We start from the raw sequence: 57,671 nt of genomic DNA on the forward strand, positions 1-57,671 counted from the left end.
CGCACGGCACAACTCAGCACCGGCACGTTCGCGGCCGCGAACTGCGCGGCAACCGAACCTGCCGCGACGTCGGTGCCGGCGGCGGCAGCATCAGCATCATCGGCATCGGCATCGGCATCGGCATCGGCATCGGCATCGGCATCGGCATCGTGGTCGGCAGCCTCGCCCACGCCATCTCGCGCCGCAACCACCTGCGCCGCGACGCAAACGAGATCGCAGCCCCATGCGCCGGCATCGCCCGCTCGAACACGCTGCGCGACACCGCCAGTCACGCGCATCGACTCGCACGGCACGCCCAGCGCACGCGCCGCCGCCTCGGCCTTCGCGGCGACCATCTCGCGCACGCAATCGTCGAACAGGCGCCCGGACGCCGCCCGCGCCCCCTCCCGCGGCTCGCGCACCAAGTGAACGAACGTCACGCGCGCGCCAACCGAGCGCGCCAACGCAACCGCATGAGCCACGGTGTCGATGCCGGCGTCGGAGTCATGCACGAGAACGAGGAAATGGCGATACATGGGCTCAAGCTCACATAAATCCGGCAGGCAAAGGATGCGGGCCTCGCACTTGCCGTCTGGGTGCTGGCGGCGGTTCCCTCCGGTGCCGGTGCCGTCCGGTGCGGGTTCCGCCTGGTGCCGCTTCCCTCTGGTGCCGGTTCCATCCGGTTCGCAGCCGGCGTGCGTCGCGTGCGGCCTCGCCAGCCTTGAAAGCATGGTAGCGGCGCGGCACACGACCGCCCCCCTCCGCGCGGGGGGGCTTGACGCGCGGGGGGCTTGACGCGGGCCGCCTGTCCAGCCGATGCTTTCAGACCGCCCCCCGCACCGGCCAGCCCGCAAGACTGGTCGACCGATTCGATCCTGCCTGCCCGATGCCCCCCTCAGTGCCCCCCGCAGTGCCCCCTTCAGCCCCAGACGCCCCGGGCGCCGGGCGCGCCGCCAGCGAGTTCGTCCTGAAAACCATCGCGCCGCGCGAGCCGGCGCACCTGTTCACGCGCGCGCGGCTGGGCGCCGCGAACGCGGCCGTGCGCGAGCGTCCGGCGGTGCTGGTGCAGGCGCCGGCGGGGTTCGGCAAGACCTCGCTGCTGGCGCTCTGGCGGCGCGAACATCTCGCCCACGGCACCGCTGTCGCCTGGTTTTCGGCCGATGAGCGCGACGACGCGCAGCGTCTCGTGCCCGGCCTCGTGCAGGCGGTGCGCACGGCCTGCGCGCGCCCGGCCTTCGCGCGTCATCTCGCCGACGGCGTGGTGGGCGCGGCGCACGAGCTGGAAGGCGTGACGGCCTGGCTCGCGAAAGTGGCGCAGCTTTCGTTCGAGCTGGTGCTGATCGTCGACGAAGCGGAACGGCTGCCCGCCTCGGGCGTGCATGCGCTCGCCTATATCCTGCACAACGCGCCGCCGAACCTGCGCACGATCGTGGCGGCGCGGCACGGGCTCGACGCGCCGCTCACCGATCTGCTCGCCTACGGCCAGTGCGCGCTGGTGGACGCCGACACCCTGCGTTTCAGGGTCGACGAAACCATCGCGCTCGCGGCCGCGCGCTTCGGCGAGCGCATCGACGCCGACGCCAGCGCGCGCCTCTTCGAGCTCTGCGAAGGCTGGCCGCTGGGCCTGCAACTGGCGCTGGCCGCCATGGAGCGCGCGAGCGATCCGCGCCGGATCGTCGAGCCGCTGGAAGGCGTGTCCGGCGAGCTGCGCGAGCGCCTCGTGCGGGCGCTGATCGCCCGGCTCGCGCCTGCTGATGTCGACTTCCTCACGCGCATCTGCATCGTCGACACGCTCCACCCGGCACTGTGCGCCGCCCTGACCGGCGAGGCGCAAGCGGCAGAGCAACTCGCGCGTCTCGCGCGCGACACGCCGATTTTCACGGCCGCGGACGGCAACGAATGGCTCCAGCTCCATGCGCTCGTGCGCGATGTGCTGCGCGCGCGCCTCGCGCAATGGCCGCAGTCCGAGGGCGCGGCATTGCAGACGCAACCCCGGACACCACGCCCGACGCAAACCCCGGCACAAACTCAGGCGCAAACCCCGGCACAAACGCAGGCGCAAACACAAGCGCAATTGCACGCGCGCGCCGCCGCCTGGCTCGCGGAGCAAGGCATGACCGATCGGGCGGCGCGCCACGCTCACGCGGCCGGGCAGCACCGGCTCGCGTTCGAGCTGGCGGAGCGCAGCCTGCTCGACGCCGTGCGCCAGGGTCACCTGAGCGCCATGCTGGAGTGGCTCGAACTGCTGCCCGAGGCCGAGCTCGAAGCGCGCCCGCGCCTGCGCCTTGCGGCGGCATGGGCGCTGGCGCTCGGCGAGCGCCACCCCGAGGCCGGCCGGCAAGTCGAACGCGTGCTCGCGGGGCCGAACGTGGATGCCGAATTGCGCTACGAATGCGCGCTGATCCTGAGCGCCGCCGCGTACTTCGCGGACGATATCGACCGCTGCATCGCGCTGTTCGAGCCGTGGATGGACGCGGCACCGGGCGCGCAGCCGTGGCTCGCCCAGGTGCACGCGAACCGGCTAGGCGCGCGTGCGCTCGCACTGGGAGAGCCCGCCCAGGCCCGGCAGTTCCAGCAGCGCCTGCCGCGCGCGCCGCGGGAGCCCGCGCAGCAAAGCTACGTGGGACGCTGGGGCGCCTTCGTGGTCGGGCTCAGCTACATCTGGGAGGGCCAGCTTCAACTGGCCGACGCCGTGCTGACGCCGGCGCTCGCCAGCGCGGATGCGGATCTCGGCCGCCGCCATCCGCTCAGCTGCATGCTGGCCACGTTGTGCGCGACGCTTGCCTACGAAGCCGGCCGCGTCGATGAAGCGGCCGCCCTGCTCGCCAACCGGCTCGACGTGCTGGAGCGCAGCGGAACGCCGGACACCGTGATCCTTGCGTGGCGCACGGCGGCGCGCATCGCCGCGGCACGCGGCGCCGAGCACCGGGCGCTCGACCTGCTCGAATCGCTGCATGCGCTCGGCGTGACGCGGCGGCTGCCGCGCCTGTCCATGGCGAGCCTGGCCGAACAGGTGCGCCTGCACGCGAGCTGTTATCGCGTGCAGACCTGCGAGGCGCTCATGCAGCGCATCGACGAACTTGCGCTCAACGAAGCCGCGCCGCAACGGCCGCTATGGCGCCGGCAAATCTTGCTGATGCGCTCACTTGCCGAGGCGAACGCCGCCATCGCCGCGCGCCGCTGGCAGCAGGCGCTCGACGCGCTCGATGAGGCGGCGCAGCTTGCCGACGCCATGAAGCGCCGCTGCGACGCCATCGCGATCATGGCGCTGCGCGCCTACGCGCTGGAGCAGACGGGCGCAAGCGGCCGCGCGCTGCTCATCGAGGCCGTCGACCTCGCGCAGACCTTCCATCTCGCCCGCACGCTTTCCGATCTGCACCCCGCCGTGGCCGACTGGGCGCGGCGCACGCTCGAGACCACGCCCGGCGCCGCCGCGCACGGCCCGAACCCGATCGCCGCGCCCCGCGTTATCCGCGCGGCGCCGCAAACGCGTGCGGTGTCGGGCGTCGTCCTCACGCCCAAGGAGCGCGAGATCCTCGAACTGCTCGGGCGCACGCTGTCGAACAAGGAAATCGCACTCGCGATGGGCGTGGGCGAAGAAACCATCAAGTGGCACCTGAAGAATCTGTTCGGCAAGCTCGACGCGAGCTCTCGCAAGCACGCGGTACGCCGCGCGCTCATGCTCGGGTTGCTCGAATCCACGGACTAGCGCACCCCACCTGCGATTCAGGACAACTCACGCTTGAACTTGCTCCGCGCGGGCCATCGTGGATGAAGCGCGACGGCAAGCCCGGCATCGACGCGCGGATTCCGGTCAATCGCTCCATCCAGTAAGGCACAGTGGGGCGTCATGGCAACGGACGGGCGCTCTGCTCGCCGTCCCCGCAAAATACGGGCAATGGCACCACGTTGGATAATGGCGCCTCCGCCCACCACCGGCAGCGGCACCTCCGGTTCCGGCTGCAATGCCGGCGATAGAAGAGCCGACAAAAACACAGGGAGCGCCCATGACCCCATCCGAGCAAATCGACGCGTTGATCGCTGGCATCACCGACTGGCGCGGCGCCACGTTCGCCGCCGTGCGCAAGACCATCCTCGAAGCGGACAAGGAGATCGTCGAGGAATGGAAGTGGATGGGCAGCCCCGTGTGGTATCGCGACGGCATCATCGCGGTCGCCAATGCGCATAAGGGCAAGGTGAAGCTCACGTTCCAGTACGGCGCGAGCCTCCCCGACCCCGACAAGCTGTTCAACGCCGGGCTCGATGGCAATGCGCGGCGCGCGATCGACTACTTCGAGGGCGACAAGGTCAATGCGCGCGCCCTGAAGGCGCTCATTCGCGCGGCCATCGAATTCAACCAGATCAAGAAGACGAAGAAAGCGCCGGCGAGCACGCGGGCGAAAGCGCCAACCAAGGCGCCTGCCAAAGTGCCAGCCAAAAAAAGCGCGTGAAGCGCCGTCCCGGCAGTGGCCGCGCGCGACTGAGCGGCACTGAGCGGCGTTGATAGGCATTGAGCGGCACTGACCAGCGTTGACCGGAATTGATCGGCACTGACCGGCGTTGATCGACCCTGGCGCCGCACCGATCCCAACACCTTGAGCGGCACGTCCACGACGAGCCGGTACGCCCTTGTTGCCCGGGTCCGAATCGTAGCCAGAACATGGCTTCCAGTCCTGGGACTCCTGCGCATTTTCCGTAGAACGTCTAGCGCGCCTGCTTCAGGCGCTGCCACTGCGCGCGCATCTTCTCCCCGAGCGCCCGCGCGTCCGCATGCCGGTTTCCACAGGCAGAAACCGGATCAGGCACGCAAAAAATCATCAAAATTTGTTTGATAAGTGTAAATCTGTTTTGATACCCTTGCGCCTTGCCGGAATTCCACTTATGTGATCCGGCACCGGAAACGTGCGCCAGCGAGACCCGCAAGCGCCACCACCGGACCAACGCAAGAAATATGAAATTGTAAGCCTGGTGCCTGCGTGATCCGCACACCGGTCGAGGAGGAGGCATGAAATCAAGGGGCGCCATAAGCGCCGTCAACGCAAGCCGCGCAACGTCTGGCGTAAGTTGCCGCGCGCTTCACACGCACAACGCGTGTCTTCGCCACCTTCGCAGCAAATTGAGGTCACAATGAATTCATCGGTTTCCAGGACGAAATCGTTCTCGACAATTTTCCTGATCGAGATGTGGGAGCGCTTCGGCTACTACGGCATGGCGGCGCTGCTCGTTCTTTTCATGGTTCAACGGGTCGGCTTCACGGAAGAGCATGCGACCCTCACCTGGGGCGCGTTCGCCGCGCTCGTCTACGCCTCGCCGGCAATCGGCGGCTGGATCGGCGACCGTGTGCTCGGCGCGCGCCGCTCGATGCTGATCGGCGCGGTCATCCTGCTCGCCGGCTATCTCCTGCTGGCGCTCCCCAACGACGGGCTCACGCTGATGTACGCCGCGCTCGGCGTGATCGTGGTCGGCAATGGCCTGTTCAAGTCGAATGCGGCCAACCTCGTGCGCCGCATCTATGAAGGCGACGAATCGCGCATCGACGCCGCGTTCACGATCTATTACATGGCGGTCAACATCGGCTCGACGTTCTCGATGCTGCTCACGCCGTGGATCAAGGACCATTGGGGCTGGCACACCGCGTTCGCGGTCTGCTGCGGCGGCATGGCGCTCGGTATCGCCAACTTCTTCCTCATGCATCGCACGCTCGCGCATATCGGCTCCGCGCCGGACGCCGAGCCCGTGCAGTGGAAGCGTCTCGCGTGGGTACTGATCGGCGCCGCCGTGCTCGGCACGGCCACGCTGTTCGTGCTCAAGGACAAGAAGCTCGCCGTGGCGTGCGTCTACACGGCGGCTGCGGCCATTCTCGCGATCTTCGGCTGGATGCTCGTCACCTGCGAGCGCCAGGAGCGCGCGGGTCTCACGGCGGCGCTGATCCTCACGCTGCAGGTGATCCTGTTCTTCGTGTTCTACCAGCAGATGTCGACCTCGCTCACGCTGTTCGCGGTGCACAACGTCGACCCCGCGTTCAACCTGTTCGGCACCACGCTCTTTAGCTGGAGCGCCGCGCAGTTCCAGGCGCTGAACCCCATATGGATCATGGTGATGAGCCCGATCCTCGCGGCCATCTACTCGGGCCTCGCGCGCCGCGGCGGCGATGTGCCGGTCGCAGCCAAATATGCGCTCGGCTTCGTCGTGGTGGCAGCGGGCTTCTTCGTGTTCGCGGCGAGCGGCCGCTACGCCGTGGAAGGCCGCGTCTCGTCGTGGTTCATGGTGGCGGGCTACGGCCTCTACTCGCTCGGCGAGTTGCTCGTGAGCGGCCTCGGCCTCGCGATGATCGCGCGCTATGTGCCCGCGCGCATGAGCGGCTTCATGATGGGCGCGTACTTCGTGGCCACGGGCGTGTCGCAATACCTCGGCAGCGTGGTTGCCACCTACGCGAAGATGCCCGAAGGCAGCCTCTCGCCGCTCGAATCGCTGCCGCTGTACGAGAAGCTCTTCAACGGCCTGGGCTGGCTCGCGGCCGCTGGCGCCCTGCTCGCCATCCTGTTGCTGCCGCTGATGGGCCGCCTCGCGCGCGCGCACCAGCAAAACAACGATCGCGCTGAAGGCGCTGCAGCCAAAGGCCAGCTCGCAACCGCCGAGTAAGCCTATACCGGCGCGGGGCGGCCACTGCGCCGCCCGCCCCGGCTCCGCCTGGCGCAGCTCGCGCCAGCGCGTCTCGAAAGGCGCCGCTGTCTGGCTTCACACGACAGTGCGCGCCCTCCCTCCTCGCCGCCCGGCGCATTTCCCAGTCCGCATCGATCCGCGCATTCGTTCACAGCGCGCATAAGGCTTTCGACCCTGATATTGATGAAAACGGCCCGCTAACGGTATCCGTCGTGGCGTTTGCTGAATCATCGGCTTGGCGACTCGCTTGCCGATCACCTTCATTTCGACTATATTGGAAATATGGAAGAAAACGACGTTATCCGCGCCCTTGCGGCGCTTGCTCACGGGCTTCGCCTGCGTGTGTTCCGGATGCTGGTCGTGGCCGGTCCCGTGGGACTGACGCCTGGCGCCATCGCCGAGCAACTCGATATCCCCAACGCGACGCTGTCCTTTCATCTGAAAGAGCTGATGCACGCGGGGCTGATCACGCAGGAGCGCGATGGGCGCAGCCTGATTTATCGCGCAGCCTACGCGCAGATGAACGGGCTCCTTGGCTACCTGACGGAAAACTGCTGCCAGGGCCAGGCTTGCCTCGAGCCGGGCGCGGACTCATGCCAATGCTGATGGAGAACCTCCATGAAACGGTTTCACCTTCACGTTCACGTTGACGATCTTGCGGCCAGTGTCGCGTTCTATACGAAGCTGTTCGCCGCGGAACCGGCGCGCGTCGAGACGGACTACGCGAAATGGATGCTGGACGATCCTCGCGTGAATTTCGCGATCTCGACGCGTGGCACGAAAACCGGCGTGGACCACCTGGGCTTCCAGGTGGATGACGCAGCGGAGCTGGCCGAGCTCTCGGCGCGTGCCAGGGCCGCCGACATGGCCCTGCTCGACCAGGGCGAAACCACATGCTGCTATGCGCGCAGCGACAAGCACTGGGTTGTCGATCCGCAGGGCATCGCCTGGGAGCATTTCCATACGCTCGATCGCGCGCAGGTCTATGGCGAAAGCCGGCAGGCGTTGCCGTCGAGAGCGGCATCGGCTTGTTGCGCTCCGCGCGGCAAACCCGTCCACGATATCGCCAAACCATAAGACACCGACTGACATGACCACGAACGTACTCATTCTCTGCACCCACAATTCCGCGCGCAGCGTGCTCTCCGAGGGCATGCTGAACCATTGGGCCCGCAAGCTCGGCAAGGATGTTCGCGCGTTCAGCGCTGGCAGTGCCCCGAGCGGCCGCATCAATCCGTTCGCGCTCGAAGCGCTGACGAACGCGGGTATCGATACCGAAGGCTATCGCAGCAAAAGCTGGGATGAATTCGCGCAAGACGGCGCTGTGCAAATGCGCATCGTCATCACGGTCTGCGACAGCGCGGCGGCCGAACAATGCCCTTTCTGGCCGGGCAGCCCGGTCAAGGTCCATTGGGGTTACGCCGACCCGTCCAACGCGCCAGGCGGCGACGTAGGCAAGCGTCAAGCGTTCGAGCTGACACGCCAGGCGATCGGCTATCGCATGCTGCAATTGCTCGAGCTTCCGCTGGACCGTCTCAGCAATGCCGAGCTTCAGCAAGCGTTGAACGACATCCTGCAAAGCTGATCCCTTCTCCACCGAGCTGTCCCATGAACACCCCCCATGTTGCCGCTTCGAGCAAGACCGCAGCGAAGCCGGCCATCAGCTTCTTCGAGCGCTACCTGACCGTCTGGGTCGCGCTGTGCATCGTCGCCGGCATCCTGCTCGGCCAGCTTCTGCCCGCCGTCTTCCAGACGATCGGCCGGATGGAATACGCTCAGGTCAATCTCCCGGTCGGCCTGCTGATCTGGGTGATGATCATCCCGATGCTCGTCAAGGTCGACTTCGGCTCACTGCATGAAGTCCGCCAGCACATCAAGGGGATTGGCGTGACGCTCGTGGTGAACTGGCTGGTCAAGCCGTTCTCGATGGCGCTGCTTGCCTGGATTTTCATCAAGCACCTCTTCGCGCCGATGCTGCCTGCCGCACAGCTCGACAGCTATGTCGCGGGCCTGATCCTGCTGGCCGCTGCGCCGTGCACGGCGATGGTGTTCGTCTGGAGCCGGCTGACCGGCGGCGATCCGCTGTTCACGCTCTCGCAGGTCGCGCTCAATGACAGCATCATGGTGGTCGCTTTTGCGCCCCTCGTCGGCCTCCTGCTCGGCATCTCTGCGATTACGGTGCCGTGGGCGACGCTGCTTACCTCGGTCGTGCTCTATATCGTGATCCCGGTGATCCTCGCGCAAATCCTGCGCAAGGTGCTGCTCGGCAAAGGACCGGCGGCCTTTGACTCGGCCATGGCGAAGATCGGGCCCTGGTCCATCACCGCGCTGCTCGCGACACTGGTGCTGCTGTTCGCGTTCCAGGGTGAGGCCATCCTGAAGCAGCCGCTCGTCATCGTGCTGCTCGCCGTGCCGATCCTGATCCAGGTGTTCTTCAATTCGGCGCTGGCATACGGGCTCAATCGCGCAGTCGGTGAAAAGCACAATATCGCTTGCCCGTCGGCGCTGATCGGCGCATCGAACTTCTTCGAGCTGGCAGTCGCCACCGCGATCGGCCTGTTCGGCTTCCACTCGGGCGCCGCGCTTGCAACGGTGGTGGGCGTGCTGATCGAGGTGCCGGTCATGCTGCTGGTGGTGCGCATCGTCAACCGTTCAAAAGACTGGTACGAATGTGCCTGAGGACTACGAAATAAATACCATGACTGACCTGCCACAAGTCGATCCCGCGCTGTTCCGCGTTCCCGATATCGCCCAATTGCAGCCCGCGAAGACGTCGCCGCATCCGCCGCGCATCCTGCTGCTTTATGGTTCGCCGCGTGAGCGCTCGTTCAGCCGCTTGCTCACCGAAGAAGCCGCGCGCCTGCTCACGGCCATGGGCGCTGAAGTCCGCACGTTCAACCCGAGCGGCCTGCCGCTGCCCGACGACGCGCCGGACACGCATCCCAAAGTGGCCGAGCTGCGAGAGCTGGTGCTGTGGTCGGAAGGCATGGTCTGGTGCTCGCCGGAACGGCACGGCGCAATGACGGGCATCATGAAGGCGCAGATCGACTGGATTCCGCTTTCGGTAGGCGCGGTGCGGCCGACTCAGGGCAAGACGCTCGCCGTGATGCAGGTGAGCGGCGGCTCGCAATCGTTTAACGCCGTGAACCAGATGCGCGTGCTCGGCCGCTGGATGCGCATGCTGACCATCCCCAACCAGTCGTCGGTGGCCAAGGCGTTCACGGAATTCGACGAAGCCGGCCGCATGAAGCCATCGGCGTATTTCGACCGCGTCGTGGACGTGATGGAGGAACTGGTCAAGTTCACGTTGCTGACCCGCGATATCGGTCCGTACCTCGTGGACCGGTACAGCGAGCGCAAGGAAAGCGCGGAGGAACTGACGAAGCGCGTGAATCAGGCCAATATCTGAGCGATGCCGGCTCCCGCTCCCCTGCACCGCGCGGGAGCCAACCTCGTAAATCCGCAGCATGCGGCGCTCCCCCGCGCCGAAACACCCCTCGGGCAATTCACTCAATAGAGCAAGCGCGGCTAGGTGCGCAGCGACGGATCTGGGCGATCATACGTCCATCGCAGCTTTGATCGCTCCAGCCCATGCAAGCCCACACCGACGCCACACGCGCCTACACGAAACGTTTCGACGCCGTACTCGCACACATCGACGCGAACCTTGAAGGCGACCTCTCGTTGGACACGCTGAGCCACATCGCTCATTTCTCCAGGTTCCACTTCCACCGCCAGTTTGCCGCCTACGTGGGCGTGCCGGTGGCGCGCTACGTGCAGCTGATGCGTTTGCGCCGCGCGGCCCATCGGCTCGCCGCACAGGACGCGTGCACGGTGCTCGATGCCGCGCTCGACGCCGGCTTCGACAGCCCCGAAGCCTTCAGCCGCGCATTCAAGCGTGCGTTCGGCATGGCGCCAAGCGCGTTCCGCCAGCATCCGAACTGGCAGGTCTGGAGTGCAACCTTTGTCGTCCCCTACCTTACGAGGAAGCTCACCATGCAAGTTCGAATTATCGACTTTTCCGAAACGCGCGTCGCCGCGCTCGAACACTGCGGCCCGACAGGGCTCGTGAACGAGAGCGTGCGCAAGTTCATCGACTGGCGCAAGCAAAGCGGCCAATCGCCGATCGAAACCAGCCGCACGTTCGGCATCCCGCGCGGCAACCCCGACACCACGCCGGCAGATGATTTTCGCTTCGATATTTGCGGCGAGATCAACGAGCCCGTTGCGCCGAACGCCTATGGTGTGCGCGAGCTCGTCATTCCGGGCGGACGCTGCGCGGTGGTCCGCCATATCGGCTCGACCGACCACGTGGGCGAAAGCATCTATCCGATTTACCGCGACTGGCTGCCTTCCAGCGGCGAAGAGCTGCGGGACCACCCGTTGTTCTTCCACTACCTGAGCGCCTGGCCGGAAACGCCTCACGACCAGTGGCAAACCGATATCTACCTCCCCCTCGTGTGAGCGGCAGGAAGCGCCGCCGCGAACCCGTGGCGGCGCATTCGATACCCATCAATGCAGGAGACACCCGTGGTCATATTGTTTGGGATGCTGCACATGCTCGTGGCGACGCTCGCGGTGATCGCCGTTGCCATTGCACTGGCCGCGATTGCCCCACGCCCGGCGCGCGAGGAGGACGAGGAAAAGGACGTGTTTGGCTTCGATGCCTTGCCCCGGACGCCGGAAGCCGATTTGCCGGCGCTGCGCCGATATACGGCCAGAGACGGCGAGCAGCTCGCCTGGCGGTTTTATGATTCGGCGGCGGAGCAGATACTGGTGTTCATCCACGGATCGTCCGCTCACGGACGTTCCTACCATCATCTGGCCGCCGCGATTGCCGCTGCCGGCGCGGCCAAGGTCGTGTTGCCGAACCTGCGTGGCCACTATCTGTCCGGCCGCCGCCGCGGAGATATCGATTACGTGGGCCAGCTCGAAGACGATATCGCGGATCTGATCGCCGAGTTGCGCAATCAGCATTTCGATGGACCGGTTGTGCTTGGGGGCCATTCGAGCGGCGGCGGGTTCGTGATCCGCTTTGCGGGCGGTGCCTACGCGAAGCTCGCCTCGCGTTTCCTGATGCTGAGCCCCGTGATTCCAACCTCCTCTACGCTCAGGGGCCGATCGGCGGGCGGCTGGGCGCAGGTCAGCCTCGCGCGCATCATTGGATTGAGCATCCTGAACGGGTTTGGCATGCGCGGCTTCAACGCGCTGCCGGTCATCGAATTCAACAAGCCCGTGCGATTCCGCGACGGCTCGGAAACGCTCGCCTATTCGCACCGGCTCAGCATCTCCTATCAACCGCGCACACGTTACGCCGCCGACGTGCGAAAGCTGGCGGACAAGGGCGCGGTGCTGATTGGCGAGCATGACGAGGCCGTCGACGCGCAACGGCTGCGGGCACTATTCGAGCGGGACTCGCCGACGACCACATTCACGGTGCTCCCCGACACGAATCACTTCGAGATCTTCACGCGTGCCGCCGTGCACGAAAGGCTCGCGCAATGGCTCATGCAGCCGCCCGCGCATGGCACTCGCCTTACGCCTGCGCCATCGCGAGCCGGATCGGCGCATGGCGCGACGGCAGACCTTCGAGATACGTCGCCAGCTTCCCCGCATACCAGTCGGCGAAGTTAGTCAGCATGAACTCCGAAGGCGCATAAGGCCCCGGCCGATACCCCTTCGAACTCACGCCGCGCTGGTTGTGCGCCACCAGCGTGGCGTCCTGATCGTTGGTCGCGCGCCAGACTTGCGTGAGCGTCTCGATGTCGTAATCCACGCCTTCGACGGCGTCTTCGTGCACGAGCCAGGTCGTCTTGAGCACCGTCTGCGTGGCCGAGAGCGGCAGCACGCGGAAGTGGATGATATGGTCCGAGAGAAAGTGATTCCAGTTGTTCGGAACCCTGAACATCCGCACGGAGCCGATATCGGGCTCGGTGAAATCGCCAAGCAGCTTCTTGCATGCGGGGCGTCCATCCGAGGTGAACGAGACCGCCCCGCGATGGAACGGCAGACGGATGCAGCGAAACTCCGTGCCGCCGTCCGCAGGCAGATGCGGCAAGCCCAGGCTGTCCCAGAGCGCTGTCTTTTCCTGCATCAATAGCTGGAAATCGCGGTTGGCGCGCGGGTCGTCGGGCAGCGCGAACTCGATCAGCGTGGCCAGCAGCTCGGGATGATTCCCCACGCAGTGATAGCACTCGCGGTTATTCTCGATCACGAGCTTCCAGTTCGCGTCCTCCACGAGGGTCTCCGAGTACGCGACCTTGGTGCGCTCGGGACGGTGCGGCGCGATATACGGCGTGACGGCCGCCTTGAAGCGCGTAATATCGGGTGGATTGTCGGCGATGCAGATATAGACCATGCCGCAGATCACTTCGACGTGGACCGGGTGCAATCCGTGCGCGTCGCGGTCGAAGCCGGCGGGCATCTGCCGTGCGCTCAGCAGGCTGCCGTCGAGTTCATAGACCCATTGGTGATAGGGGCAGACGAACCGCTTCGCATGCCCTTGCGGCTCGGTGCACAAAAGCGAGCCGCGATGCCGGCAGGTGTTGAAGAACGCATTGACGCCGCCATCCTTGTCGCGCAGCACCACCACCGAGGTCTTGCCGATATCGAGCGTGACGTAGTCGCCCGCGTGCGGAATCTCTGCCACGTTGCAGGCGAACAGCCATTCGTTCGAGAACACCGCGTCGATGTCGAGTTCGTGCAGCGCGGGCGCCGTATAGAAGTCCCCTGCGAGGCTATGGCCTGAGCGCCGCGCCTCGAGCAACGAACGGACATGGGCGAGATCAATCACGGAATGCTCCTCCTTTTCCTTTTCAATCGGATTCGATGTTGCGCTCCGTTGCAACCGTATTTGCAGCGGCGTTTGCAGCCCCGATTGCAGCCGTACTGCCTGCCGGGTCATCGGCGCCGCCGCCAATCCCGGCCTGCGCGAACGCTTCGGCGAGAAAATCGACGCACACCTTCACCTTGGCCGATTGCGCGAGGCGCTCCGGAAACACCGCCCACACATTGGCCGGTTGCGTCACGTCGGGCAGCACGCGCTGCAGCCGCCCTTCGTCGAGCAAGGGCTGCACGTCCCAGATCGAGCGCAGCACGATGCCGCGCCCCGCCAGCGCCCATTGCACCGCGGCCTCGCCGTGGTTCGTCGAGAGCGGCCCCGTCACCTTCACGCCAACGGTCTCGCCGCCAGTATCGAGACGCCAGACGCCGAACGGATGGTCGCGCTCCTTGATCGCGAGGCACGCATGCGACTCCAGATCCGCGATGCTTTGCGGCGCGCCGTGCGCCTCGATGTACGCGGGCGCGGCGCACAGCACCCGATAGTTGGTCGCGAGGCGCCTCGCGATCAGATGGCCCGCGATCTCGTCGCCGATGCGCACGTCGAGGTCGAAGCCCTCGCCCGCCACGTCGACCACGCGATCGAACAGATCGAGCCGCACGTTCAGTTGCGGATACTGGTCCTGCAAGTCCGCCAGCGCGGGCGCGACGAACTTGCGGCCGAAGCCGAAGCTGCTCGACACGCGCAGCGTGCCGCGCGGCATGCGCCGCGTGCTGGAGACGTCTTCGACGAGCTGGTCGACGTCGTCGAGGATTTTTTCGGCCCACGCGAACACGCGCTCACCCGCCGCCGTCATCGCCACGCGGCGCGTCGAGCGGTGCAGCAAACGCGTGCCAAGGCTCGCCTCGAGCACGCCCACGCGCTTGCTAACGTAGGCGGCCGACGCGGAAAGCGCCTCGGCTGCCGCGCTGAAGCTGGACTTGCGGGCGACCATGCAGAACACACGCAGGTCGTCGAGTTCGGGAGAGCCGGGAAGTTTCATGGCAGACATTCAGGCTAACGCGCAGGCAAATACGCAGGCGTGAGCGCAAAGCGGGGCGCGTTGGCCCCGCCCGCTTCACTGTGGCATCAGAACGAGTGGCGCATGCCGATGCGCACGTCAGCCTGCGTGGTCGTGGTGGATGGCGTAAAACTATAGCCGATCACCGCATCCACGCCTTGCGACGCCTTCAACCAGTCGCCGGAGATGTAGACATCCGTGCTCTTCGAGAGCAGATGATGCAGACCCGCCGAAAGCTGGTTCCAGTGGTGCCCGTCGAAGTGCGTGTACTGGTAGCCGCCGATGAGGCTCGTCGAAGGCGTAATCTGCCAGGTCGCGCCACCTTCGCCCACCTGCATGTGCTCGCTCTGCCCGAACGCCTTGATCTGCGTGTAGGTGAAGTCGCCCATCAGCGTGACATTGCCGATTGCGTAGCTCGCGCCCACGCCGAACGCACCCTGCTTGTCCACCGGGAACGCCGTGTTCGCGTAGAGGTCCGTGATCGCGCCCGTGGCCGGATCGACGCTCACGGTGGGCTTGCCGAAGAACGAGCTCACACCGATCTGCGCATACGGATCGAACGCGTAGATGCCCGAGGGGTTGTTCAGCTGCGTGTACGCCGTGCCCATCGAGAACGCGCCATGCTGATATTGCGCGCCCACGCTCCACGCGCTGCCCGTGTGGAAGTCGCCCGGCGTGTTGCTGAACGAATACATGCCGCCGAACTGGAAGCCGCCGTACGTGTTCGACATGAACTTCACGGCGTTCGGCAGATGGTCGCCGTTCATGCGGTCGAAGTCGCCCTGGTTGATCGCATAGCCGCTCGCCCATCCCGACACGTTGTACAGGTAGACCATCTCCTGCGTCATGTCGATCTGATTGCCGAACGTGAGCGTGCCCCAGTCGCCCTGCAGACCGACAAAGGCTGCACGGCCAAACAGCGAGCCGCCGTTCGAGATCTGCCCGTTGCCCAGATGGAAGCCGCTCTCCAGCTCGAAGATCGCCTTGTTGCCGCCGCCCAGGTCTTCGCTGCCCTTGACACCCCAGCGGTTCGCGTACGAGACGCTGTCGTCGAACTTCACCTGATGCGAGCCGCCCGCATTGGAGACGTAGGTGACGCCGGCGTCGATCACGCCGTAGAGCGTGACGCTGCTTTGCGCATGCGAGGCCATCGGCAGCGCGGCGAGCGCGAGCATCGCCGCCCGCAATGCTGTTAGGAGTACTGTGTTACGCAATGTGTGCGTCGATTTCATGATGTTTTAATAGTCAGCGGGATCAGTTCAGGCCACGGTCGGCTTCGCGCACGAGCTGGCGTTCCTTTTCGATGTCGAGCGAGCGGCAGGTCCACAGGTAGACCAGCGCGGCCACGGGCAGGCCCACGAGCATCGCGATGTCGGTGCCGCCCAGCGCGCGGGCGACCGGACCGGTGTACATGTCGGTCTTGAAGAACGGAATCATCGCGACGAAGCCCGCTGCGTACGCCGTCAGGCCGCGCCAGTTCCAGCGACCGTAAATGCCGCGCGGGTTGAAGATCTCGCGCACTGAGTAGTGCGAGTGACGCACGACGAAGAAGTCGATGAGGTTGATCGCGGTCCACGGCGTGAACAAGTAGCCCAGGATGCCGAGGAAGTCGCCGAACTTGCCCATGAAGTCATCCGAGGCCGAGAACGCGAGCGAGGTCGCGATCACCGCCACCACGACCAGGCTGACGATGCGCTTGGTGGCGTTCGACTTGAGCGGCTTGAACGAGTCGGTGATGCTGAGCAGCGTGAGCGACGCGCCGTAGAAGTTCAGTCCCGTGATAGCGAGCAGCCCCAGCAGCGAGAGCAGCAGCGTGACCGTGCCGAAGCCCGGAAAGATCATGTCGCCCGCGCGCTGGACCGCATCCGAGATCTCGATCTGCGAGTTCAGCGCCGCGGCCGCCGTGCCGACCAGCATCATCCAGATGCCACCAATGAGCGCGCCGAGGAAGGTCCACCAGAAGGTGGCGCGCACGCCGGTCTTGGGCGGCAGGTAGCGTGAGTAGTCCGAAACGTAGATGGACCACGAGAGCTGATAGGCGGCCGCCGAGAAGAGCTGCACGAGGAACGGCGTGGTCTTGAAGCCCGCGAGACTCAGCTGGCCGGCGGGGAACTGCACCTTCACGCACATGCCGATGCTGAAGATCGTGAGCGCGGCAAGCAGCGCGAACGCGAGCCAGCGCTGCGCCTTGTGGATCAGGTCATAGCCGAACACCGCCAGCGCGACCGACACCACCGTGAAGATGATGTAGCTCACATGCGGCTCGGTGCCGAGCAGGTGATGCGCGGTCTGCCCCGCCATGAGCTGGTTGAACGAGTTGTAGCCAATATAGGTGACGAGGGCGACCACCCACACGAGCAGCGCGCCCATATAGCCGAACTGCGGGCGCGACTGGATCATCTGCGGCAGCCCGAGCTGCGGCCCCTGGCTCGAATGGAACGCCATGAAGAAAGTGCCCAGCACATTGCCGAGCACGATGGCGATCGCGCTCCACAACAGGTTGCCCCCCATGCTGATGCCGATGGCGCCCGCCGCGATGGTCGCGAGGTTCGCGTCTCCCGTGAACCACACGGGCCACAGGTGCCAGGCCTTGCCCTTGCGCTCGGCAAGCGGCACGTAATCGATCGAACGCGATTCGATCCGCGATTTGCTGCGCGAGGGCTCGTTGGCCAGCGCGTCGGCGATTGCGTCTTGTGACATGTCTCCTCCAGTAGTGGGGTGGCTCGAGCGGGCCCGCGTGACGCGGCTCCGCCTCCCACGCCGATCCCGATACCAGAAGTTCCAGTGTCCTGACACGGCGCGGTTATCCTGCGGTTAACATCAAACTACTGGTTAACAATGGTACGCAGCCTGAACGGTTTCGTCTCACTATCGGATCCTCCTATTGACGTCCGCCGAGAAATCTATTTGCAATGCGTTAAGTCAATTCTTATTGATTTCAAACGGTAAGAATAGGCGTTTTGCATCAATGCGGCATCCTTTTGGTACCGCATCGAGGGATAACCCTGATCCACTGCAGTTGAGATTTCTCCTATAGTTTCGTTAACCCATAGTTTTGTTGTAACTGTCAGTTAACCACTTCCAGTGCGGCGGACCCCATGACCTATCTCCCGATCGAATTTCACAAGAAACCTGAACTGCCGAAGTTGCCGGCCGACTTCTGCTCCAACCCGGAACTCGCCTGGACCATCCCGGCGAGCTACTACACCTCCGAGGCTGTCTACAAGGCGGAAGAAAAGAAGATTTTCGAGAACGCGTGGATCTGCGTCGCGCACCGCAGCGAGCTGGCCGAGGCGAACGCGTACGTGACCCGCGAGGTGGTGGGCGAAAGCATCCTGCTCGTGCGCGGCAAGGACAAGGTGCTGCGCGCCTTCTATAACGTCTGCCCGCACCGCGGCCACCAGCTGCTCGAAGGCAGCGGCAAGGCCAAGAACGTCATCACCTGCCCGTACCACGCCTGGGCGTTCAAGCTCGACGGCGCGCTCGCGCACGCCAACAACTGCGACCACGTCGAATCGTTCGACAAGGAGAATTCGACGCTCGTGCCGGTGCGCGTGGAGGAATACGCGGGCTTCGTGTTCATCAACCTGAACCCGGACGCGGAAGGCGTGGAAGCGCAGCTGCCCGGCCTCGAAGCAAGCCTGCGCAAGGCCTGCCCGGTCATCGACGACCTCAAGCTGGCCGCGCGCTTCGTGACCGAGACGCCCGCCAACTGGAAGTCGATCGTCGACAACTACCTCGAGTGCTACCACTGCGGCCCGGCTCACCCCGGCTTCTCGGACTCCGTGAAGATCGACCAGTACACGCACACGCTGCATGGTAACTGGACGGTGCAGTTCGGCCACGCGCAGTCGTCGGAGCGCTCGTTCAAGCTCGACCCGTCCGTGAAGGACCCGAGCTTCAGCGGCTACTGGGCATGGCCGTGCACGATGTTCAACGTGCCGCCGGGCAGCGACTTCATGACGGTCATCTACGAATTCCCGATGAGCGCCGAAATCACGCTCCAGCACTACGACATCTACTTCCTGAACGACGAGCCGACCGAAGAGCAGCAAAAGCTGATCGAGTGGTATCGCACCGTGTTTCGCCCGGAAGACATTCGCCTCGTGGAAAGCGTGCAGAAGGGCCTGAAGTCGCGCGGCTATCGCGGCCAGGGCCGCATCATGGTCGACAAGCAGCGCAGCGGCATCAGCGAGCACGGCATTGCGCACTTCCACAACCTGCTCGCGCAGCAGTACCAGGACTGAAGCCGCGGCGCGGCGTTTGGCATCGGGCCGGAGTGGGCACTCACTCTGGTCGACCGCAACGCATGGAATCGGACTAAGCGTTAATGCGCCTGGTCCGATCGACCGCGAAGCATGGGGCCGGAGTGAGTACTAACCCACTCACTCTGGTCGACAGCTTTGCATGGGACCAGAGTAAGCGCTGAAGCGCTAACTCTGGTCGACAGGAGACACCCATGAATTCCCTGCAGAATCCCGGCCTGTTCCGCCAACAGGCTTACATCGACGGCCAGTGGCGCGACGCCAACGACGGCGCCACGCTCGACGTCCACAACCCCTCCACGGGCGAGCGCATCGCGAGTGTGCCGAACATGGGCGCGCCCGAAGCGCGCGCCGCCATCGAAGCCGCTAACCGCGCCTTCCCCGCCTGGCGCGCCACCACCGCCAAGGAGCGCGCGCGCCTGTTGCGCAACTGGTTCGAGCTCATCATGGCGAACCAGGACGCGCTGGCCGAGCTGATGACGCGCGAGCAAGGCAAGCCGCTCGCCGAAGCACGCGGCGAGATCGGCTACGCCGCCTCGTTCATCGAATGGTTCGGCGAGCAGGCCAAGCGCATCGACGGCGACGTGATCCCGAGCCCGAACCCCGACCAGCGCCTCGTCGTGACGAAGGAGCCGGTGGGCGTCGTCGCCGCCATCACGCCGTGGAACTTCCCGGCCGCGATGATCACCCGCAAGGCCGCACCGGCGCTGGCCGCCGGCTGCACCATCGTCATCAAGCCCGCCAACGAGACGCCGTTTTCCGCCTTCGCGCTCGCGGCGCTCGCCGAGCAGGCCGGCATTCCGGCCGGCGTGATCAACGTCGTCACGGGCAAGTCGCGCGAGATCGGCCTCGAAATGACGTCGAGCCCGCTCGTCAAGAAACTCACGTTCACAGGCTCGACCGAAGTGGGCCGCCTGTTGATGCGCCAGTGCTCGGACACGGTCAAGAAGGTCTCGCTGGAACTGGGCGGCAACGCGCCGTTCATCGTGTTCGACGACGCGGATCTGGACGCCGCCATCGAAGGCGCGCTGCTCTCGAAGTATCGCAACGCCGGCCAGACCTGCGTCTGCGCAAACCGCTTCTACGTGCACGACTCGGTCTATGACGAGTTCTGCCGCCGCTTCGCCGAACGCGTGGCCGCCTTCAAGGTGGACGACGGCTTCGCCGAGGGCGTGAACATCGGCCCGCTCATCACCGAAGCGGCGCGCGACAAGGTCGACGGGCTCGTGCGCGACGCGGTCCAGCAAGGCGCACGCGTAGTCACGGGCGGCGCGCCGCACGCACGCGGCGGCAACTTCTACGCGCCCACCGTGCTCGCCGACGCGAAGCCCGGCATGGCTGTCCTCTCCGAAGAGATCTTCGGGCCGGTCGCGCCCATCGTGCGCTTTTCGAGCGACGCCGAAGTCGTGCAGCTCGCGAACGATTCGATCTACGGTCTCGCGGCGTACTTCTACAGCCGCGACATCGGCCGCATCTGGCGCGTGGCCGAGCAGCTCGAGTACGGCATCGTCGGCATCAACACGGGCCTGATCTCGAACGAAGTCGCGCCGTTCGGCGGCGTGAAGCAGTCGGGCATCGGCCGCGAAGGCTCGAAGTACGGCATCGAAGACTTCCTGTCGATCAAGTACCTCTGCATGGCAGGCGTGGCGCGCTAACGCGCGCTGACGTTCGGGCGGGTGCGGTCCGCGCCGCATCCGCTCCTTTTTCCGGATTCAGAATCAACCGCCCGCAATACCCGTACGGGCAATAACGAAGCATCCCCAGGCGTGCGCCTGCCCGCAACGAAGCGGAAACGCGCGGCGGCCTGCGGTAAAGGAAGGCACCATGAACGCCCGCGAATCGATCACTGTCGACGTAGTCGCCGTCGAGCAACTCACTCCGCTCATCAAGCGCTTCACGCTCGCGCTGCCCGATGGCGCGCCGCTGCCCTCGTTCAACGGCGGCGCCCACGTGCTCGTCTCGATGCAGGAAGGCGATGCGTGGCACCACAACGCGTACTCGCTGTTGAGCTCGCCGCACGATACGCGCCAGTATCAGATTGCCGTGCGCCGCGAAGAGGCTTCGCGCGGCGGCTCGGCGTTCATGCACGAGCAGGTGGCGGCCGGCACGCGCCTCGCCATCGGCTCGCCCGCCAATCTGTTCGAGCTCGCGCCGGGCGCGAAGCGTCATGTGTTCATCGCTGGCGGCATCGGCATCACGCCGTTTCTCGCGCAGCTCGCCGAGCATCGCCCCGAGGATCTCGAGCTCGAGCTCCATTACGCGTACCGCAGCCCCGAGCACGGCGCGTTCGTCGATGAATTGAAGGCCGGCCCGCACGCGGCCAACGTGCATTGCTATGTGGATAGCGAAGGTCAGCGCCTCGACCTGCTCAAGCTCTTCAAGAACCTGCCCGCCGATGCGCACGTCTACGTGTGCGGCCCGCAGGGCCTGAACGACGCCGTCTACGCCAACGCGGCGCTGCTCGGCTGGCCGAAGGCGCAGCTGCACTCGGAGCAGTTCGCCGCTACCGATACGGCCGGCAAGGCCTTCACGGTCGTGCTCGCGAAGAGCGGCATCGAGCTCGAAGTGGGCGAGGACGAAACCATCCTCAAGGCCATCGAGCGCGCCGGCGTGACCGTGGAGTCGCTGTGCCGCGAAGGCGTGTGCGGCACCTGCGAGGTGGCGATCCTCGAAGGCGAGGCCGACCATCGCGACCAGTATCTCGACAACGACGAAAAGGCCGCGCAGAAGACCATCCTGCTGTGCGTATCGCGCTCGCGCACGCCGCGCCTCGTGATCGACCTGTAAATCGGGTGCCGCGCCACGGCCTCCTGCGACGCGAGGCCGCGAGCGCGCCCTGCGGAACGGCCCAAGCCCCGATCCGTTAAACTAGCGACTGATACGCGGCTCGATGAACGACGTTAGGGCCGCGCGCCCAGGAGATCACCGGCGCATCACCGGCGGCATCTGCCCTGCCCGTTCGGCGGCCTGGGGCGTATGCCGCCCTTTTCTTTTGGTCCGCTTGATCCTGCTTCACCCTGCTTGTTCCACTTGATCCGTTCGACCCGTTCGACCGCGCGATTCGTCATAGAGGGAAATGGATGTCCGAGGATACGTTCGCGTTCCGTCTCAAAGTGCTGCTCGAGCACAAGAAGCTGAGCCTGCAGCAAGTGGCCGACGTCGTCGGCATTTCGCGCCCCGCCGTGCACAAGTGGACACGCGGCGGCGAGATCGACTATTCGAACCTGCGCCGTCTCGCGGCGTTCCTCGACGTGAACTGGGTCTGGCTGCGCTACGGCGACGATGCCGTGAAGGACCTCGGCCTCGCGGGCACGACCGAGCTGCCCATGACCGACCTGCGCCGCCGCTACACGGCCGAGATCATGTCGAACGAAGCGCGCATGAAGCAGGCCCAGGAGTCCTCCGGCATCGTCACGTGGGAGTGGAATCTCGTGGCCGACGAGCTGATCTACTCGAGCAACTGCGCGCAAGTTTATGGCCGCGAGATCCACAGCAACGAAGAATTCTGGGAGATCCTGCACCCCGAAGATTCGATCTGGCTGAACGACGAGGCCCTCAAGGAGCTGGTCGCCAGCAAGGCGCCGCGCGTGTGGGACTTCCGCATCATTTTGCCGGACGGGCAGATCCGCTGGATCGAATCGCGCGTCGCCACGCTGCTCGACGACGCGGGGCGGCCCGTGCGCGTGGTGGGCACCACCATCGACATCAGCGCGCGCAAGCAAGCGGAGTTCGTGCTGCAGCGGAATCTGCAGCTGCTCAACGACGCCGCGCGCATCGCGGGCTTCGGCGCATGGCGCTGGCTGCGCGCGCAAGACGAGCTGATCGTGTCCGATGAATGGTGCCGTCTGTTCGGCGTCGATCCCGCAAAAGCGCCGCGCCATTACGTCGAGCTCTCGCAGCACATCCATCCCGATGACCGCGCGGCGCGCGAGGCGGCCGTGAACGATGCGCTCGCGCACCGTGCCGACTATCGCGTGCTGTATCGCGCCTCGCTGCCCGACGACACGTGGCGGCTCGTGGTGGAGCAGGGCCACGCGCGCGTGGCGCCGCATGGCGAGGACGTGTGGCTCACGGCGCTGTGCCGCGCGGCGCAGCCCGCCGACATGACGGCGAACGCAGCGGCGGCGGCGCAGCCGGCTGCAGAAAGCTAAGGGCTAGCGATCGGTCAGACGCCTTAATGCATGCCCGTCGCCAGCGCCCCTGAAGAGCGCCCTTGGCGGAGCGCCCTCGGCGACAATGCTCAACGCGCTCGTACAGGCTCGCGCCCCCGTACGCGAACCATTGCGTCAACCGCAGCCGCCAGGTCTGAATCGAGCTGGGGCCATCTGTCCACGACAACCACGGGCCCGCGGCGAGGCTTGTGGGACATTGCTCCGGACAAGCCGGCAGGCGGCGACGATGTGCCGCCATAGCGAAATACGCGCGCGCGGCCGGGCACGACCTCCTCGGCCACGTGAACGATCCCCGCTTCGAGCCAGAGGCGCAGGACCGCGCGCACGCTGCGGGCATCGGCCTTGACCCGCATCGCCAGTTCCGTGGCCGTGCCGCAAATCCCCTCTTGCATCACATCGATCAGGCGCGCAGCGACCTCCCCTTTCTCACGCATGTTGGTCTCCTTGTGAGTACCTGCCTCGAAGCCGGGAATGGCAGGCGTTCTCGATAGGTTCCCCGGCCGACGCGCGCGATCGTATTTTCGATCGGACACGCGTGGGGCAACGCTAACCGCAAAGAGCCATCAAGCGTCTCAAAAAGAAGCACTCCTTTAGCTTTGCGCAAGATATTAGGACACGCGCGCCGCGTCGCGGATCGAGGCACGGCTTTGGGTGAACGACAGCGTATGGGCGCTCGCACGGCCGCCTGCTTCTTTCACGCGACGTCGCGCAACGCGAGACGCACGTGGCCGTCGCGGCCATGCACCGTCGTGGCTTGCCACAAGGCGTCGAGGATAGACTGCTCGACGCAGTCCGCGCTCGCCTGGAACAGCGGGTCGAGATGCGCGTCGGCGAGAAGCGGCGGCAGGCGGAACAGCGGCGCATCGTGCGGCAACGTGTAAGCCGTGCTGAACGCCATGGCTATGTCGCCGCTGCCGTGGCCATAGCAGGACCCCGTGCGGGCGAGCCCCGCAGCGGCACGCATCGACACGCGGCGCAACTGCCGCGCATCCAGCGGCGCATCGAGCGCGATCAGCATGATGATCGATCCTTTCTCGGGCTCGGTGTGCTTGCCATCGCTCGCGTGACGCTCCGCCAGCCTGCGCCCAAGCGGCACGCCCGCGACGGTGAGCATGGGCAGGCGGCCGAAGTTCGCGAGCACGAGCACGCCCTCGCGGACTTCGATCACACGGCGGGACGGCAAGACGATACCGGTCCCGGCACGCGCGCCCGCCTGTGCGTCGGCGCCTGAATGCATCTGCACGATTTGGACTCGTGCATTTATAGCGCAGGGACCACTCCCCCTCGAGTTGCCCCGCAAGTGCTGCTTTATCGATAAATCGCCACGACGGGTGCGTCTCCCACGCGGGCATAGCCACGATACATGCCCTCGGTATTGAAGGGCAGCGTGACATTGCCGCGCGCATCGACCGCGATCAAACCGCCCCGTCCATCGATGCGCGGCAGCCGCTCCATCACGACGTTCGCCGCGGCGTCGGCGAGCGTCGCGCCGCCATAGCGCATCTGCGCAGCAACGTCGTAGGCCGCGACCATGCGCATGAACATCTCGCCCGAGCCGGTCGTGGAGACGGCGCAGGTAGCGTCGTCGGCGTAGCAGCCCGCGCCGATCAGCGGCGAGTCGCCCACGCGGCCCGGCTGCTTGTTGGTGACGCCGCCCGTCGAGGTGGCGGCAGCGAGATGCCCGTGAGCGTCGAGCGCGACCGCGCCCACCGTGCCGTGCTTGCGGTTCGGATCGATCGGCTCGTGCGGCAGGCCGCCATCGCCGGCTGCGGTCTGGTCCGCCGATTTGTCTGCCGCGCGGTCTGCCGCCTTGTCCAACGCTTTGTCCACCCCAGCCGCGAGCGTCGCGCCGTCATGGTCGAGCATCGCGCGCTGCGCACCGCGCGCGAGCAGCCACTGCCGGTGGCGCGCGTCGGTATGAAAATAGCCGAGCTCGACGAATTCGAGCCCCTGCGCTGCCGCGAACGCTTCCGCGCCCTCACCCGTGAACAGCACGTGCTCGCTGTGCTCGAGCACGCGGCGCGCGGCGAGCACGGGATTGCGCACGCGCTTCACGCAGCACACCGCGCCGGCTTCGAGCGTGCGGCCGTCCATGATCGATGCGTCCAGCTCATGCGTGCCCGCCGCCGTGAAGACCGAGCCGTGGCCCGCGTTGAAGAATGGGCAGTCCTCGAGCAGGCGCACCGCTTCGGTGACCGCGTCGAGCGCGCTGCCGCCATCGGCGAGAATCTGTTGCCCGGCCGCCAGAATGCCGCTCAGCGCGGCGAGGTATTGGGCTTCGGTTTCGGCGGCCATCGCGGTGCGCAGGATCGTGCCCGCTCCGCCGTGAATGGCAATGACTGGGCTGGCGTTCATGACTTGCTCCTGGAGCGCGAAGTTTCGCGGGGGGATGGGTTCGAAGGCGCCGCTGCCGGGAGGCTCGCGGCCGCCGACACGGCGGACTCGGGCGTCAGCCAGGGCAGCACCGACTCGGTGATGGTGGCCGCGGCCTCGACCGAATGTTTCGCGCGCAAGGCCACGGCGTCGCACAACGCCTCGATCACGGCCAGCACCGCAGCCTCCGAGTTCGCGGCGAGCCGGCGTTCCGCGCGCACCAGCAGCGTCAGGTCGGCAAAGCGCGCGAGCGGCGAATCGCTGCTGTCGGTGAGCGCGAGCACACGCACGCCCAGATGCGCGGCGCGGCGCGAGAGCTTGATGGTGTCGTCGACGTAACGGGGAAACGCGATGCCGATCAGGAGGTCGTCGCTGCCGGCGCCGAAGAGCCGGCGCGCGGCGTGCGTCGGGCCACCGATGGTGGACAGCGTCTGCACGTTGTCGAGGTAGGGCAGCAGCGCGAGCTCCATGAGTCCCGCCAGAAATGCGCTCGTGCCGGAGCCCACGATAAAGACACGCCGCGCCTTCATGATGGCGTCGACGGCGGCGGCCGCCGCGGCGCTGTCGATCGACTGGCGCGAAGCACGGAGGTTGACTTCGGCCTGCTCAAGCGAGGCGCCGAACAGCTCGGCGCCGCTCGTAGGCGACTCCTGCGCCGTGCGCAGCCGCTCGACCGGCGCGAGCGTGGCCTCGAAGCCGCGCACGAGCGCCTCGCGAAACGCGGGATAGCCGTCGAAGCCCAGCGCGCGCGCGAAGCGGTTGGCCGTGGCCACCGAGGCGCCCACGGCGTGCGCGAGCTCGTCGATGCGCATGGTCGCCGACTGGAACAGATTGGCGAGCACATACTCGGCCATGCGCCGATGGCCAGGCGTGAGGTCCGGCATCGCCGCGTTCAGGCGCGCGACGATTTCGGCATCAGGTGAATCGGACGTCAGCGGATGGGGTGACCGTGCGGCCATGGGGAACCTGGGCGTGTCAGCATAACGATGTAAATATAATTACACGCCAGCCCTCATCTGAAAATTCGTTTTCATCGAGACAAGGGTTTATCCCAGGTAAGCCATTCGTAAAAACGCCCGGGTTCCTCATCGGAACACCGGGCGTCTGGACATCTTCGCAACACCTTCAAAGCACTTTCACGAACGCGCGTCGGGCGCGCTCAGTTGGGGCTCACAGCGAGCTGCAGCGGCTCACAGCGCGGCGGCCACGGCCTTGCCCACGTCGGCCGTCTTCGCTGCACCGCCCATGTCCGGCGTGCGCGGGCCTTCCACGAGCACCTTCTCGATTGCCTGCATGATCGCGTCGTGGGCGGCCTTGAACTGCTCGTCGCCGTTGCCGAGGAAGTCGAGCATCATCGCGCCCGACCAGATCATCGCGATCGGGTTGGCGATTTCCTTGCCGAAGATGTCGGGCGCCGAGCCGTGTACCGGCTCGAACAGCGACGGGAACTTGCGCTCCGGGTTCAGGTTCGCCGATGCCGCGAGGCCGATCGTGCCCGTGCAGGCGGGGCCGAGGTCGGAAAGGATGTCGCCGAACAGGTTCGATGCCACCACCACGTCGAAGCGGTCCGGCTGCAGCACGAAGCGCGCGCAGAGGATGTCGATGTGCTGTTTGTCCCACTTCACGTCCGGGTAGGCTTCGCCCATCGCGGCCACGCGCTCGTCCCAGTAGGGCATGCTGATCGAGATGCCGTTGGACTTCGTGGCGGCCGTGAGCTTCTTGCGGCCGCGCTGGTTCGCGAGCTCGAACGCGTATTTCAGGATGCGGTCCACGCCTTGGCGCGTGAACACCGACTCCTGCAGCACGAATTCGCGGTCCGTGCCCTCGAACATCTTGCCGCCCACCGAGCTGTACTCGCCCTCGGTGTTCTCGCGCACCACGAAGAAGTCGATGTCGCCGGGCTTGCGGTTGGCGAGCGGGCACGGCACGCCGGGCAGCAGGCGCACGGGGCGCAGGTTCACGTACTGGTCGAATTCGCGGCGGAACTTGAGGAGCGAGCCCCACAGCGAGATGTGATCGGGCACCTTGTCGGGCCAGCCCACGGCGCCGAAGTAAATGGCGTCGAAGCCCTTGAGCGTAGCGAACCAGTCGTCGGGCATCATCTTGCCGTGCTCGAGATAGTAGTCGCAGCTCGCCCAGTCGAAGTGCGTGAATTCGATCTTCAGGCCGAACTTCGCGGCCGCCGCCTCCACCACGCGCACGCCCTCGGGCATCACTTCCAGGCCGATGCCGTCGCCGGGAATCGCCGCGATCTTGAAGGTCTTGCTCATGTCTCGTTCTCCGTTGCCTGGCACGCCTGGATTGGCGCGCTCTCCGTGACTGCAAGGATGCCTCAAAGGAGGCTGGAGATAAGCCCCCGACGTGTGGAGACATTGAACACGAAATGTGAATAATCGGGGGGCATGGCTGGGGCGGCCAGCTGCGCCCTTTCAAGCGAGGCTTGGCTGCTTGTCTGGCAGGACGGCTCTGAGTATTTAATCTGAAATCTTGTTTTCGCGGTGGTCCGCGAGCGTTGCCCCTGTGCGGGGCGGCACCTACTTTTCTTTGCAGCCGCAAAGAAAAGTAGGCAAAAGAAAGCGGCTCAAACCGCTAGTGTGACGCCGTCCCCCTCTGCCCTGTATATCGGAGCGGCTCCGGGGCATCCGTCACCCCGCACACTCCGCCTTAGTGACAAGGGGCTCATTCTTCCCGCCACGCGCTACGCACGGGCGGAAGGGGCTGCAAGGAAAACCGGGTGGGCTGCCTGACGAATACGCGGGAGTGCTGCCGCCTAATATGTTGAATTCCTACTAATGCGCAAAAGCGCCTCCATGTAAATCCACTGGAGTCCTACCGATTTTCGAGAGTGCTTCCATGAAAATACGCTGGAGCCCTACGAGTACGCGTACATCCCCATGGTTTTGGAAATGCCCTACGGCGCGCGCAGCGCCGCCGGATGGATGAACCCTTAGTCACTCCGGCGAGTAGCAAGTGGTGGCAGACGCCCCGGAGCCGCTCCGCTATAAGGCGAGTGGGGGACTGCGTCACACTGGCGGTTTGAGCGGCTTTCTTTTGCCTACTTTTCTTTGCCGCGGCAAAGAAAAGTAGGTGCCGCCCCGCACAGGGGCAACGCCTGCGGCCCGCCGCGAATACAAGTTAAGGCCAACGCGCCAAAAAACCCACACCAAACCAGCGTGCGACGAGCCGCACAGGCTCAAAGAACATTTTCGCAACGCCCAATCCGCAATGAGTTGACGCGCGCAAGGCGCGCCCCTTACCCTTGCGCCCTGATGGTTCCCGGCGACGGGATCAAAAGGGAACGCAGTGGGCGCACATGCGCCACGAGTCTGCGGCTGCCCCCGCAACTGTGAGCGGCGAGTCCATGCCGAACGTGCCACTGGGAAACCGGGAAGGCCGGCAAGGGGCGTCGACCCGCGAGCCAGGAGACCTGCCATCGACCGAGGTCCAAGCAGCCGCAAGGGGCGGGGTGTCCCGAAGCGCCAGCACCGCATGCATGCGGTCGCCCGTTGCATGGACAGCCCGACCTCAGGATCAGTCGCATGTCCACCACCATGATTGAAACGGTTCCCGCGCAGAGAACCCGCCGCCGCGTTGCCGGCACTTACCCGATTTCCGGCCCTGCCAACCAAGATGTCCGCCGGACCACGCTGCGCCCACTCGCGGCCGCCTGCGCCTTCGCTGCATGCGCATGGCACGGCGCGTACGCCGCCGACGGCGCGCCACCGGCGCCGCTATCGCCCGCCGAAGCTTCCAGCACTTCAGCCACTTCCGCCGACGACACCGGCACCACGCTGCCGAACATTCTCGTGGTGGGCGACACGCAACATCTGCCGCAATCGTTCGACCAGCGCTACGCGAGCACCCAGGTGCTCACACGCGAGGACCTCGACCGCCTCTCGCCCGCCGACCCGAGCATCACGCAGGCGCTCGCGACGCTGCCGGGCGTGACCGTCTCGCAGAGCGGCGGTCCGGGCTCGCTGACCTCGGTGAGCATTCGCGGCTCGGCGGGCAATCAGGTCGCGGTCTTCATCGACGGCATTCGCGTGGGCTCCGTCACGACCGGCGAGGCCGAGTGGGCCGATCTGCCAACGGAGGCGTTCGACCGCGTCGAGGTGATCTCGGGCCCGGCCGCCGCCTCGTTCGGCGCGGACGCCGTGGGCGGCGTCGTGCAACTTTTCACGCGTCACGCGTCGAACCTGCCGAATCAGACGACGGTTTCGTTCGGCGGCGGGTCCAACAAGACCTTCGACACGCAGTTGCGCACCTCCGGCACCGTGCCATCGACGGGACCGCTCGCGGCGCTTGGCGGCCTCACCTACTCGCTCGGGCTGCACGACTACAACACGGCAGGCATCGACGCGACACGCCCCTGGGCCTACGGCCACGAGGACGGCCGCAATCCGTATCACGCGCAGGACGTGAATGGGCGGCTCGGCTACGCGCGCGACAACTGGTCGATTTCCACGTTCGCGCTGTATCACCGCTCCGATCTTTCCTATGACAATGCGGGCGGCAACGACCGGCAAGCCGATTATCAATTGACGACCGGCGTCGCGTTCCACCTCGACATCACGCCGTTTACGCAATTCGACCAGTCCGTGGGTTACGCAACCGATCGGCAATTCATCTACTCGAACGATCCCACGATACCGACTGACGAATTCAACTCGACGCGTTTTTCCACCTCGACCTCGATCACGCATCAGGAGACCGGCCACACGCTGTTCGGGCTGCCGCTTTCGGGCGAAACCAAGCTCGCCTACGACTTCTCGCGCGAGCTGGCATTTCTGCCCGTCGATGTCCCGAGCGGCCTGCCCGCACGCAACGACTCCGCCGTCTCGCTGCACCAGTCCACCACCCTTGGCGACGTGACGCTGTTCCTCGCCGGGCGCCACGAGATCGTCCAGGGGCAGAGCGTCAATACCGGCAACGCCGCGCTCTCGTGGGCGATCACGCCGGTCTACACGGCGCGCGTTTCGTACGGCAACGCATTCCGCCTGCCGACGTTCAACGACCTCTATTACCCGGGCTACGCGAACCCCAATCTCCAGCCCGAGCGCAGCGACAGCGTCGAGGCGGCGCTCGACGCCAACACGTCGTTCGGCACCTTCACGGCGGCGATATACGACACCCGCGTGCACGACCTGATTACCTACGATTCGCAGACCTTTCTGCCGGTGAACGTCGGGCGGGCGCACATCCAGGGGATCGACCTCTCGTACAAGGGCACGCTCGGCAAGTCCACGCCCGTGAGTCTCGCGGTCGGCATTCTGAATCCGCAGGACGTGACCGACCAGACCTGGCTGAACCGCCGCCCGCGGCAGACCGTGAGCCTCAGCGTCGACCACACGTGGGACGAATTCAATCTCCATGCATTGAGCACCGGCGTCTCGCTGCTCTACGGCGGCTCGACCTATGACGATCAATTCAATACGCTCTATTTACCGTCGTATACAACGGTGAGCCTGCGAGCCTCGTATAAGGTGAATACGCACCTGATGCTGTCCGCCTCGCTATCGAATCTGTTCAACCGGCAATACATGACTGCCTACGGCTATAACACGCTGGGCCGGACGGCATTCGGGAAACTCACTTATACGTTCTGATGCCAGGCGGTGCGCCGCTCGCGCGGCGCACCGCCTGCACTCACGAAATCCACTCGGCGTGCAGTTTCTCGGTCTCGCCCAGATAGTCGAGCACCCAGCGCAGCACGGGTGGCGTTTTCTGGCCGTACCATGCAACGCAGCATGGGCTAGGCGTCTTGGGATGCGCGATCGCCTTCTCGATCAGGCGGCCGGACTCGACGAAGGGCCGCGCGAGATGCACGGGCATATAGCCGACGCCAAGCCCTTCCACGAAACAGTTGATGGCGCGCTGCCAGTCCGGCACCACGAGCCGCCGCTGGCCGGGCAGCAGCCAGGTGTCGCGGCGCGGAATTTCGCGCGAGGTATCTTCCAGACAAATCGCCGGAAACGTGGCGAGCACCTCATTGGTCAGCGGCGACTGGGCAGCGGCGAGCGGATGATTCGGACTCACGAGAAACGCCCACTCGATCGCCCCCATGTCGCGAAAGCAGAATTCCCCGCCAACGGGCACCGCCGTCGTCGCACCGATCGCAATATCGGCGCGCCCCGTGGCGAGCGCCTCCCACACGCCGTTGAACACCTCGATGCGCACGATCAGCTCCACGTTGTCGAAGTGCCGGTAAAAATCGGCCATCAACGCGTTGATGCGATGACTCGACACGATATTGTCTAACGCAATGGAAAGACTCGGCTGCCAGCCATTGGCCACGCGCAGCGTTTCGCGGCGAATTTCCTCTATTTTGTTCAGGACGCCCCGCGCTTCGTTCACGAAATGCTGCCCGGCTTCGGTGGGCACCACGTTGCGATGCAAGCGCCGGAATAGCACGACGCCCAGTTCCTCTTCAATGTTGCGCACCGCGTAACTCACGGCCGAGGGCACCCGGTGCAGCGTCCTGGCTGCGGCGGTAAAGCTGCCGGTTCGCGCGATCAGCTCGATGAGCTGGAGCGACTCGATAGACAGCACTTCACGTCTCCTTGCTGTGAATTCCTTTGAAGGCACGCGTGAAAATATACCGTTTCACGTTCGATCCGCGCAGATCGATACTGTTACGGGCAGTATTTGAACAACAACGCGGTTTTTAGAGCGGAGGAATTATGGCAAACAACGTAATTGGACTTGGCGCCATCGCGGCGCTCGGTGGCTGCGCGGTCGCCCTGCAAGGGCAATTCATGGGGCTCATGGCAAAGAGCATTGGCACGACCGGCGGCATTTTCGTGAATTACATCAGTGGCGCCGTGCTGGCGATCGTGCTGCTGGCCGCGGCTCAAGGCGGGAGCCTCAAGGCGTGGACCGAGGTGCCGTGGTATGCGCTTTCGGCAGGCGCACTCGGTCTCGTCATTGCAGGATCGATCGGTTATACCGCTTCGCGTCTCGGGCTCACGACGGCGTTTACCATCATCGTGGCCACGCAATTCGCCGTGTCGGTCATGCTCGATCACTTCGGCTGGCTTGGCGCCACCGCACGCCCGCTCGAAATGACGCGCGTCCTGGGCGTGGGCGCAATCATTACCGGTGTCTGGCTGACCTCGAAATGAGAGCAAGGCCGGCTGAAATAATCAGGCCCGCCATTGCAAAAATGTAAAGCGAGGATTCTTGAACGGCCGCGATGAAAAACGTCGGCGGCGAATGCTTTGCGGTGAAAACCGTAGCCGGCGTTGCGCCGCTCCTCGTGGGAATCAGCGCAACGCCGGCTGTGGCCAGGCGGCTTTATCGGGCCGCCGGATCAAACACGCTTCTATCAGGCTGCGGCCGGTGCCGGTGCAGCAGGAGCCGGCGCTGCGGCGGCACGTGCCTTGCGTGCAACCGTCTTGCGCGGCGCAGCGGCCTTCTTCGCGGGTACGCCTTTCTTGCGACCGCGCTTGGCCGCGACGGGCGTGGCGGCACGACCGGCCGTGGTCTTTTTCGCGGTGGCGGTTTTTGCGCCGGCCTTTTTCGCAGCCGCGGCCTTCTTCGCGCCGGCGGTTTTAGCCGATGCCGCCTTGGGCGCCGCGCCTGCCTCGATCAGGAATTTCGAACGGTCTTTGACGTCGCGAATCCAGGCCGGCGCACGGCCGCGCCCGGTCCAGGTTGCGCCGGTTTTCGGATCGGCGTATTTCGGCGCGACCGGATGCGCATTGGGATGCAGCGCTTTTGCTGCGCCATTTGCAGCCTTGGCGCCCGGCTTCCGGCCACGCCTTTTCCCGACGAAGCTCTCGATATCGGCAAGGTTCAAACCGTGCTTGTGCATCAGATCGCGAATTTTTGCGAGCCCGATGGACGATTGCTTTTCGGCAATCGCTTCCGCCTGTTTCTGCAGCTTTGCGATCTTTTGCGTGATCGCGTCCAACGTAACCATACTCTTTCTCCCTGTCAGGAATTCACCCCCAAGCAACCGTTTAAACTTCGTTTGCATGTCGAAGTTTGGCTTGGCCCATTTAGGCAATGCCGTCATGGCACATACAATTATGTACGCAAAACGGCAATACATGCAAATTGGCTGCTATTAGCGTGCGCATTCGCAGATCAATCGCGACGATTTCGAAGCCGAATTCTTCCGAATCCTTTCATTCGATGACACGAGTCGAGGCGATTGCCGGAACCCGATCCGCACGCGGCACATTTGAGATTCACGATACGGGCTTTGAAAAAGCCGCGCTTGCCGCGAGACAATCCAGGTCCACCGAATGACATGCGGTGCTTTTAGCCAATTGCAAGAGCAAACGATTAGCTTTCGTGCGTGCGAAAGATTACACGTCATTTCGAGAACGACGCGCGACCTCGGCAATTGCAAAGGCGCAGTCGTCCCGATCTAACCATTGCACGTTGGCATCACGATCGAGAAGCACGAGGTCAAACCATCGTTTGCGCCGCGCCCGGCGCAAATACGTCAGATCATCTAGAATGCGCAACCTGGCAGTCCGGCATCGTGCGCGCTATCCGTGTTTCGATTCCGACGCATTCCCGCGATACTGCCGCCGGTTTGCTCGACATGCGGCTCACCGTGCGGGTCCTTTCCGAACCTTGCACGCCATGCGTGCGGTCAGGGCCCGGCTTTAAAGACCGGCTTGCCCCTTTCCGAACCCGAACGGCCTCACTTGCGCGTACCCGCTAGGCGGTGCTGCACGATCCACGCCGTGCAATGTGCATCGCCAGGGCGTGGCGGATAACGAATGCGCGCGAGTTGTTACCGATAACATCCAGCACGCCGCGCAATTCGCGGCCCAGTTTTCTGAACGATAGACATGAGTGCACCCGTCGAATCTCCCATTCGCCCCGCTAGCCGCGCACACGACGCAGCTTCGCGCGACGCCGCCGTCGCCGCGCCCCTCGTCGAGCCGCCGCACGGACTCGCGCTTGCCGAGTTGTCCCTCGCGCTCGGCGGCTTCGCCATCGGCACGGCGGAATTCGCGGCCATGGGCATCCTGCCGGAGATGGCCGGCGACCTCCACGTCTCGATTCCGCAAGCGGGACACATGATCAGCGCCTATGCGGCCGGCGTTGTCGTCGGCGCGCCGCTCATCACGGTTGCGCTCGCGAGAATGCCCAGGCGCGCGCTGCTGATCGTCCTGATGCTGCTCTACGCCATCGGCAATGGCGCGACGGCGATCTTCCACAGCTATACGTTCGCGCTCGCGAGCCGCTTCATCGCAGGGCTGCCGCATGGCGCCTATTTCGGGCTTGCGGCGCTCGCCGCGGCGGCGCTCGTGCCGCCGCACAAACGCGGCGCCGCCATCGGCAAGGTGATGCTGGGCTTGAGCGTTGCCAACGTCATCGGCGTGCCGGCGGCCACGTGGCTCGGCCAGGCGCTGGGCTGGCAAGCCTGCTTTGCGGCGGTCGCCGTCATTGCGCTGATCACGGCGGGCATGATCGCCTGGTCGGTGCCGCGCCTGCCGATGTCGGGCAAGGCGAGTCCACTCACCGAGCTCGGCGCGCTCGGCCGCCCTCAGGTGCTGTTGACGCTGCTTGCTTCGGCGGTCGGCTTTGGCGGGATCTTTTCCGTCTACAGCTATGTGGCCTCCACGCTCACTCATGTGACGCAGATCGCCAGCTATCACGTGCCCTGGGCATTGGCGCTGATCGGGCTCGGGATGATTGCCGGCAACACCGCCTGCGGATGGCTCGCGGACCGCTGGCTCAAGCGGACCATGCTCGGCATGTACGCATTCACGGCGGCGGTATTGCTCGTGTTCGTGGTGGCCGCGCCGCACCTCTGGGCGATGCTGGCGATTCTCTTTTGCGTGGGGGCGGGGTCGGCCTGCACGCCGGCGTTCCAGTCGCGCCTGATGGACGTGGCGGGCGATGCGCAGTCGCTGGCGGCGGCGCTCAATCACAGCGCGTTCAATGTCGCCAACGCGGTGGGCGCCTGGTTGGGCGGGCTCGTGATCGCCGCCGGATTCGGATGGGTCGCTACGGGCTGGGTGGGCGCGATTCTCGCCGCGCTAGGGATAGGCGTGCTGCTGATTTCGTTCGGCCTCGAGCGCAGGGCGGCATAGACCGCCGTATCGCGCACGCAACGACCGGCGCCGGCTATGAAAGCCGGCGCCGGTCGCAGCGAAGCAAAGCGAGGGCCCGTTGAGTCTCATGACAGGCCCTCGCTGCCGCACATTACTGCATGTGCTGACCGCCGTTGATGGGGATGTTCGCGCCCGTGACGAAGCTGGCTTCGTCCGAGCACAGGAACAGCACGAGCGCGGCGACTTCTTCCGGATTGCCGAGGCGGCCCATCGGGATCTGCGGGATGATCTTCGTATCGAGAATCTCCTGCGGAATGGCGGTGACCATCTTCGTCGCGAGATAGCCCGGCGAAATCGTGTTCACCGTCACACCCTTACGGGCGACTTCCAGTGCGAGCGATTTCGTGAAGCCGTGCATGCCGGCCTTCGCCGCCGCATAGTTCGTCTGGCCCACGGCGCCCTTGGAGCCGTTCACCGACGAAATATTGATGATGCGGCCCCAGCCGAGCTCGACCATGCTGTCGCACAGCGGCTTCGCGATGTTGAAGATGGAGTCCAGGTTCGTGCGCAGGACCGCATCCCAATTGACCTTGTCCATCTTCTTGAAGGTCATGTCGCGCGTGATGCCGGCATTGTTGATCAGAATGTCGACAGGGCCGATTTCATTCTTGATCTTCTGCGAGCCGCGCTGGCACGAATCGTAGTCGGCGACGTCGATGGAATATGCGTGGAAATCGCGGCCCGTCTCCTTCATTCTGGCCAGCCAGTCCTTTGCGCCTGCGTTGTCCGGCGAGTGCGTGACGACGACCTTATAGCCTGCGTCGTACAGCCGTACGCTGATTGCCTCACCGAGACCGCCCATACCACCCGTTACCAATGCAATACGCTTAGTCATGCTATCTATCCGCGAGATAAAATTTCAGTGAATCGAGTGGCACGCCCTGATTGGAGCACCACCTCTTGCGTCGCCCGGCATCCTCGCACGCGAGGCGAAGTCTGCTCGGGCAAGATCGCGCGGCTTTTAGTGTCCGTCTTATCTTGCGCGAAACTTGTTCGGCCCGCCCGCTAATGCACGTTTCGTGCCTCGCGGGCGAACCTTATTACCTTAGTACTGCCTGGTCAGCCTTGCCGGGCTGCATTCAGGCGCGCTCGAGCGCGAGCGCCACGCCCATGCCGCCGCCGATGCACAGCGAAGCCAGGCCGCGCTTCGCGTCGCGGCGGTGCATTTCGTGCAGCAGCGTCACCAGAATGCGGCAACCCGATGCACCAATCGGGTGACCGATTGCAATCGCGCCGCCGTTCACGTTGATCTTCGACGTGTCCCAGCCCATCTGCTTGTTCACGGCCAGCGCCTGCGCCGCGAACGCCTCGTTGATCTCCATGAGATCGAGGTCGCTCGTCGACCAGCCTGCACGCTCGAGGCAGCGCTTCGAGGCCGGCACCGGACCCATGCCCATCACCTTCGGATCCACGCCGCCGGTTGCGTAGGCCTTGATGCGCGCGAGCGGCGTGAGGCCCAGCGCCTCGGCCTTCTTGCCCGACATCACCACCACCGCCGCCGCGCCGTCGTTCAGGCCCGAGGCATTGGCCGCCGTCACCGTGCCTTCTTTCGAGAAAGCAGGTTTCAGGCCAGCAAGCGATTCAGCGGTCACACCGTGACGCACGAACTCGTCGGTGTTGAAGAGGAGCGGCTCGCCCTTGCGCTGCGGAATCTCCACCGGCACGATTTCCGCGTCGAAGCGGCCCGCCTTCTGCGCGGCTTCCGCCTTGTTCTGCGAGAGCGCCGCGAACGCGTCCTGCTCTTCGCGCGTGATGCCGTATTCCTTCGCCACGTTCTCCGCGGTCACGCCCATGTGGTACTGGTTATAGACGTCCCACAGGCCGTCGACGATCATGCTGTCGATGAGCTTCGCATCGCCCATGCGGAAGCCGTCGCGCGAGCCCGGCAGCACATGCGGCGCCGCGCTCATGTTCTCCTGGCCGCCGGCCACGACGATCTCCGAATCGCCCGCAAGGATCGCGTTGGCCGCGAGCATCACGGCCTTCAGGCCCGAGCCGCAGACCTTGTTGATCGTCATCGCGGGCACGGCCGTGGGCAGCCCCGCCTTGATCGACGCCTGGCGCGCAACGTTCTGGCCCGAACCCGCGGTCAGCACCTGACCCATGATCACGTCGCTCACCAGCTCGGGCTTCACGCCCGCGCGCTCCAGCGCGGCCTTGATGACCAGCGCGCCCAGATCGGGCGCCGCAATCTTCGCAAGCGTTCCGCCGAATTTGCCGACCGCGGTACGTGCGGCCGAAACGATCACAATGTCAGTCAATTTCCACTCCTGCGTTAAAAGTACTCACGATGCCCGCGCGGTGAAACGCGACGGGAACCGCAGCGGCGCCACAGCAACTTCGCAATGAGCGTAGCTGCGTCCTGTCACACGAAGATGACAAATCAGAGAATGCGCGCAAATATTTTTTGCGCGACGAATAGGTATGAATTGAAAGCGAGGAATGGGGCGGGCGGCGCGCTGCAAGCGCGATGCGTCGGGATCCGTCGATATCCGATTGGCAGCCGCCCCGCGCCCTGAAGCGTGAGCGCCGTAGCGATCAGTTCGCAGCGTGCCCCGTTTGCGCGGCACGCTGCGTTGCGGCGGCAACCGTATCGAGCCGGCCCTGCGCAGCCTGGATGGCTTGACGCGTCAACGTGCGCACGGAATCGGCGGCGTTGCCGTAAGCCGCAAACGTCGTGTTCATTGCAGCGACAAACGGCTCCGAGCCCGCCGGCGCGCTTTGCGAGAAGCGCTCTGCCAATGCCTTGACGCACTGCTCTTGCCGCTCGGTTTGCGCCTGCGCCACTTCGGTCCATTCGGAATGGGCATGGGCCGCGATATCGAAGAGCTTGCGGCCATACGACATGGCCTTCGAAGCAGCCTGCTGCGATGCGTTCAACTGCTGCGTGAAAAGTTCCACCGGATTGCTGATTTGAAGCGTGCTCTTCAGCGCGGCTTCGTTGTCGGCGATGGCCGCGCGGGCCGTCTGAAGATTGAGCGCAATCGTGGCTTCGAAGCTCTCGAATGCTGGCTTGGCCAGGGCAAAAAACACCGCGACGCCCGATTCATAGTGGGCGCGGAGACGATCGGGGGCAGAAAATGTCACGGGCTCGGTCATCGGCTATGCCTCATGGTTAGTGATGCGAAACAGATTGAATTGAGGGCCGCCACCCAACACGGCCCTAAAACACGACGATCAGCAATGTTCGAAATGCGGACATTGCCGTGGCGATGAAATTAGAGAGTTGATTCTAAGCGGAGAATTTAACAATTTTGTGGAAGAAGGGTTAGGTACAAACCCTGGGATCCATGTCCACCGGATCATTTCTTGCGTTTGCAAGCTCAATCATTAGACGTGGCCAGCCATACAACAAGAAGCGTGCGCTCATCGCACACCGGCGCAACGCCCGCCGCACGGGGCTCCGCCGCCTGGAAGCCGTGAATTGGCAAGATGCGAGACTGCATCTGATTCGACCCCGACGCAATGCCGCTGGCAGAATAGCGTGCGGGTATAAGCATATTCCGTACTGATATATGTATTTTAAATAGAGTTCGTACAAAATCGGTACGGCGCATTGACTTCGAAAATATGAATATTAATGTTTCCCGAGCGATCGCCAGCCGGATAAACTGAAATCGCTATTTGAGGTTCCGCGCGCGCACCTCCAGCAACGCCCCTGCGCTGCCGATATACAAAGACAAAGCGGGCGCGTCGCGCGCGCGGATCGTTCCAGCCCAAGGCGCGTGGCGATCTGAAGCGCCTGCCCATTCAGTGACACTACCCGGATCGCCAGGCTCATTCGAATCGTGAAAACTGAATTCCCGCACGAACGCCCAACCGACGACCCGGCATCGCCGGGCTGTCTGCGCGACCGCTTCAGCACCGCGCATGAGGCGCCGCATCTGCAACTGCCCGCGTGGCGCCAGCGTCTCGGGCACTATCTCGACGTGCCGATCTCGCGGGCCGATCAGGCGCGCGGCTTTCACGGCACCATCGACGCCTGGCGCGGTGCCGATCTTGCGTTCGTGGATAGCCGCACCGATCCGGTATCGCAATCACGCTCCGCTGCCCGCATTTCCACCGACGCCATGCGCCAGTATGTTTTCCATGTGCTCGTCGAAGGCACGATCGAAACGCGCACGGGCACGCATCCGAAGCGCGTCGCCACGCAGTCGGAGCCCGGCATTCTCGCGCTGGACATGGGGCAGCCCATGCAGATGACGCGCACCGGCTGCCGCGTGCTGGCGTTCTTCCTGCCCCGCACGCTGCTCGCTTCCGTTCTGCCCGAGCCCGAATCGATTCATGGCAGCGTGATCGAATATCGCTCGCCCATCGCGCGTCTGATTCCCGCGCAGCTCGCGGACCTCGCACGCAGCATCCAGCACATGAGCGCGAGCGAATCGTGGGAGGCGATGCGCGCGTGCGCGCTCTTGATTGGCGCGGCGTTCGGCAAGGAGGCGGGGCTCACCGGCAACGCGCGCGCGGCGGTGCGGGCGGCGGCGTTTGCTCATGTGCGGCGTTATATCGACGAGAATCTGCACGAATCGGACCTGTCGCCCGAAAGCGTGTTGCGCGTATCGCAGCTATCGCGGCCCACGCTCTACCGCCTGTTCGAACACGAAGGCGGCCTCGCGGCCTATATCCGCAATCGCCGGCTCAGCCAGGCGGCCGAGGAGCTGCGCCGCTACCCTCACAAGGCCGTGGTCGAAATCGCCTATGGATTGGGCTTTAACAGCGCGTCGGATTTCAATCGCGCATTCCGGCGCGCCTATGAGATGTCGCCGCTCGATTTCCGGCAATTCAGCCTGTGAGGCGGCGACGCATCACCGCCGCGGCGGGCAGGACGTACCCTGCCGCCGCCCCCGAATGCCTCAAGGACTGCCAAGCAGATGGCCGTTCACCACCGTGCCATAAAGCGAGTTCGGCGTGTCGTGATACTTCGCGCGCGTCTGCGCGACCGAGCCCGTGAAGCGCGGGTCCTGCGGCCGCTCGTGGCTGTCCATGAACGTCGCGACATCCCACGCCTCCTGATCCGTCAACGTGCCGCCAAGACCCAGCGGCATATTCGCCTTGATGAAGCCGGCGGCGTTCTGGACCTCGTGCATGCCCGCGCCCCAGTTGAACGAACGCGCGCCCCATAGCGGCGGGAACACGGTCTGGCCATTGCTGTTCTTGCCCTGGCCGTCCGCGCCATGACACAACGCGCAATGCTGTGCATAAACCGCGGCGCCGCGTGCGTAATCCGCTTTCTGCGCGGGCGCAGGCAGCTTCGGATAGCCGCGGCCAGGCACTTTGCCGCCCACGGGCGCACCCGTGGCCAGCCAGTACGAGTAGCTTTCCAGCGCGACCAGCACCGGATCGCCGAGCGGCGGCGCCTTGCCGTTCATGCTGTAGTTGAAGCAGCCCTGCAACCGTTCCGCGAACGTGTTCACGTGCCCGTTCTTGCTGCGATAAGCGGGATACGAAACAAAGGCGGCCCACAGTGGGCCCGAATCGGCCTTGCGTCCCGCATCGATATGGCAATTCGCGCAGGTGAGCGAATTGCCCACGAATTTCCCTGCGTACTGGCCGGTGTGCCGGAAGATCTGCTCGCCGAGCTTCACCGATTTGCCGAAGTCGCCGTCCGGCATGGCGCTTTCCGGCGGCGGCTGGAATGACGCGGCGTGCTCGCTCGTAGCCGCCTGGGGTTGCGATGCGGCGGTCGCACCATTCGCTTCGGCCTGCGGCTGTTGCGCGTAATACAGCGCTATAGCGTGAATATCGGCGTCGTTCAGCTTGCTCGCAACGGCCGGCATCAGCGCTAGCGGGCCGGGCGGCCGCTTGCCGTTCTTCCATGCATTGAGCTGCGCCTCGATATAGGCCGCGGGTTGACCGGCCAGCGGCGGGAATGCGGTGCCGAGACCCGCGCCGCCCGGCCCATGACACTGCACGCAGGCGGGCAGGTCCTGCTGCCAGCGGCCGCGCGTGGCCAGCCAGGCGCCGCTATCGGAGGGCACGGCGTCGGAGGGATCTTGCGTGCGAATGCCCGGCGGCGCGCTCAGGCTGCTGAAATACTGCGCCACGGCAGTGCGCTCATTGGCCGACATATTCTTCGCGAGCGGCTGCATCACGCTATTTTCGCGGCTGCCGTCGGCGAACGCGGCGAGTTGCGCTTCGAAGTACCCCGCGCCCAGGCCGGCGAGCCGCGGGAAGCCCGCCGCGGCGTTGCCCTCGCCGTTCGCACCATGACAGCTGATGCATGCCGGAACGCCGTTGGCGCTGCCTTGCGTGGCGATCGTCCGGCCCAGCGGCGCGGACTGTGTTTGCTGCGCGTACGCGCCCGGTGCGGCCAGCGCCGCCAGCGCAATCGTCATCGCCAGCGCGGCTGCGCACCGTGTCGCTCGCGCGAATCTTGTGAATTGCATTGCGTCTCCCGATGGTTTTTCGCGTGACTCTTTCTCGTGTCCCGGCGCTATTTTCGCTCAACCTGCGCAATCGGCCCGGCGAACACGCCTCGCGCGACTCGAAGACACCCACCCGTGCTCGTCGACAGGCTCGTTTGCAAACGGTAGAGCTACGCGAGCCCGCATCCGTTGCGTGCGCATCCGTATGAGCGCCATGCGCATAATGCGAGTTGCGTGTAATAAAATGTAATTGAAAGTCATTATTCATCGCTTCGACGCAAAAAGTCTTCAAATTCCCACTTCATTTCGCGCGATTTCCCCCCACAAGCAAATGAGGTGAACGATGAAAACGGCACGGAGGTGGTCGGCGGGTCTGGTGGCGCTCAGCGCAATCGCACTCGCCATGGGTAGTGCAATCGCATCCGCACAGGAGAGCAAGGCAAGGGGCGTTCAGCACGTCTTGCTCATCAGCTTCGACGGCTTGCACGAACAGGACGTCGCGCGCTGCATCGGCGGCAATAGCTGCCCGAATCTCGCGCTGCTCGCCAAGTCGGGCGTCACGTATACGAACGCTTATACGCCTGGGCTTTCCGACTCGTTTCCGGGTCTCGCTGCGCTCGTGACGGGCGGCTCGCCCAAGACTGCGGGCCTTTTCTATGACGTCTCGTACGATCGCACGCTTTACGCGCCCAACGACACCGGTTGCGTGGGCAAGCAGGGCTGGAACGTCGTGTTCGACGAGACGACCGGCATCGACGCGGAAAACGGCGGCGCGCTCGTGCACCTCGACGGCGGCGGCGCATTCAATCCGCAGGCCATTCCGCGCGCGCGCCAGGGCGCAAAATGCGTGCCCGTGTTTCCGCACGATTACGTGAAGACGAACACGGTCTTCGAAGCCGTGAAGCAGAACCTGCCCGGCTCGTACACCGCCTGGGCCGACAAGCACGCATGGGGCTACGACTGGCTGAACGGCCCGTCGGGCCGCGGCGTGGACGATCTCGCGCGCACCGAGATCAATTCGATCGATCCGACCACGCAGACGAACTACCTCGACACCTACACGCACACCGAGAAGTTCGACGACTACCACGTGCAGGCGCTCATCAACGAGATCGGCGGCAAGGACTCCACGGGCACGCGCGACGAGCCGGTGCCCACGGTGTTCGGCACCAACTTCCAGACGCTGAGCGTGGCGCAAAAGGCCATCGTGACCTCGGGCGGCGGCTATCTCGACGCCGACTTCACACCGGGCACGCAGGTGAGCGGCGCGGTTACGTATCTCGACACCGCGCTCGGCCGCATCATTGCGGCGCTCAAGCAGCAGGATTTGTTTAAGTCGACGCTCATCATCGTCACCGCCAAGCACGGCCAGTCGCCCACCGATCACACGAAGCTCGTGAAGAACGGCGATACGCTCACCAAGCTGCTGGAAACGAGCAACTATCTCGATCCCAACGGCAACTTCGGCCAGAACAACACGAAGAGCGGCAACCTGAATGACGGCACGGGTCTGGTCGACACGGGCTTCGTGCAGACCGACGACGTGGGCCTTATCTGGTTGCGCGATCAATCGCAGCGCGCCGCCGCGGTCGCCACGCTCAAGCGCAACCTCTCGTGCAACGCGCCCGGCATCTGCGCGGACGGCCCGCGTGCGTACATCCTGAGCGGTCCCGAGCTGGTCGCGCGCTTCGGCGATCCGGCGCAAGGCCGCACGCCCGACATCATCGTGCAGCCGAACCCGGGCGTGATCTACACGTCGAGCAAGACGAAGGATGAAGAGCATGGCGGCAACGCGCCCGACGACAGCCACCTCGGCCTCGTCGTCTGGTATGCCGGCGTTCCTGACGGTGGCCGCGAGGTGCGAGAGCGCGTTCAGACCAAGCAGGTCGCGCCCACCATCCTGCGCGCGCTCAATCTCGATCCGAACCTGCTGCATGCGGTTGCGGTGGAAGGCACGCAGGTGCTGCCTGGACTCGGCCTGAAGTCCGACGAGTAACCCACGCGGCAACCGGGGCCGGCGCTTGACGCGAAGCGCCGGCCTTTCCATTTGGTCACGCATTACGCGCGTCGAATCACACCCAACCGCGCCTCGACCCGCACGGTCTCGCCGACGAGTGGCGTTACAATTTCGGCAGACACACCAGGCCTGCGGGTACGCACAGTGACCGAGCTTCAACCCGGCTTCGAGCCGGGCTTCATTCTGACGCGACATTGGCGCGACACGCCTCACCATACCGAAGTTGAATTCTGGCTGGCGACGCCCGATGGCCCGAGGCAACTGCGCCTGCGCGCGCAAACGTCGGTCGCTTTCGTGCCGGCCGCGCACCGCGAGACGGCGCTCGGCGCGCTCGAGAGCAGCAAGGGCGCCGAGCTTCGGCCCCTCGACCTCAAGGACTTCAGCCAGCGACCCGTGCTGGGCCTCTATGCGCCGCAATACCGACAGCTCACCGGCACGGCGAAGCGCCTGACGAAGGCGGGCGTGGACGTCTACGAAGCCGATATCCAGCCGCCCGAGCGCTACATGATGGAGCGCTTCATCACGGCGCCCGTGCTGTTTCGCGGCAGGCCGGACGCGAGCGGCCTGCTGCTGGACGCGGAGCTCAGGCCCGCCGCCGACTATCGCCCGACGCTCAGGCTCGTCTCGCTGGACATCGAAACGAGCGCGCAGGGCGAGCTCTATTCGATCGCGCTCGAAGGCTGCGGCCAACGCCAGGTCTTCATGCTCGCCCCCGAAAACGGCGACGCGAGCGGACTCGATTTCGACTTCGAGTACTGCGAGAGCCGCGCGCAGATGCTCACGCGCCTGAACGAATGGATGGCGCAGCACGACCCCGACGCCATCATTGGCTGGAACCTCGTGCAGTTCGATTTGCGCGTGCTGCACGCGCATTCGCAGCAAACTGGCGTGCCGCTGCGCCTCGGACGCGGCGGCGCCGTGATGGACTGGCGCGAGCATAGCGTCAACCAGAACCACTTTTTCGCGGGCGCGGCGGGGCGGCTCATCATCGACGGCATCGAGGCGCTGCGCTCGGCCACCTGGAGCTTTGCGTCGTTCAGCCTCGAATCGGTCGCGCAGGCGCTGCTGGGCGCCGGCAAGGCCATCGACAATCCGTATCAGCGCATGGACGAGATCCAGCGCCGCTTTGACGAAGACAAGCCCGCGCTGGCCCGCTACAACATCAAGGACTGCGAACTGGTCACGCGCATCTTCGAGAAAACCGAGCTGATCGCGTTCCTGCTCGAACGCGCCTCGGTCACGGGATTGCCCGCGGACCGCAACGGCGGCTCGGTCGCGGCGTTCACGCATCTCTATCTGCCGCGCATGCACCGGCTCGGCTACGTGGCGCCGAATCTCGGCGACGTGGTGGGCGAAAACAGTCCGGGTGGCTTCGTGATGGACTCGCGGCCGGGCCTCTACGACTCGGTGCTCGTGCTCGACTACAAGAGCCTCTATCCCTCGATCATCCGCACGTTTCTGATTGATCCTGTGGGGCTGATCGAAGGCCTGCGCGAGCCCGATGACGAGCACTCCGTGCCTGGCTTTCTGGGCGCGCGCTTTTCGCGTGGGATGCACTGCCTGCCGGAGATCGTGCGCCAGGTCTGGGAGGGCCGCGAAAATGCGAAGCGCCAGAAGAATGCGCCGCTTTCGCAGGCGCTGAAGATCATCATGAACGCGTTCTATGGCGTGCTTGGCTCGATGGGCTGCCGGTTCTTCGATCCGCGCCTTGCTTCGTCGATCACGATGCGCGGCCACGAGATCATGCGCAAGACGCGCGAGCTCATCGAGGCGCAGGGGTACGACGTCATTTATGGCGACACCGACTCCACCTTCGTGTGGCTCAAGCGCGCGCATACGGAAGAGGAGGCCACGCGCACGGGCCGCGCGCTGGTCGAGCACGTTAATCGATGGTGGAAGGCCGAGTTGCTTGAACGCTATGGTCTCGAGAGTGCACTGGAATTGCAGTTCGAGCGCCATTATTCGCGCTTTCTCATGCCCACCGTGCGCGGCGCGGAGGAAGGCAGCAAGAAGCGCTATGCGGGGCTTGCGCGCACCAGGGACGGCGGCGAGGAGGTGGTGTTCAAGGGGTTGGAGACCGTGCGCACCGACTGGACGCCGCTTGCTCAGCAATTCCAGCGCGAGTTGTATCGGCGCGTTTTCAAGCGCGAGCCGTATGCCGATTATGTGCGCGACTATGTGAAGCGCACGCTGGGCGGCGAGCTCGATGAGCAGCTTGTGTTCAGGAAGCGGCTGCGTCGGCCGCTTGGTGATTATCGGCGCAATGTGCCGCCTCATGTGCGTGCGGCGCGTGTCGCTGACGAATTTAATCGCGCGAAAGGCCGTCCGTTGCAGTATCAGAATGGCGGCTGGATCAGCTATGTCATGACGACGGTGGGACCTGAGCCGCTGGAGACGCTCAGCTCGCCGATCGATTATGGGTTCTATTTGAGCCGGCAGTTGCAGCCGGTGGCTGATGCTATTTTGCCGTTTCTGCGGGAGGAATTTGAAACGCTGATTTCTGGGCAGGCGAGTTTGTTTTAAAAGAACGCTCTTTTGGGCCGCTGGGCCGGCGTTGGCCTTAACTTGTTTTCGCGGCGGGCCGCAAGCGTTGCCCCTGTGCGGGGCGGCACCTACTTTTCTTTGCAGCCGCAAAGAAAAGTAGGCAAAAGAAAGCGGCTCAAACCGCTAGTGTGACGCCGTTCACCACTGCCCTGTCCATCGGAGCGGCTCCGGGGCATCCGTCGCCTCGCACACTCCGCGTTAGTGACAAGGGGCTCATCCTTCCCGCCGCGCGCTACGCGCGGGCGGAAGGGTCTGCATGGGAAACCGGGCGGGCGGGCGAATGCGCTGGGGGCCACCCGGTAAGTGCGCGAAGGTGCTGACCGGTAAATGCACTGGGGTTCTGACCGGCAAATGCGTTAGCGTGCTGATTGGTAAATGCGCGGGAGTGCTGACTGGTGAATGCACGGGCGTGCTGGCTGGCGAATGCGTGGGCGGGCGGCCGATCGAATACGCTGGAGTCCTACGAAAACGCGTGTGCCCCACCGGTTTTGGATATGCCCCACGGCGCGCGGAGCGCCGCCGGATGGATGAGCCCTTAGTCACTCCGGGTGACGTCGCGTGGTGACAGACGCCCCGGAGCCACTCCGATATACAGGGCAGTGGGGGACGGCGTCACACTGGCGGTTTGAGCGGCTTTCTTTTGCCTACTTTTCTTTGCCGCGGCAAAGAAAAGTAGGTGCCGCCCCGCACAGGGGCAACGCCTGCGGCCCGCCGCGAATACAAGTTAAGGCCACCGCCTTAAAACCCACAAAAAATCAACTCTCAACGACGTTGCAAACACAAAAGCGCGAGCGAATCGCACACCGCGATGCCCGAAGGCGTCATCCACCTTCACCCGCCCTGCCCAAGAAAAATCCGAATCTCATCAGCAAGCCAATCGCGCAAAGCGCAAACCTTAGGATCATCGCGACTACCAATGCGATACACAAGATCATGCCCCCGCTCCGACTTCAGACAAATATCCGGAAAAGGCGCCACCAACCGCCCGGCCGCAATATCGTCGGCCACAATCACACTACGCCCGAGCGCCACACCCTCACCTCGAATCGCGGCTTCGATAGCCATGCTCCCATGACTGTAGGCGGACCCACGATCGCTGCGTATACCCTTGATTCCCGCCAGCGCAAGCCACTGCTCCCAATTGGCCAGCATGCCGTCTTCATGCAACAAGGTGCAACGCTTGAGACTCTCGACCGAAGGCCGGCCCGCCCTGGCCTCTCCTTTGGCCTCCCAATAGGCAGGAGTACAAACCGGCGTCACGGTCTCCTCCAGAATCCGCTCGGCAAGCACGCGCGGATACCGCCCGCTCCCGTACCGGATGGCCACATCGGCCTCCCCCTCATTCAGATCGACATATTTGTCGGTCACCTCCAGGTGAACATCGAGCTCCGGGTGCCGAGCCTTCAGCCGATGCAGCCGCGGCGCAAGCCACTTGTTCGCGAAGGACACGCTGGAATTGATCTTCAGCCGCGTAACGCTATCGTGAGCCCGCAGGCGCTCCGCTTCCTTCGTCAGCTCCCCCAGCACGCGAGTGACGGCCAGCAGAAACTCGGCCCCCGCTTCAGTCAGGACGATGCGCCGCGTCAAGCGCTGGAACAGCGCAACGCCAAGGTGGTTCTCGAGCGTCTTGATATGCCGGCTCACCGCGCCATGCGTGACATGCAATTCCTCGGCCGCCAGCGTCATGCTCAGCAGCCGCCCAGTGGCCTCGAAGGCGCGCAGGGTTTGCAATGGAGGAAGCCGGTCGAACATAACTAAGCCATGCGTGAGTTTTACTCACGCATTATATGACGACAAATGGTTTGTCAGACGCGAGAGCCACCTTCAATATCGACAGCATCGTTCAAGGCTGACTCTCTCCGTTTCGTTGCGCTCATCATGGATCTACTCGTTTTCAAGCTCGTCGTCACGCCACTATTGCTGTTGGCCGCAAGTCTTGCCGTTCGCCGCTGGGGCGAAGCGATCGGCGGTTTCATGGTCGGGCTGCCGCTCACCTCGGGGCCGATCTCGGTCTTTCTCTCGCTCGAGCACGGGCCCGCCTTCGCGGCCCAGGCGACGGCGGGCTCGCTCGTCGCGACGGTGGCGCAAGTGGCCTTTTGCGTGGTCTATTGCAGGCTCGCGAGCCTCGGATGGCGCATGGCGCTCTCGGGCGCCAGCCTGACGTTTGCGGTCGTGGCCGCGCTGCTGCAATGGAGCGGGCTGGAGCAAACGGGCTTGTTTCTCCTCGCCATCGTGGCCATCGCCATCGCGCTCAACCTCATGCCCAACACCGCAGCCAGGAGCGCAAGAGTCGATCCGCCGTGGTGGGACTTGCCCGCGCGCATGGCGCTCATCGCCGGGCTCGTGGTCGGAGTGACGATGATCGCGCCTTATGTCGGGCCTGAGGCGAGCGGCGTGCTCGCGTCGTTCCCGTTCATGGCGATCATTATCGCGGTGTTCGCGCATCGCATCGCCGGCCATGAAGCGCCGCAGCAGGTGATGCGCGGCATGACGGCGAGTCTGCTGGGGTTTGCCACGTTCTTCTTCGTGCTGAGCCTCGTGCTGACGCGCACGAACCTGGTGGCCGCGTACGGCAGCGCAATTTTCTGTACGCTCGCAATTCAGGCCGTGTCGCTGTACCGGATGCGCATGCCGGCTGCGCTGCCTGCGAAGTGAGTCGAAAGCTATAGCGAAGTCGAAGGGAGCGCGCGCTCCCTTAACTCCAATCACGCGCATTCGTACCCGGGCTCAGCCCTGCGCATTCCCCGCACCAGCCGCATTCGTTGACGAAGCCGCTGCATCCGCATCGCGCCGCAGCAGCCGCCCGGCATTCGCGATAACCACGAGCGCGCCCACGTTATGCAAGATCGCGCTCGCCACGGCGCCGATCGCGCCGAGCGCCGCGAGCGCGATCACGGCCACGGTCCATGCCAGGCCAATCGCCGCGTTCGCCGTGGCAACGTTCCGGCAATGCCTGCCAAGGCGAATGCAGTCGGGCAGGCGGCGCAGGTCGTCGGCGAGCAGCACGACGTCCGCCGAGGCCACCGCGATGTCGATGCCGCGCTCGCCCATCGCCACGCTCGTCGAGCCCGCCTTGATGGCCAGCACGTCGTTGAGGCCATCGCCGACCACGAGCGGATGATGGCCCGCATCGATCTCGCGCAGCACGTAGTCGAGCTTGTCGTGCGGCAGCGCCTGCGCGATCACCGTCTCGATGCCCACCTCGCCCGCGAGCCGTTGCGCCACGCTCTCGCGGTCGCCCGTTACCAGCGCCTCGCGTGTAATGCCGAGCGCACGCAGATCGTCGAGCGCTTCGCGCGCTTCGGGGCGCAACGTGTCCGCGAAGGCGAACCACGCGAGCAGGCGGCCGTTCAGCGCGAGTCCCGCGCACGTGCCGTCGAAGTCCGCGGGCGCAGGCGGTAGCTCATGCACGTGTTGCACGAGCAGATCGTGGCGGCCAAGCACGGCAACGCCCGCGTCGGTCTGCGCACGCACGCCGAGTCCGCGCAATTCGCGCGCATCGGCAAACGGCACACCCACGCGCGAGGTGTCCGTATGCACGGCTCCCGTACCCACGGCGGCCGTATCCACGGCGCCCGTATCCACGGGGGCCCCGGTTACACCCGAAATCGCGGACGCCGTGTCGATGGACGCAACCGCCCAATGCTCCCCCTCGCGCACCAGCGCGCGGCATACCGGATGCGCGCTGCTCAACGCCAGCCGCACCGCCAGCGCGCGCGCCTGTGCCTCGTCCACGCCCGGCTGCCACGCCACGCGCGTGACGCGCAGCTCGCCGTGCGTGAGCGTGCCGGTCTTGTCGATCACGAGCGTATCGATCTCGGCGATCTTGTCGAGAAACGCCGCATTCCTGAACAAGATGCCGCGCCGCGCGCCCGCCGCAATGCCCGCGATGGCCGTCGAAGGCGCCGCGAGCACGAGCGCGCACGGGCACGACGCGACGATCACGGCAAGCATCGCCGAGGCGTTGGCGCTCACGAACCAGACGATGGCCGCGATCAGCAGCACGAGCGCGAGGTAGGCGTCCATGTAGCGTTCGAGCGCCTGGGTGATGGGCGGCTTGGCGGCTTCCGCGCGCTGCATCAGTTCGATGACCTTGCCGAGCGTCGAGTCCCCGCCCACCTGCGTGATCTCCACGCGCAACGGCCCGTCGAGGTTGATCGAGCCGCCGTACACGCTCGCGCCCTCGCCCGCGTCCTGCGGCAGCGATTCGCCCGTGATCGGCCCGTTGTCGATGCTCGAGCGGCCGTGACGCACGACCCCGTCGGCGGGAATGCGCGCGCCCGGCAGCACGTCGACGAGGTCGCCCGGACACAGCGCGTCGTACGGCACCTCTTCGATCGCCCCCTCGCCGGTCACGCGCCGCACGTTGCCGGAGGTCAGACGCCCGAGCGCGCGTATGGCCTCTTGCGAGCCGAGCACGCTGCGCTCCTCGAGCGCGTGGCCGAAGGTCATCACAATAGGTAGCAACGCGGCCGTCGTCATGTCGCCCACGGCCCAGGCGCCCAGCATCGCGAGCGCGATCAGGCGATCGGTCACGCCGTGCAGGCTCGGCGACTTGAGGCTGTGCCATGCGCCCGCAAACACCGGCGGCGCAACCACCAGCGAGGCCGCCGCCGCGAGCAGTTGCGCAAGCGTCGCGCCACCGCGTGCGCTAGTGGGCCCGAGCCACGACCACGCAAGCGAAAGCAGGAGCAGGCCGCCCGCGACGAGCGCGAGCAAGGTATGGCGCGTAATGGCGCGACGCTCGGCGGCGGACATCGCGAGCGCGTGGACTTCATGGCCGTCGTGCCAATCGTGGCCGTCGTGCCCGTGCTGGCCTTGGTGGCCTCGCTGCCCGACGTGCGCCGCATGTGGCGCGCGAGCGCTGGCGTGCGGCCCCGCCGGTTCATACGGTGTCGTCATGGCGCGTGCCCCGGCAAGACGAGGCTCGATGCATCGTTCGGGTCGATCGTCGTCACGTGTCTGGCCTTCGCGAGCACGGCCTGAACGCGGTCGCGATATGCACGCGCAACGAGCCCCGGATCATGGTCCAGCGCGAGCGCCGCTTCGAGTTGCGCGATCGTGGAAGTCTCCGATTGTGCCGTGGCCACGCGCTCGGCGGCGTTTGCCTGGGCATCCTGCACGATGCGGTCGGCGTTCTGCTGCGCGCCCTGGCGCGTCTTCTCGGCGATGGTGCGCGCCTGGGCGATGTCGCGCTCGGCGTTCTGCATCGAGCTCAGCACGGCGTTGAACGCGTCGATGGCCGAAGCGGGAAACGATGCCTGCACGTCCATGCGCGCGACCTCGATGCCGAGCCCCGCATGTGCGGCGGTGAGCGCGTCGAGATCGCGCTGGACCGCGCGCGCGAGGTCGCCGCGCAGCGCTTCGCGGCGCGCGGCCATTTGCTGGTCGGCGGCCACCATCTCCGGGCGCGCCACGAGAATCGCGTCGAGGTCGCGCTGCGCGAGCGTCTGCGCGACCGCAGCCGAGACGATGCGCTCGAGCGCCGCGTCGAGATAGTCGAGCTGCAGCGCGTAGGCATAGGGATCGGCCACGCGGTAGAACAGCGTCGCGCTCACCTGCACGACACCGTTGTCGCCGGTGAGCACGTAGCCGGACCCGGCGAGCGCGTCGGAGTCCATGCTCAGCTGCGTGCCCGCGCGCGGATCGCGCATCAGCGAAACGATGCGGCGCTCGAGCACGCGCTCGCGGCCCGGCACGAGGCGCACCGCTTCGAACGGACGCGGCCAGGCCACCAGCAAGCCCGCGCCCTGAGTCCTCACGTAAGCGCCAAAGCGCGTCACCACGACGCTGCTGTCGGCGGGAATGCGGCGCACGTTCGACGTGGCCCAGGCGAGCGCGGCCAGCACCGCCAGCGCCGCGACGAAGCGGAACGACAGGCGGACCGCCTGCGCGCCGGGGCCAAGCGCGGGAAAATTTTCGCGCGTGCTCATCGGCCTTGCCCGTGGGTGCGTGTGGGCGGCGCGGCCGTGCCGGCTCCCGCACCCGCATTGCCGCTCATCCCCGGCGGACCCTGCACGAGCGCGCGGAACGGCGCCGCGTCGGTGCGCAGGATCAGGTTCGTGTTCTGGTTGACGACCGAGCCCAGCGTGTCGAGCGAGCGCAGCATCGTGTAGAGCTGCGGATCGGCCGCGTAGCTCTTGCCGTAGATCGCCGCCGCGTCCTTGCGCGACTGCGCCTCGATCCCGGCCGCTTTCACGTTGGCATCGGCGATCAGCACGCGCGCGTCGCGGTCGGCGTCCGAGCGGATCTGCGCCGCTTCGCGCAGGCCCTCGGCCGTGCGCTGCGCGGCCACGGTCTCGCGCTCGGCGCGCATGCGGTCGACCGTCGCCGAGAGCGTCACGGTGGGCAGCGTGAGCCGCTCGAGCCCGACCTGCACGACGTGCACGCCATACGCGGCGTACGCCTGCGCGTCGACCTGGCGGCGCAGCGCCTCTTCGAATTCGCCGATGCGCACCTGCGATGGGTCCGTATTCACGAGCGACGCGAGATCGAAGCCCGCCGAGGTGGTCTGCAGCGCGGAGCCCACGAGCGAGCGGATCTGCCGCGCGGCTTCGTCGGGCTCGTTGCGCACCGCGCGCACGAAGCGGCCGACGTCGCCGGCATTGGCCGGCACGCGCCACGCCACATAGGCCTGCACGATGATGCGCAGGCCGTCGCGCGTGCCCACGTCCTGCAGACCGCTCGAGGTCGTGTGCAGGCGCAGGTCCACCGGCAGCGCCGCCTCGATGGGCGCGGGCAAGCGCCACGCGAGGCCCGGAGCGAGCACCACGCGCACCGGGTCACCGAAGCGCGTGATCACGTCCGCCTCGCCCTCGCGCACCTGCACGAAGCTCGCGACCACGAGCGCGACGATCACGCACGCGAGGGCAAGCGCCGCGCGCAGCGCGAAGCGCGGCCGGTTCACGGGCGCGCCTGTGCCTTGCTCGCCGCCGTGGCCGTGGCCGTGTCCATGTCCGTGATGATGAGAGTGCGCATCGCCGTGCGCGTGAAAGAGGCCCACGTTCAAATCACCTTGTTCAATGTCGATGCCAGATCCGATGCCAATGTGGATGCCAGCGCGTGCGCACTGAATGCGTCCACGCGGCCCCGCGCGCGCGTCACCATGCCTGCCTCACGCCCGCCGCCGTGGCCGGCGTCAGCGTGCGCAGGTCGAGGGTCGCGCGGCTGCCGCTCGCGAGACGGTCGTCGATCACGGTCACGTTCGCGCTTTGCAATCCTTTTTGCAGGCTGTGCAAGTAATACTCGAAGGCGAACGCCGGGCCGCCCAGGCCTTGCGCGATCACGTCGGCGTCGAAGCCCGCCTGCTGCACGCGCGCGGCGGCCAGCGTGTCGGCCGCGTTCGCGCTGCCCTGCGCAACGGTTTCGATCGCCTGCTGCTGCGCCCCGCCGAGCGTCTGCGCGGCGAAGCCGCGTGCCTGCACCACACTCGCCTGAGCGCGGATCTGCGCCGCCTGCACGCCGTGATACGCAGCCGCCGCGCCCGCCGGCGGATGCACGCTCTCGATCACGACCGCCACGACCTCGATGCCGCTCACGAGCGGGTCGAGCTGGCGCTGCACGGCCGCGCGCAGCGTCGCGGCCATGGCGGTCTGCGGGGTGTCGAGCAGCGACTGCAGCGTGCGCGACGCGAGATAGCGCACGACTTCGCGGTTCGCGATCGAGCGCACGGTCGCGTCCAGATCGACGGTGCGATAGAGCGCGGCGCGCGCCGCCGCGTCGGAGAGGCCGATGCGGTAGTCGAGGCGCACATCGGCGCTCACGATCTGGAAGGCCTGCTGGTCGCCGCTCGTGCCCGCGATCACCTGCGTCGTCTCCCACGGATGCGTGACGTCCCAGAGCCGGTTGAGCTGGTCGGGCGGGGCGGCGTCGGCGGCAACGGGCGGCGCGGCCTGACTCGTGTCGTTCGCGCTGCCCGAGACAATCAGCTGATGGACTGCGCCGTTGTCGATCGGGCGCGCGCGGCCGAAGGGCCAGGGCAGCCCCAGATGCAGACCCGGCTGCCACACGGCGACCGGCGCGCCGAAGCGCTCGTAGACGGCGCGCTGATCGGGACCGAGGATCGTCACGCCGCCCAGCAGCCAGCCCGCGAGCACCATGGCCGCGAGCGTGCCCGGCAAGAGGCGCACGAAACTCTGCAGCGCCCAGTTCTGCCGCAAGTCGATGCCGTAGCGCGCGCGCAATCGCTCATCGAGCGCGGCGAGCGGATGCGCTTGCGGGCGCAACGCGGCGGCGACGACGCTACGCAGGAACCACGCATCGTCCGCGCCCGCGGAACCCGACACGAGCACTGCGGGCGCAGTCAGCCAAGCCCATGCCGAACGCATCGCCAGTTCGATCGCGACCGCGCCGCTCAGCACGGCAATCGCGCGTGACAGCCAGTCCGGCGCCGGCTCCCCATGCAAGGACCACACGCCCGCGGCCGCCGCGCCCAGCGCCGCGACGATCAGCACGCGCAACAGCCCCACGAGCGCAGCGGATGCGCGCGAACCGGCGCTACGTTGTGCGTGAAAGCGCTCCGCGACGAGTGCGCCGAACGCGAGCACGAACGTAAGCGCGACGAACACGAGCAACGCGGCCTGCGTGCCGGCTGGCGCCGGTTCGGGCCTTGCCCACGCGAGCGCGGCGAGCCCGAGCGAAACGAGCGCCATGAACGGCACGGCCCAGGGCTGCCAGGGCAAGGCGCGCAACAGGGCGCGCAGGTCGGGCTGGTCGTGGCCTGGAGCCTCGCCGTTCTGGCTGGCCTCGCTGGTGTCGCCATCCTGCGCGGCACGCGCAGCGTCATCACGCCTGAACGCCAGCCGCGCGAGGCCCAGCAGCGTCTTCCACAAGGGCGCACGAGCGGACGGCGCAGCCGCCTCGCGCGCAGCGATGAGCCGCGTGCCGGTCACGGCGATGCCAATATTGAGGCACGCGCTAGCCGTGGCCGCGCAAGCGCGCGCATCGAGCGGCAGGCCCGGCACGCATGCGAGCAAGCCGAGCGCAACACCGAGCCCCAACGCAAGCGCGCCGAGCCGGCTCTCGCCCGCACGGCCGGCGAACCACCCATAGGCTTCGTGGTTGTCGCGAGCTGCGCGATGCACCATCAGGTATCCTTACATAACAATTACGAAAAGCGGGCTAGCGTCGCAACGCTTGTCTGGCGGGCCGAAACGCGCGCGCCCAATGTAGCGCGCTCGATAAGGAAACTCAACCGCAACGCTCGTGCGCGCCAGGCATCAGAAGCCCTTCTTTCCTGTCATTCGCTCCCCCATCGCCAAGCGAATCGGCGCAAAATAGCCGTGCAACCGGACGCGCAAACGTTTCTCCCTTCATTAGCAAACTCACGGCCTGCACGCCTGCTGTCCAGGGCCTTGCGGCAACCCATGCGCGGCCGGCATCCATAATCAATAAACGCACAACAACCAACGCAACGGGACCCCATGTACGGCTTGCTGATCGGACCGGCAACACGCAGGCAGGCGATCTTCGCCGGCCTTTGCGCGCTCGCAATCCTGCTGACACTCGCGCTCGCCGCGCCGCGCGCACGCGATGCCTTGCCCGCCATCGGGCCATTCATGCCGATGTGCGCGCTCACCGTGTTCACCACGTCGTGCATCGCGGCATTCATGCTTGGCGCGCGCTTCGCGGCCACGCGCCTGCCCATGCTCGGCGCGCTCGGGGGCGCCTACGCGTTCACCGCCATCGCCGTCGCGCTGCAGTTACTGATGTTTCCTGGCGTGTTCACGCGCGCGGGCTTGCTGGGCGCAGGCCCTCACAGCGCCGCGTGGATGTGGGTCTTCTGGCACGCGGGCTTCCCCGCGCTCGTGATCGTAGCCGAACTGGTGCGCAGCCGTGCGCCGGACGACCCGCCCGCGGCTCCGGGCCTTGCGGGACTCGGTGCGCGCGCCTGGCTCCTGCTCGCCGGCCCCGCCGTGCTCGCCGCGGCACTGGGTGTGCTCGTCGTTCATGTCGATCTCGTCGCGCCGTGGCGCGCGAGCGGGACCGCCGCTGCTCCCATGCCGCCTGCCAGCATGACCGCCAACGCAACGGGACTCGTCGTCTGCGCGCTCAACGCCGTGGCGATCGCCGTCGTCCTGCTCAAGGGGCGCCTGCGGCTCGTGCTCGACTGGTGGATCGCGGTGGCGCTGCTCGCCTCGCTCGTCGATGCCGCGCTCAATACGCTGAGCGTCGAGCGCTTCACGCTGGGCTGGTACGTCGCGCGCCTGTTCAGCATGTTCGCGCCCGGCGTGCTGGTGTGCGTGCTGGTCTGGGAGGTCACGGCGCTCTACCGGCAGTTGTCGGAAGCGCATGCTTCGCTGATCCAGACATCGGCGCACGATGCGCTCACGCGCGTCTACAACCGCAGCTATTTCGACGAGCAGTTCCACCGGGAATTCGAGCGCGCGGCGCGCGGTGCGCAGCCGCTTTCGCTCGTGATGATCGACGTCGATCACTTCAAGCTCTACAACGACGCCTATGGCCATCTGCACGGCGATGCGTGCCTGAGCGCGGTGGCCGAGGCGCTCGCGCTCACGCTGCGGCCCGGCGACTTCGTCGCACGCTATGGCGGCGAAGAGTTCGCGCTGGTCCTGCCCGGCACCCACGCCGACGAAGCCTGCGCCGTGGCGGAGCGCGCCCGTGCGGCGGTCGCGCAGCTCGCCATTCCCGCGCCCGCCGGCAGGGTCACCGTGAGCGCCGGCTGCGCCACGAGCGGCCCGGGCGCACCAGACGTTGCAGACGGGCCGGCGGCAAGCACCGCACCCCATGCGCTGATTGCCGCCGCCGACGCGGCGCTCTATGCGGCCAAGCGCGCCGGCCGCAACCGCGTCGCGCGCGCCGGCGAGAGCGTGACGTAAGGTCGGGGCCGCTCGCGCATCGGGCGGCGCGCGACACGCGTTCGACAACGCGTTCGATAACCTCGCGAACCTGCGATCAGGTTCGCTCCAGCTTGCTCCACACGGTGCTAGTCTAGCCGCCGAACTCGCGCAGCACGGCGTCAGCGGCGGCTCGCTCATGCCAATCGCCAGCCCCTGACCGCCCGTTCACGCCTGCCCGAGCCCCCTGCCCACATGGAGCCAGCCATGGCCGACATCGCGCACGTGTTCGTCCTGATGATGGAGAACCGTTCCTTCGACCATCTGTTCGGCCTCGCCGGCCTCGACGGCGTGACGCCGCCACCCGCCTCGTGGAACTTCCTGGCGGGCGCCGCCGACCGGATCGCGAGCGACCCGCCCCACGAATTCGACGACGTCGCCGCGCAGATCGGCGGCACGCCGCCCATGAGCGGCTTTGGCACGGGCGCCGCCGCGGCGCTCGCGATGCGCGGCTTCGGACCGGGCACGCTGCCAGTGATCTCGCAGCTCGCCCAGGAGTTCGTGCTGTTCGACAACT

At 65.7% G+C, this 57,671-nt stretch carries 44 protein-coding genes, 2 pseudogenes and 1 riboswitch (2 of these 47 only partly in view); of the genes and pseudogenes, 23 read left to right on the top strand and 23 right to left on the bottom strand.

The genetic code is table 11. From position 1 onward, the window contains the following. A protein-coding gene (locus E1956_RS32000; RefSeq protein WP_134756759.1) for a universal stress protein crosses the window boundary here: on the bottom strand, positions 1-515 show its 5' portion. Its footprint begins 514 nt before the window's first position; 515 of the gene's 1,029 nt are visible here — the first part of the coding sequence; the start codon lies at positions 513-515; its stop codon lies beyond the left edge, outside the window. A 350-nt stretch (positions 516-865) separates the two neighbouring features. On the opposite strand from E1956_RS32000, the gene E1956_RS32005 reads away from it, so the two are divergent. Next, positions 866-3,688, top strand: coding sequence for a helix-turn-helix transcriptional regulator (locus E1956_RS32005; protein ID WP_134756761.1), 2,823 nt, complete (start codon positions 866-868; stop codon positions 3,686-3,688). Positions 3,689-3,986: 298 nt separating this feature from the next. Beyond that, positions 3,987-4,430, top strand: a complete 444-nt coding sequence (locus tag E1956_RS32010; RefSeq protein WP_134756763.1) for a DUF1801 domain-containing protein — start codon at positions 3,987-3,989, stop codon at positions 4,428-4,430. A gap of 253 nt (positions 4,431-4,683) precedes the next feature. Here E1956_RS32010 and E1956_RS32015 read toward each other — a convergent pair whose 3' ends face one another. Then, positions 4,684-4,902: a hypothetical protein gene (locus E1956_RS32015; protein ID WP_134756765.1), complete on the bottom strand. Its 219-nt coding sequence runs from the start codon at positions 4,900-4,902 to the stop codon at positions 4,684-4,686. Between the two features lie 204 nt (positions 4,903-5,106). Here E1956_RS32015 and E1956_RS32020 point away from each other — a divergent pair, with 204 nt between their 5' ends. The 8 genes from E1956_RS32020 (at position 5,107) to E1956_RS32055 (ending at position 12,276) form a co-directional block, all read left to right on the top strand. Beyond that, positions 5,107-6,621, top strand: a complete 1,515-nt coding sequence (locus E1956_RS32020) for a peptide MFS transporter (protein ID WP_134756767.1) — start codon at positions 5,107-5,109, stop codon at positions 6,619-6,621. Positions 6,622-6,924: 303 nt separating this feature from the next. Then, positions 6,925-7,248, top strand: coding sequence for an ArsR/SmtB family transcription factor (locus tag E1956_RS32025; RefSeq protein ID WP_134756769.1), 324 nt, complete (start codon positions 6,925-6,927; stop codon positions 7,246-7,248). Between the two features lie 12 nt (positions 7,249-7,260). After that, the gene (locus E1956_RS32030) at positions 7,261-7,719 is read left to right on the top strand and encodes an ArsI/CadI family heavy metal resistance metalloenzyme (protein ID WP_134756771.1); all 459 of its coding nucleotides are present in this window, start codon (positions 7,261-7,263) and stop codon (positions 7,717-7,719) included. Positions 7,720-7,732: 13 nt separating this feature from the next. Next, positions 7,733-8,227 carry an arsenate reductase ArsC gene (locus E1956_RS32035; RefSeq protein ID WP_134756773.1) on the top strand — a complete coding sequence of 165 codons (495 nt, stop codon included), beginning with the start codon at positions 7,733-7,735 and terminating at the stop codon, positions 8,225-8,227. A gap of 23 nt (positions 8,228-8,250) precedes the next feature. After that, positions 8,251-9,321: an ACR3 family arsenite efflux transporter gene (gene arsB / locus E1956_RS32040; protein WP_134756775.1), complete on the top strand. Its 1,071-nt coding sequence runs from the start codon at positions 8,251-8,253 to the stop codon at positions 9,319-9,321. Between the two features lie 19 nt (positions 9,322-9,340). Continuing rightward, the gene (arsH, locus tag E1956_RS32045; RefSeq protein WP_134756777.1) at positions 9,341-10,051 is read left to right on the top strand and encodes an arsenical resistance protein ArsH; all 711 of its coding nucleotides are present in this window, start codon (positions 9,341-9,343) and stop codon (positions 10,049-10,051) included. Between the two features lie 182 nt (positions 10,052-10,233). Beyond that, the gene (locus tag E1956_RS32050; RefSeq protein WP_134756779.1) at positions 10,234-11,106 is read left to right on the top strand and encodes an AraC family transcriptional regulator; all 873 of its coding nucleotides are present in this window, start codon (positions 10,234-10,236) and stop codon (positions 11,104-11,106) included. 66 nt (positions 11,107-11,172) lie between these two features. Continuing rightward, on the top strand, positions 11,173-12,276 hold the full coding sequence (locus tag E1956_RS32055; RefSeq protein WP_167760188.1) for an alpha/beta hydrolase: 1,104 nt from the start codon (positions 11,173-11,175) through the stop codon (positions 12,274-12,276). On the opposite strand, the gene E1956_RS32060 is transcribed toward E1956_RS32055, so the two are convergent. From E1956_RS32060 to E1956_RS32075, 4 genes are all read right to left on the bottom strand, one after another. Further along, positions 12,179-13,435 carry an aromatic ring-hydroxylating oxygenase subunit alpha gene (locus E1956_RS32060; protein ID WP_197732928.1) on the bottom strand — a complete coding sequence of 419 codons (1,257 nt, stop codon included), beginning with the start codon at positions 13,433-13,435 and terminating at the stop codon, positions 12,179-12,181. The genes E1956_RS32055 and E1956_RS32060 overlap by 98 nt on opposite strands. 22 nt (positions 13,436-13,457) lie before the next feature. Beyond that, the gene (locus E1956_RS32065; protein WP_134756785.1) at positions 13,458-14,465 is read right to left on the bottom strand and encodes a LysR substrate-binding domain-containing protein; all 1,008 of its coding nucleotides are present in this window, start codon (positions 14,463-14,465) and stop codon (positions 13,458-13,460) included. An 86-nt stretch (positions 14,466-14,551) separates the two neighbouring features. Further along, positions 14,552-15,658 carry a porin gene (locus E1956_RS32070; protein WP_134757925.1) on the bottom strand — a complete coding sequence of 369 codons (1,107 nt, stop codon included), beginning with the start codon at positions 15,656-15,658 and terminating at the stop codon, positions 14,552-14,554. Positions 15,659-15,737: 79 nt separating this feature from the next. Continuing rightward, positions 15,738-17,183, bottom strand: coding sequence for a purine-cytosine permease family protein (locus tag E1956_RS32075; protein ID WP_134756788.1), 1,446 nt, complete (start codon positions 17,181-17,183; stop codon positions 15,738-15,740). Between the two features lie 398 nt (positions 17,184-17,581). Between E1956_RS32075 and E1956_RS32080 the strand changes: the two genes are divergently transcribed. The 4 genes from E1956_RS32080 (at position 17,582) to E1956_RS32100 (ending at position 22,899) form a co-directional block, all read left to right on the top strand. Next, positions 17,582-18,730 (top strand): aromatic ring-hydroxylating oxygenase subunit alpha, encoded by a 1,149-nt coding sequence (locus tag E1956_RS32080; RefSeq protein ID WP_134756790.1) that lies wholly within the window; start codon positions 17,582-17,584, stop codon positions 18,728-18,730. A gap of 212 nt (positions 18,731-18,942) precedes the next feature. Beyond that, positions 18,943-20,403, top strand: coding sequence for an NAD-dependent succinate-semialdehyde dehydrogenase (locus E1956_RS32090; protein ID WP_028222070.1), 1,461 nt, complete (start codon positions 18,943-18,945; stop codon positions 20,401-20,403). 169 nt (positions 20,404-20,572) lie between these two features. Further along, positions 20,573-21,535 carry a PDR/VanB family oxidoreductase gene (locus E1956_RS32095; protein WP_134756792.1) on the top strand — a complete coding sequence of 321 codons (963 nt, stop codon included), beginning with the start codon at positions 20,573-20,575 and terminating at the stop codon, positions 21,533-21,535. 293 nt (positions 21,536-21,828) lie between these two features. Next, positions 21,829-22,899: a helix-turn-helix domain-containing protein gene (locus E1956_RS32100; RefSeq protein WP_134756794.1), complete on the top strand. Its 1,071-nt coding sequence runs from the start codon at positions 21,829-21,831 to the stop codon at positions 22,897-22,899. Positions 22,900-22,988: 89 nt separating this feature from the next. On the opposite strand, the gene E1956_RS32105 is transcribed toward E1956_RS32100, so the two are convergent. The 5 genes and pseudogenes from E1956_RS32105 to E1956_RS32125 all read right to left on the bottom strand — a co-directional run bounded on the left by E1956_RS32105 (position 22,989) and on the right by E1956_RS32125 (position 27,563). Further along, positions 22,989-23,354: a hypothetical protein gene (locus E1956_RS32105; RefSeq protein ID WP_134756796.1), complete on the bottom strand. Its 366-nt coding sequence runs from the start codon at positions 23,352-23,354 to the stop codon at positions 22,989-22,991. 260 nt (positions 23,355-23,614) lie between these two features. Continuing rightward, positions 23,615-24,142, bottom strand: a pseudogene (locus tag E1956_RS32110) (P1 family peptidase); the annotation flags it as partial. 86 nt (positions 24,143-24,228) lie between these two features. Next, positions 24,229-25,275, bottom strand: coding sequence for an isoaspartyl peptidase/L-asparaginase family protein (locus E1956_RS32115; protein WP_134756798.1), 1,047 nt, complete (start codon positions 25,273-25,275; stop codon positions 24,229-24,231). After that, a complete protein-coding gene (locus E1956_RS32120; protein ID WP_134756800.1) occupies positions 25,272-26,252 on the bottom strand; it encodes a MurR/RpiR family transcriptional regulator in 981 nt (326 codons plus the stop codon). The genes E1956_RS32115 and E1956_RS32120 overlap by 4 nt, the downstream gene beginning before the upstream one ends. Positions 26,253-26,483: 231 nt before the next feature. Beyond that, positions 26,484-27,563: a tartrate dehydrogenase gene (locus E1956_RS32125; RefSeq protein WP_134756802.1), complete on the bottom strand. Its 1,080-nt coding sequence runs from the start codon at positions 27,561-27,563 to the stop codon at positions 26,484-26,486. A gap of 983 nt (positions 27,564-28,546) precedes the next feature. Then, positions 28,547-28,742, top strand: a riboswitch (cobalamin riboswitch). A 90-nt stretch (positions 28,743-28,832) separates the two neighbouring features. Here E1956_RS32125 and E1956_RS32130 point away from each other — a divergent pair. Beyond that, on the top strand, positions 28,833-30,899 hold the full coding sequence (locus E1956_RS32130; RefSeq protein ID WP_232071920.1) for a TonB-dependent receptor domain-containing protein: 2,067 nt from the start codon (positions 28,833-28,835) through the stop codon (positions 30,897-30,899). Between the two features lie 40 nt (positions 30,900-30,939). On the opposite strand, the gene punR is transcribed toward E1956_RS32130, so the two are convergent. Beyond that, positions 30,940-31,842: a DNA-binding transcriptional activator PunR gene (gene punR, locus E1956_RS32135; protein WP_134756804.1), complete on the bottom strand. Its 903-nt coding sequence runs from the start codon at positions 31,840-31,842 to the stop codon at positions 30,940-30,942. 131 nt (positions 31,843-31,973) lie between these two features. Between punR and E1956_RS32140 the strand changes: the two genes are divergently transcribed. Further along, complete coding sequence (locus E1956_RS32140; protein WP_133195743.1) at positions 31,974-32,414, top strand: DMT family transporter; 441 nt, start codon at positions 31,974-31,976, stop codon at positions 32,412-32,414. A gap of 203 nt (positions 32,415-32,617) precedes the next feature. Here the strand turns inward: E1956_RS32140 and E1956_RS47510 are convergent, their stop codons facing one another. After that, positions 32,618-33,310 carry an H-NS histone family protein gene (locus tag E1956_RS47510; RefSeq protein ID WP_269467646.1) on the bottom strand — a complete coding sequence of 231 codons (693 nt, stop codon included), beginning with the start codon at positions 33,308-33,310 and terminating at the stop codon, positions 32,618-32,620. Between the two features lie 790 nt (positions 33,311-34,100). On the opposite strand from E1956_RS47510, the gene E1956_RS32150 reads away from it, so the two are divergent. Next, entirely contained in the window at positions 34,101-35,351 is a 1,251-nt protein-coding gene (locus E1956_RS32150; RefSeq protein ID WP_134756806.1) for an MFS transporter, read from the top strand. A 112-nt stretch (positions 35,352-35,463) separates the two neighbouring features. Here the strand turns inward: E1956_RS32150 and phbB are convergent, their stop codons facing one another. The 3 genes from phbB to phaP all read right to left on the bottom strand — a co-directional run bounded on the left by phbB (position 35,464) and on the right by phaP (position 38,459). Further along, positions 35,464-36,207 carry an acetoacetyl-CoA reductase gene (gene phbB, locus E1956_RS32155; protein WP_134756808.1) on the bottom strand — a complete coding sequence of 248 codons (744 nt, stop codon included), beginning with the start codon at positions 36,205-36,207 and terminating at the stop codon, positions 35,464-35,466. A 244-nt stretch (positions 36,208-36,451) separates the two neighbouring features. Then, positions 36,452-37,633, bottom strand: coding sequence for an acetyl-CoA C-acetyltransferase (locus E1956_RS32160; RefSeq protein WP_134756810.1), 1,182 nt, complete (start codon positions 37,631-37,633; stop codon positions 36,452-36,454). Between the two features lie 277 nt (positions 37,634-37,910). Next, complete coding sequence (gene phaP / locus E1956_RS32165) at positions 37,911-38,459, bottom strand: TIGR01841 family phasin (protein WP_134756812.1); 549 nt, start codon at positions 38,457-38,459, stop codon at positions 37,911-37,913. 701 nt (positions 38,460-39,160) lie between these two features. On the opposite strand from phaP, the gene E1956_RS32170 reads away from it, so the two are divergent. Continuing rightward, positions 39,161-40,165, top strand: coding sequence for a helix-turn-helix domain-containing protein (locus tag E1956_RS32170; RefSeq protein WP_232071922.1), 1,005 nt, complete (start codon positions 39,161-39,163; stop codon positions 40,163-40,165). A gap of 60 nt (positions 40,166-40,225) precedes the next feature. Here E1956_RS32170 and E1956_RS47075 read toward each other — a convergent pair whose 3' ends face one another. Together E1956_RS47075 and E1956_RS47430 are read right to left on the bottom strand one after the other, a co-directional pair. Next, positions 40,226-41,416: a c-type cytochrome gene (locus E1956_RS47075; RefSeq protein WP_335930023.1), complete on the bottom strand. Its 1,191-nt coding sequence runs from the start codon at positions 41,414-41,416 to the stop codon at positions 40,226-40,228. Next, positions 41,405-41,758: pseudogene (locus E1956_RS47430) on the bottom strand (c-type cytochrome); the annotation flags it as partial. The pseudogene E1956_RS47430 and the gene E1956_RS47075, both read right to left, overlap by 12 nt. A gap of 322 nt (positions 41,759-42,080) precedes the next feature. Between E1956_RS47430 and E1956_RS32180 the strand changes: the two are divergent. Beyond that, positions 42,081-43,733, top strand: a complete 1,653-nt coding sequence (locus E1956_RS32180) for an alkaline phosphatase family protein (protein ID WP_134756816.1) — start codon at positions 42,081-42,083, stop codon at positions 43,731-43,733. 165 nt (positions 43,734-43,898) lie between these two features. Next, positions 43,899-46,277, top strand: coding sequence for a DNA polymerase II (locus tag E1956_RS32185; protein WP_134756818.1), 2,379 nt, complete (start codon positions 43,899-43,901; stop codon positions 46,275-46,277). Between the two features lie 852 nt (positions 46,278-47,129). Here the strand turns inward: E1956_RS32185 and gcvA are convergent. Beyond that, positions 47,130-48,050 carry a transcriptional regulator GcvA gene (gcvA, locus tag E1956_RS32190; protein ID WP_134756820.1) on the bottom strand — a complete coding sequence of 307 codons (921 nt, stop codon included), beginning with the start codon at positions 48,048-48,050 and terminating at the stop codon, positions 47,130-47,132. Positions 48,051-48,176: 126 nt separating this feature from the next. Between gcvA and E1956_RS32195 the strand changes: the two genes are divergently transcribed. Further along, a complete protein-coding gene (locus tag E1956_RS32195) occupies positions 48,177-48,953 on the top strand; it encodes a hypothetical protein (RefSeq protein ID WP_134756822.1) in 777 nt (258 codons plus the stop codon). A gap of 72 nt (positions 48,954-49,025) precedes the next feature. Here E1956_RS32195 and E1956_RS32200 read toward each other — a convergent pair whose 3' ends face one another. The 4 genes from E1956_RS32200 to E1956_RS32215 form a co-directional block, all read right to left on the bottom strand. Next, complete coding sequence (locus tag E1956_RS32200; RefSeq protein WP_232071924.1) at positions 49,026-51,200, bottom strand: heavy metal translocating P-type ATPase; 2,175 nt, start codon at positions 51,198-51,200, stop codon at positions 49,026-49,028. Beyond that, entirely contained in the window at positions 51,197-52,231 is a 1,035-nt protein-coding gene (locus E1956_RS32205) for an SPFH domain-containing protein (protein WP_134756824.1), read from the bottom strand. Before E1956_RS32205 ends, E1956_RS32200 begins: the two co-directional genes overlap by 4 nt. Then, positions 52,228-53,301 carry a protease modulator HflC gene (gene hflC, locus E1956_RS32210; protein ID WP_197732929.1) on the bottom strand — a complete coding sequence of 358 codons (1,074 nt, stop codon included), beginning with the start codon at positions 53,299-53,301 and terminating at the stop codon, positions 52,228-52,230. The genes E1956_RS32205 and hflC overlap by 4 nt, the downstream gene beginning before the upstream one ends. A 97-nt stretch (positions 53,302-53,398) precedes the next feature. Beyond that, entirely contained in the window at positions 53,399-55,384 is a 1,986-nt protein-coding gene (locus E1956_RS32215; RefSeq protein ID WP_134756828.1) for a protease modulator HflK, read from the bottom strand. A gap of 336 nt (positions 55,385-55,720) precedes the next feature. Between E1956_RS32215 and E1956_RS32220 the strand changes: the two genes are divergently transcribed. After that, positions 55,721-57,136 carry a GGDEF domain-containing protein gene (locus E1956_RS32220; RefSeq protein WP_134756830.1) on the top strand — a complete coding sequence of 472 codons (1,416 nt, stop codon included), beginning with the start codon at positions 55,721-55,723 and terminating at the stop codon, positions 57,134-57,136. Positions 57,137-57,361: 225 nt separating this feature from the next. After that, a protein-coding gene (locus E1956_RS32225; protein WP_134756832.1) for an alkaline phosphatase family protein crosses the window boundary here: on the top strand, positions 57,362-57,671 show its start. The gene runs 1,340 nt beyond the window's last position; the window shows 310 of its 1,650 coding nt (coding positions 1-310); it begins with the start codon at positions 57,362-57,364; the stop codon falls past the right edge of the window.

The sequence above is a fragment of the Paraburkholderia pallida genome, assembly GCF_004524855.1.
Taxonomy (GTDB): domain Bacteria; phylum Pseudomonadota; class Gammaproteobacteria; order Burkholderiales; family Burkholderiaceae; genus Paraburkholderia; species Paraburkholderia oxyphila.

Coding starts and splice junctions, on each gene's coding strand:
- arsH (WP_134756777.1), top strand. CDS start 9,341: ATGACTGACCTGCCACAAGTCGATCCCGCGCTGTTCCGCGTTCCCGAT.
- E1956_RS32140 (WP_133195743.1), top strand. CDS start 31,974: ATGGCAAACAACGTAATTGGACTTGGCGCCATCGCGGCGCTCGGTGGC.
- E1956_RS32065 (WP_134756785.1), bottom strand. CDS start 14,465: ATGAAACTTCCCGGCTCTCCCGAACTCGACGACCTGCGTGTGTTCTGC.
- E1956_RS32120 (WP_134756800.1), bottom strand. CDS start 26,252: ATGGCCGCACGGTCACCCCATCCGCTGACGTCCGATTCACCTGATGCC.
- E1956_RS32030 (WP_134756771.1), top strand. CDS start 7,261: ATGAAACGGTTTCACCTTCACGTTCACGTTGACGATCTTGCGGCCAGT.
- E1956_RS32025 (WP_134756769.1), top strand. CDS start 6,925: ATGGAAGAAAACGACGTTATCCGCGCCCTTGCGGCGCTTGCTCACGGG.
- arsB (WP_134756775.1), top strand. CDS start 8,251: ATGAACACCCCCCATGTTGCCGCTTCGAGCAAGACCGCAGCGAAGCCG.
- E1956_RS32095 (WP_134756792.1), top strand. CDS start 20,573: ATGAACGCCCGCGAATCGATCACTGTCGACGTAGTCGCCGTCGAGCAA.
- E1956_RS32100 (WP_134756794.1), top strand. CDS start 21,829: ATGTCCGAGGATACGTTCGCGTTCCGTCTCAAAGTGCTGCTCGAGCAC.
- E1956_RS32150 (WP_134756806.1), top strand. CDS start 34,101: ATGAGTGCACCCGTCGAATCTCCCATTCGCCCCGCTAGCCGCGCACAC.
- E1956_RS32105 (WP_134756796.1), bottom strand. CDS start 23,354: ATGCGTGAGAAAGGGGAGGTCGCTGCGCGCCTGATCGATGTGATGCAA.
- E1956_RS47510 (WP_269467646.1), bottom strand. CDS start 33,310: ATGACGGCATTGCCTAAATGGGCCAAGCCAAACTTCGACATGCAAACG.
- E1956_RS32130 (WP_232071920.1), top strand. CDS start 28,833: ATGTCCACCACCATGATTGAAACGGTTCCCGCGCAGAGAACCCGCCGC.
- E1956_RS32195 (WP_134756822.1), top strand. CDS start 48,177: ATGGATCTACTCGTTTTCAAGCTCGTCGTCACGCCACTATTGCTGTTG.
- E1956_RS32010 (WP_134756763.1), top strand. CDS start 3,987: ATGACCCCATCCGAGCAAATCGACGCGTTGATCGCTGGCATCACCGAC.
- E1956_RS32080 (WP_134756790.1), top strand. CDS start 17,582: ATGACCTATCTCCCGATCGAATTTCACAAGAAACCTGAACTGCCGAAG.
- E1956_RS32180 (WP_134756816.1), top strand. CDS start 42,081: ATGAAAACGGCACGGAGGTGGTCGGCGGGTCTGGTGGCGCTCAGCGCA.
- E1956_RS32035 (WP_134756773.1), top strand. CDS start 7,733: ATGACCACGAACGTACTCATTCTCTGCACCCACAATTCCGCGCGCAGC.
- E1956_RS32220 (WP_134756830.1), top strand. CDS start 55,721: ATGTACGGCTTGCTGATCGGACCGGCAACACGCAGGCAGGCGATCTTC.
- E1956_RS32200 (WP_232071924.1), bottom strand. CDS start 51,200: ATGACGACACCGTATGAACCGGCGGGGCCGCACGCCAGCGCTCGCGCG.
- phbB (WP_134756808.1), bottom strand. CDS start 36,207: ATGACTAAGCGTATTGCATTGGTAACGGGTGGTATGGGCGGTCTCGGT.
- E1956_RS32215 (WP_134756828.1), bottom strand. CDS start 55,384: ATGGTGCATCGCGCAGCTCGCGACAACCACGAAGCCTATGGGTGGTTC.
- gcvA (WP_134756820.1), bottom strand. CDS start 48,050: ATGTTCGACCGGCTTCCTCCATTGCAAACCCTGCGCGCCTTCGAGGCC.
- E1956_RS32050 (WP_134756779.1), top strand. CDS start 10,234: ATGCAAGCCCACACCGACGCCACACGCGCCTACACGAAACGTTTCGAC.
- E1956_RS32205 (WP_134756824.1), bottom strand. CDS start 52,231: ATGAGCACGCGCGAAAATTTTCCCGCGCTTGGCCCCGGCGCGCAGGCG.
- E1956_RS32075 (WP_134756788.1), bottom strand. CDS start 17,183: ATGTCACAAGACGCAATCGCCGACGCGCTGGCCAACGAGCCCTCGCGC.
- E1956_RS32070 (WP_134757925.1), bottom strand. CDS start 15,658: ATGCTCGCGCTCGCCGCGCTGCCGATGGCCTCGCATGCGCAAAGCAGC.
- E1956_RS32020 (WP_134756767.1), top strand. CDS start 5,107: ATGAATTCATCGGTTTCCAGGACGAAATCGTTCTCGACAATTTTCCTG.
- E1956_RS32005 (WP_134756761.1), top strand. CDS start 866: ATGCCCCCCTCAGTGCCCCCCGCAGTGCCCCCTTCAGCCCCAGACGCC.
- E1956_RS32115 (WP_134756798.1), bottom strand. CDS start 25,275: ATGAACGCCAGCCCAGTCATTGCCATTCACGGCGGAGCGGGCACGATC.
- E1956_RS32125 (WP_134756802.1), bottom strand. CDS start 27,563: ATGAGCAAGACCTTCAAGATCGCGGCGATTCCCGGCGACGGCATCGGC.
- E1956_RS32090 (WP_028222070.1), top strand. CDS start 18,943: ATGAATTCCCTGCAGAATCCCGGCCTGTTCCGCCAACAGGCTTACATC.